The 41570-nt window shown below is 57.5% G+C and carries 41 protein-coding genes and 1 pseudogene (1 of these 42 cut by a window edge); 22 read left to right on the top strand and 20 right to left on the bottom strand.

What is annotated here, in order from left to right:
- Positions 1–547 (bottom strand): annotated as a pseudogene (locus BM225_RS16265) (transposase); the annotation flags it as partial.
- A 785-nt stretch (positions 548–1332) separates the two neighbouring features.
- On the opposite strand from BM225_RS16265, the gene BM225_RS16260 reads away from it, so the two are divergent.
- A complete protein-coding gene (locus BM225_RS16260) occupies positions 1333–2193 on the top strand; it encodes a delta-class carbonic anhydrase (protein ID WP_092464989.1) in 861 nt (286 codons plus the stop codon).
- A gap of 302 nt (positions 2194–2495) precedes the next feature.
- Here the strand turns inward: BM225_RS16260 and BM225_RS16255 are convergent, their stop codons facing one another.
- Positions 2496–3233 (bottom strand): helix-turn-helix transcriptional regulator, encoded by a 738-nt coding sequence (locus BM225_RS16255; RefSeq protein ID WP_245780522.1) that lies wholly within the window; start codon positions 3231–3233, stop codon positions 2496–2498.
- Positions 3234–3798: 565 nt separating this feature from the next.
- Between BM225_RS16255 and BM225_RS16250 the strand changes: the two genes are divergently transcribed.
- On the top strand, positions 3799–4074 hold the full coding sequence (locus BM225_RS16250; RefSeq protein WP_092464988.1) for a hypothetical protein: 276 nt from the start codon (positions 3799–3801) through the stop codon (positions 4072–4074).
- Positions 4075–4098: 24 nt separating this feature from the next.
- On the opposite strand, the gene BM225_RS16245 is transcribed toward BM225_RS16250, so the two are convergent.
- The 7 genes from BM225_RS16245 to BM225_RS16215 all read right to left on the bottom strand — a co-directional run bounded on the left by BM225_RS16245 (position 4099) and on the right by BM225_RS16215 (position 12195).
- Positions 4099–6000 (bottom strand): response regulator, encoded by a 1902-nt coding sequence (locus tag BM225_RS16245; RefSeq protein WP_177218642.1) that lies wholly within the window; start codon positions 5998–6000, stop codon positions 4099–4101.
- Positions 5990–6502 carry a methanogen output domain 1-containing protein gene (locus BM225_RS16240; protein WP_092465002.1) on the bottom strand — a complete coding sequence of 171 codons (513 nt, stop codon included), beginning with the start codon at positions 6500–6502 and terminating at the stop codon, positions 5990–5992. Before BM225_RS16240 ends, BM225_RS16245 begins: the two co-directional genes overlap by 11 nt.
- A 205-nt stretch (positions 6503–6707) precedes the next feature.
- Complete coding sequence (locus tag BM225_RS16235; RefSeq protein WP_143095404.1) at positions 6708–6908, bottom strand: hypothetical protein; 201 nt, start codon at positions 6906–6908, stop codon at positions 6708–6710.
- A gap of 218 nt (positions 6909–7126) precedes the next feature.
- On the bottom strand, positions 7127–8830 hold the full coding sequence (locus BM225_RS16230) for a methyl-accepting chemotaxis protein (RefSeq protein ID WP_177218641.1): 1704 nt from the start codon (positions 8828–8830) through the stop codon (positions 7127–7129).
- Between the two features lie 340 nt (positions 8831–9170).
- Positions 9171–10601 carry an alkaline phosphatase D family protein gene (locus tag BM225_RS16225; protein WP_092464984.1) on the bottom strand — a complete coding sequence of 477 codons (1431 nt, stop codon included), beginning with the start codon at positions 10599–10601 and terminating at the stop codon, positions 9171–9173.
- Between the two features lie 84 nt (positions 10602–10685).
- Entirely contained in the window at positions 10686–11258 is a 573-nt protein-coding gene (locus tag BM225_RS16220; protein WP_092464983.1) for a sugar O-acetyltransferase, read from the bottom strand.
- A 109-nt stretch (positions 11259–11367) separates the two neighbouring features.
- On the bottom strand, positions 11368–12195 hold the full coding sequence (locus BM225_RS16215) for a phosphogluconate dehydrogenase C-terminal domain-containing protein (RefSeq protein ID WP_092464982.1): 828 nt from the start codon (positions 12193–12195) through the stop codon (positions 11368–11370).
- 118 nt (positions 12196–12313) lie between these two features.
- Here BM225_RS16215 and BM225_RS16210 point away from each other — a divergent pair, with 118 nt between their 5' ends.
- A complete protein-coding gene (locus tag BM225_RS16210; RefSeq protein WP_092464981.1) occupies positions 12314–13663 on the top strand; it encodes a four-carbon acid sugar kinase family protein in 1350 nt (449 codons plus the stop codon).
- Here the strand turns inward: BM225_RS16210 and nanR are convergent.
- From nanR to BM225_RS16195, 3 genes are read right to left on the bottom strand one after another with little or no spacing between them, the layout of a single operon-like run.
- The gene (gene nanR, locus BM225_RS16205; RefSeq protein WP_092464980.1) at positions 13660–14388 is read right to left on the bottom strand and encodes a transcriptional regulator NanR; all 729 of its coding nucleotides are present in this window, start codon (positions 14386–14388) and stop codon (positions 13660–13662) included. The two genes, BM225_RS16210 and nanR, sit on opposite strands and share 4 nt — an antisense overlap.
- A 52-nt stretch (positions 14389–14440) precedes the next feature.
- Positions 14441–16186: a D-apionate lactonase family protein gene (locus tag BM225_RS16200; protein WP_092464979.1), complete on the bottom strand. Its 1746-nt coding sequence runs from the start codon at positions 16184–16186 to the stop codon at positions 14441–14443.
- Positions 16183–17202: a Gfo/Idh/MocA family protein gene (locus BM225_RS16195; RefSeq protein ID WP_092464978.1), complete on the bottom strand. Its 1020-nt coding sequence runs from the start codon at positions 17200–17202 to the stop codon at positions 16183–16185. The genes BM225_RS16200 and BM225_RS16195 overlap by 4 nt, the downstream gene beginning before the upstream one ends.
- A 103-nt stretch (positions 17203–17305) precedes the next feature.
- Between BM225_RS16195 and oiaX the strand changes: the two genes are divergently transcribed.
- Positions 17306–18553: a 3-oxo-isoapionate-4-phosphate decarboxylase OiaX gene (oiaX, locus tag BM225_RS16190; RefSeq protein ID WP_218157065.1), complete on the top strand. Its 1248-nt coding sequence runs from the start codon at positions 17306–17308 to the stop codon at positions 18551–18553.
- 7 nt (positions 18554–18560) lie between these two features.
- Here the strand turns inward: oiaX and BM225_RS16185 are convergent, their stop codons facing one another.
- Both BM225_RS16185 and BM225_RS16180 read right to left on the bottom strand, forming a co-directional pair.
- The gene (locus BM225_RS16185; RefSeq protein ID WP_143095403.1) at positions 18561–19022 is read right to left on the bottom strand and encodes a response regulator; all 462 of its coding nucleotides are present in this window, start codon (positions 19020–19022) and stop codon (positions 18561–18563) included.
- Positions 19023–19209: 187 nt separating this feature from the next.
- Positions 19210–20073, bottom strand: coding sequence for a LysR family transcriptional regulator (locus BM225_RS16180; RefSeq protein ID WP_245780521.1), 864 nt, complete (start codon positions 20071–20073; stop codon positions 19210–19212).
- 105 nt (positions 20074–20178) lie between these two features.
- Between BM225_RS16180 and BM225_RS16175 the strand changes: the two genes are divergently transcribed.
- The 6 genes from BM225_RS16175 to BM225_RS16150 all read left to right on the top strand — a co-directional run bounded on the left by BM225_RS16175 (position 20179) and on the right by BM225_RS16150 (position 25381).
- Positions 20179–20778, top strand: coding sequence for an amino acid synthesis family protein (locus tag BM225_RS16175; RefSeq protein ID WP_092464976.1), 600 nt, complete (start codon positions 20179–20181; stop codon positions 20776–20778).
- Entirely contained in the window at positions 20750–21529 is a 780-nt protein-coding gene (locus tag BM225_RS16170; RefSeq protein WP_092464975.1) for an alpha/beta fold hydrolase, read from the top strand. The genes BM225_RS16175 and BM225_RS16170 overlap by 29 nt, the downstream gene beginning before the upstream one ends.
- On the top strand, positions 21526–22449 hold the full coding sequence (locus BM225_RS16165) for a flavin reductase family protein (protein WP_092464974.1): 924 nt from the start codon (positions 21526–21528) through the stop codon (positions 22447–22449). The genes BM225_RS16170 and BM225_RS16165 overlap by 4 nt, the downstream gene beginning before the upstream one ends.
- A 2-nt stretch (positions 22450–22451) precedes the next feature.
- A complete protein-coding gene (locus BM225_RS16160; RefSeq protein ID WP_092464973.1) occupies positions 22452–23486 on the top strand; it encodes an LLM class flavin-dependent oxidoreductase in 1035 nt (344 codons plus the stop codon).
- Positions 23487–23511: 25 nt separating this feature from the next.
- Entirely contained in the window at positions 23512–24981 is a 1470-nt protein-coding gene (locus tag BM225_RS16155; RefSeq protein ID WP_245780520.1) for an aldehyde dehydrogenase, read from the top strand.
- 79 nt (positions 24982–25060) lie between these two features.
- Positions 25061–25381 (top strand): hypothetical protein, encoded by a 321-nt coding sequence (locus BM225_RS16150; RefSeq protein ID WP_092464971.1) that lies wholly within the window; start codon positions 25061–25063, stop codon positions 25379–25381.
- 260 nt (positions 25382–25641) lie between these two features.
- On the opposite strand, the gene BM225_RS16140 is transcribed toward BM225_RS16150, so the two are convergent.
- Both BM225_RS16140 and BM225_RS16135 read right to left on the bottom strand, forming a co-directional pair.
- Positions 25642–26067: a YqaA family protein gene (locus BM225_RS16140; RefSeq protein ID WP_092464969.1), complete on the bottom strand. Its 426-nt coding sequence runs from the start codon at positions 26065–26067 to the stop codon at positions 25642–25644.
- A gap of 60 nt (positions 26068–26127) precedes the next feature.
- On the bottom strand, positions 26128–27009 hold the full coding sequence (locus BM225_RS16135) for a LysR family transcriptional regulator (protein ID WP_092464968.1): 882 nt from the start codon (positions 27007–27009) through the stop codon (positions 26128–26130).
- Positions 27010–27143: 134 nt separating this feature from the next.
- Between BM225_RS16135 and BM225_RS16130 the strand changes: the two genes are divergently transcribed.
- Entirely contained in the window at positions 27144–28073 is a 930-nt protein-coding gene (locus tag BM225_RS16130) for an AEC family transporter (protein ID WP_092464967.1), read from the top strand.
- Here the strand turns inward: BM225_RS16130 and BM225_RS16125 are convergent.
- Complete coding sequence (locus tag BM225_RS16125; RefSeq protein WP_092464966.1) at positions 28070–28696, bottom strand: TetR/AcrR family transcriptional regulator; 627 nt, start codon at positions 28694–28696, stop codon at positions 28070–28072. The genes BM225_RS16130 and BM225_RS16125 overlap by 4 nt on opposite strands.
- Positions 28697–29002: 306 nt before the next feature.
- On the opposite strand from BM225_RS16125, the gene hpbA reads away from it, so the two are divergent.
- Entirely contained in the window at positions 29003–31039 is a 2037-nt protein-coding gene (hpbA, locus tag BM225_RS16120) for an N-methyl-L-proline N-demethylase HpbA (protein WP_092464965.1), read from the top strand.
- Between the two features lie 11 nt (positions 31040–31050).
- Here hpbA and BM225_RS16115 read toward each other — a convergent pair whose 3' ends face one another.
- Entirely contained in the window at positions 31051–33300 is a 2250-nt protein-coding gene (locus BM225_RS16115) for a xanthine dehydrogenase family protein molybdopterin-binding subunit (protein WP_092464964.1), read from the bottom strand.
- Complete coding sequence (locus tag BM225_RS16110) at positions 33300–33767, bottom strand: (2Fe-2S)-binding protein (RefSeq protein WP_092464999.1); 468 nt, start codon at positions 33765–33767, stop codon at positions 33300–33302. Before BM225_RS16110 ends, BM225_RS16115 begins: the two co-directional genes overlap by 1 nt.
- 277 nt (positions 33768–34044) lie before the next feature.
- Between BM225_RS16110 and atpD the strand changes: the two genes are divergently transcribed.
- Genes atpD through BM225_RS16065 form a run of 9 tightly spaced genes read left to right on the top strand, consistent with a single transcriptional unit; the run spans position 34045 to position 40490 of the window.
- Positions 34045–35469 carry a F0F1 ATP synthase subunit beta gene (atpD, locus tag BM225_RS16105; protein ID WP_092464963.1) on the top strand — a complete coding sequence of 475 codons (1425 nt, stop codon included), beginning with the start codon at positions 34045–34047 and terminating at the stop codon, positions 35467–35469.
- A complete protein-coding gene (locus BM225_RS16100) occupies positions 35469–35918 on the top strand; it encodes a F0F1 ATP synthase subunit epsilon (protein ID WP_092464962.1) in 450 nt (149 codons plus the stop codon). The genes atpD and BM225_RS16100 overlap by 1 nt, the downstream gene beginning before the upstream one ends.
- Positions 35919–36194: an AtpZ/AtpI family protein gene (locus BM225_RS16095; RefSeq protein WP_092464961.1), complete on the top strand. Its 276-nt coding sequence runs from the start codon at positions 35919–35921 to the stop codon at positions 36192–36194.
- Positions 36191–36469 (top strand): N-ATPase subunit AtpR, encoded by a 279-nt coding sequence (locus tag BM225_RS16090; protein ID WP_092464960.1) that lies wholly within the window; start codon positions 36191–36193, stop codon positions 36467–36469. The genes BM225_RS16095 and BM225_RS16090 overlap by 4 nt, the downstream gene beginning before the upstream one ends.
- Positions 36469–37167 (top strand): F0F1 ATP synthase subunit A, encoded by a 699-nt coding sequence (locus BM225_RS16085; protein WP_092464959.1) that lies wholly within the window; start codon positions 36469–36471, stop codon positions 37165–37167. Before BM225_RS16090 ends, BM225_RS16085 begins: the two co-directional genes overlap by 1 nt.
- Positions 37164–37412: a F0F1 ATP synthase subunit C gene (locus tag BM225_RS16080; protein ID WP_072703327.1), complete on the top strand. Its 249-nt coding sequence runs from the start codon at positions 37164–37166 to the stop codon at positions 37410–37412. Before BM225_RS16085 ends, BM225_RS16080 begins: the two co-directional genes overlap by 4 nt.
- A gap of 12 nt (positions 37413–37424) precedes the next feature.
- A complete protein-coding gene (locus BM225_RS16075) occupies positions 37425–38159 on the top strand; it encodes a F0F1 ATP synthase subunit B family protein (protein WP_092464958.1) in 735 nt (244 codons plus the stop codon).
- Complete coding sequence (locus tag BM225_RS16070; protein ID WP_092464957.1) at positions 38152–39660, top strand: F0F1 ATP synthase subunit alpha; 1509 nt, start codon at positions 38152–38154, stop codon at positions 39658–39660. Before BM225_RS16075 ends, BM225_RS16070 begins: the two co-directional genes overlap by 8 nt.
- An 8-nt stretch (positions 39661–39668) precedes the next feature.
- Positions 39669–40490: a F0F1 ATP synthase subunit gamma gene (locus tag BM225_RS16065; RefSeq protein WP_245780519.1), complete on the top strand. Its 822-nt coding sequence runs from the start codon at positions 39669–39671 to the stop codon at positions 40488–40490.
- Here the strand turns inward: BM225_RS16065 and BM225_RS16060 are convergent.
- Positions 40487–41467 carry a helix-turn-helix transcriptional regulator gene (locus BM225_RS16060; protein WP_092464955.1) on the bottom strand — a complete coding sequence of 327 codons (981 nt, stop codon included), beginning with the start codon at positions 41465–41467 and terminating at the stop codon, positions 40487–40489. The two genes, BM225_RS16065 and BM225_RS16060, sit on opposite strands and share 4 nt — an antisense overlap.
- 86 nt (positions 41468–41553) lie before the next feature.
- Between BM225_RS16060 and cysD the strand changes: the two genes are divergently transcribed.
- A protein-coding gene (gene cysD / locus BM225_RS16055; protein WP_072703342.1) for a sulfate adenylyltransferase subunit CysD crosses the window boundary here: on the top strand, positions 41554–41570 show its 5' end (the start). 889 nt of this gene lie beyond the right edge of the window; 17 of the gene's 906 nt are visible here — the first part of the coding sequence; it begins with the start codon at positions 41554–41556; its stop codon lies beyond the right edge, outside the window.

The following is a 41570-nucleotide window of genomic DNA, read 5'->3' as shown; positions in this document are numbered from 1 at the left end:
TTACGGACCGTTAATCCTTCTTCGCGGTAGAGCCGATAAATCCGGTTGATGCCCGATGGCTCTCCTTCACGGCGCAACAATACGAACAGCCGGCGGTAACCGAACCGCCTCCGTTCGTTTGCCAATTCTCGCAACCGACCACGCAAGGCCGTATCCGGCGCACGCTGCGCAACATACCGGACCATCTTACGATCCGCGCCCGCAATCCGGCACGCCCGCCGTTCCGAGAACCCGAATTGGCTTCTCAGCTGCGCGACAGCCTCGCGCTTAACAGCGGGCGTCACCACTTTTTTGATACCAACTCACGCATCGCTGCCAGATCTAACATCTGTTCAGCCAGCAGCTTCTTCAGCTTGGCATTCTCGTCTTCGAGTGTCTTCAGCCGCTTGGCTTCGGACACAGTCATCCCGCCGAATTTGGCCTTCCAGTTGTAGAAAGTGCCTTCGGCCATGCCGTGCTTACGACAAAGATCAGCGCATTTGGCGCCGGCCTCATGCTCGGTCAAAATCCCGATGATCTGTTCGTCCGTAAATCGTGTGCGCTTCATTGTCTGTCCTCAAATTGGGTCAGACTCTAATCGATGATGGAGGAAAAATCCCGTGGCAGGTCAACCGCGCTGATGCGAAAATTAGTATCGTGGTGCACCCACATTGTCCGATCAGGCAACTGCATGTCGTTCTTCCAGTTACATTTCCCATACAATGGATGTACGTAGTGTCACCCCGATAGTTTCAGGATGCATCAAAATTTTGCCGACTTTTGATCTGGCAGCTGCGAGCGCGATGTTGCGCTTTGCCAATGCCGGACTTTTGAGGTCAACTTTTGGTTTAATGTCAGATGGTTGAGGCATGTTCGGTAAAGGCATGCTTACTAGCGCGTATTTTCGCCGCTTGCCGACCGGTAAGCCATACTCTTCATGGGCTTAAGTGAGTCTCGCGGGAAATGAGAGTGTTGCGGCCAGAATCATCTTTTCAGTCCGTGCTCTAAATTTGTAATTTTTATTTTAAAAATACGCCGAGCTAACTCGGCTCTAGATTGCAGTAGTTCGCGCTTTGATGAGCAATAAAACTCACCTTTAAAAAGATGCCATGGATGAGCGGAGACTATCCATTGGTCATGCATCCTGAGCCTATGCGTAGGTTCGTTCGGAATAAAGTGCCTGAGTGCAGATCGATTTTCCTATAGCCGCAGCTCTATTCTGATTGGGATAAACACATCGGCTATCTGGCTCGAGTGATGGAAAGAATGCACCCTTTCGATAATTTTCAATACTTTTGAGGCGCCGACTTTCAGATTTATCGGAATCGTCTGGCGTTTCGGCGGAGGGGAACAATGGAACTTAAATTTAAAAAGTCTTTTGCATTGGGGGTTGCACTGTTTGCTCCGATTTCTGGCTTTGCTGCAGGCCTCACCGAGGTAGGCGATGAGGTAATTGCACAGCAACGTGCTGCACTGGCGGCGAGTTCAGTTGAAGCGGGATTTGGTCCTCAGGCGCCGCGCGATCTGCGCAATTCGGAAGGCTCGAATAAGCGGATTTTCGGTATGGCGCCGGCAGCAAGCCAAATGAATCTGTGCAATATCCACTTTCACAAAGGCGCCGAGCATGCGGGCGGCGAGTTCACCAAGTTTCTTGGGAACGGTGATGGCGCAGGCCACGGTACGGGGTATGCCTATGATGGTGACTTGACCGAAGCCGAGCTGACGCCGATTGCGGCGCCGATCGGGACTGGTGAGCACGGGAAGCTGCAATCCGGTGACACGATTGAGGTCCACTTCGTGCACACATCGGCAGACGTCGTGCCGGGTCCCACACTTGGCGCTTGCCTTGCGGACAGCAACGGAAATCCGCAGCTGCGCGTCGAAACCCAAGTGATGGTTTTGGTGAATGATGCGTCAGCGCAGAACTTTGAAAGCTTGGCGCAACTGAACGAAGTGGATGGCTACTGGCAGGCTCCCAATGTCCCGTCAGACACTGGAACGCCCATTCTCTATACAGGGTCGACCACGGGCCCAAGCTATAACGAGGTCGCCTCCCCCTTCGAAGTGACGTGGTCGGTGCGACCTGAGGTTATTAAGGTCGACATCAATTCTGTTGCCGCGTGGTACGAAGATAACGTGTTCGAAGAGGACCATGCGCACGCGGTTCGTAATTTGGTTGTTAATCCTGCGCTGCTGTCGCGGATTTCAAAATAATTCCAAAAGCGTAGGATCAAGGGGTGGGTGTCTCAATGACCTCGCTCCTTGTGCGTTTGTATATTCTGGCACGTGGAGTGATCAAATGAAGATCCGACTGTTTTGTGCTCTTATTGGTCACCGTGTTTCTGCGTTTACGTTCACGGGGTATTTCAGGGGTCGCAGCGCCTATCGAGGACAGTGCAGTCGCTGCGGCAGAGCTGTCACCAAGTTTCAATAGGCTCTGTAGTTTCACCCAAAATCCGAACGCACAAAAAAATGGCGCCCAAATTGGGGCGCCATTTATCGTGTTTGAAATGTATTTACGAGTAAGCTTCGGGATTTTTGAAATAGAACGCGGCGGCTTCTGTACGGTTAGTCACACCTAGTTTCGAAATAACGCGGTGAATGTGCAGTTTGACGGTGTGCTCTGAAATCTCCAAGTCGACCGCGATGAGCTTGTTCGGCTTCCCGCCCGCAATCGCCCGCAAGACCTCGCTCTCTCGTTTGGTGAGCCTAGGCAATGGCTCATTGCTCTCGTCCTGCGTATCATAGGATTCCATTGCGCGGCTGGCCGTGTGAGCCGATTGTAGCGCGGCCGAAGCAGGTACGAACTGCACGCCGTTGCCAACCAATCCCAACATGCAGAGCCAAGCTTCGAGCGTCGTGTGCATCGGTAATAGGCTGATACCATGCCTTGATATTGGCTCGCGGTAGCGGTCAAGCAGGTGCTCGTGGACGGCGTCATTTTCGTATGCAATTGCCAGCTTGGTACCATCCTCTGTCGTGCTCGATAGCGTCCCGTCCAGCATCAGATCCATGAATGTGGGAGCGTCAATCAACACCATCTCGAAGCGAGACATCGGGCCCGCATCGCCTGCATAGGTGCGCGCGGCACTGAGTGTGTCAAAGAACTTGATATCATTTTGCGGAAATTCCGCAGACAGCGTTCGCTGAACGCGCTGGGAAAACAAGTCCATGCATCCGATGAGAGCGATCGGCTTTTTCATAAAGAGGTCCGCTTTGTAGTCAAAGCGGAGACCTTCGAATGTTCCGTCCATTGGGCACCCGCCAAACAGTTATAGTTCAAAATTTGCAGCCCTCATAAGGGGCCAGTCCGCAAAGGCAGAGCACTCGTTAGCAACAACATAACCCAGCTCAGAGAATGTTCTCAGGTGGATTAGTTGAGTTACGAAACGATCACCCATTTGGTTTCACGAGAGGTGAATTTTCCTAACAAATTTATTAGGTTAGAATCTGTGACCTACACCGAAAATGCGTGCAAATTATTGAATTTATTGCGTATTTTTCGTATGTGCAACTGCACACTTTCGATAAATGTAGATCGCTTTTCCAACTGTTAGCAGGTGCCGCAGTGCGCAATAGTCTCTCAAATGCCGCCTTCGACAGTGAGTTGACTTATCTCAACCTTTTCTCGCTCGTCGCTGTTTGCACAAAATTGCCGCTCGCTGTTTGAGGGGGTTTGGAATGTGCCAGCCCCCTACATACCCAGTTTGCTCACCAGTCTTCAAACTTGGCTAAGATATCGCGAGATACTGGACCTATACGAAAGCATATGTTACCGTTTATTTGCCGCCTTAATTTAGCTTGGCCGAGGATTTATAGATGAGTGACGCACTTGATCGACTGGTCGAAATCCGTTCTCTTATTGAGAGAATGGAGAAAAGCTTTGGGGCTTCCGGTCTATCGACCGAAGAACGCGAGCTTCTCAGGGCGCTGGCGGTTATGGGTATTGCCAAATCGGATGTCGCTCAGCCGGATCGCCTCCACTGTCAGAAGACCCTCAGTAAAATCACCCGGTCTGAATATCGCGGTAAACTGCGGTCCTTGGCTTTGGATGCGGACGCTCAATTATCGGATGCCCAGAAAGCGCGCATCTAGCTTGCACTCTCACGGCGCGATTTCTTAGTAAGTGGCCCCGATGGGAGGCTGGGCTGATAAATGGCGTGAGAGCGCGTGAAACAGCTTTTCTTTGCGCAATGGCTTGGCCACTAGCTCGAGCATCCCAGCGCCAAGGCACTCTGCCTCGATTTCGTCACTCATATAAGCTGTCGCACCGATGACTTTTGTGTGAGCCAACGCTGCTTGACTCAGAATTTCACGCGTTGCACTGATGCCATCCATCACAGGCATATTCAGGTCCATAATCACCAGATCGGGCTTATATTTGATGGCTAACTCAACGGCTTCTTGACCGTTTTCGGCCGTCCACACGGCATTGCCGTTCTTCTTGAGTAACAGGGTCAAAACTTTTCGGTTGATCGGTTCGTCATCGACGATCATCACACTCAGATCCTGGGGCAGCTGGTCAGACACAGAGCCAATTACTGGACGCGGCTGTGATGCCCTTGGGAAAGAGAAAGTCGCGACCGCGCTGGCAGAGTCCTCTCCAGCTTCTTCGAAAGTCAGCGACCCGCCCAACTCCAAAATTGCGTTTTGTGAAATCCACAGGTTTAGATCGATCGTTTCCTGCTTGTGTTTGTCAGACCCCTGCCCTGAGTACACTTTGCGTGCCAAATTCCCGTCACCTAGCTTGGATCGGAAGGTCGGAGCGGTGATGGACAGGCGGTAAGTGATATGGGTGTCGTGGACTACGCTATCGCATTCGACCCGCACTGATGCGCCCTCGGGCGATGCGAGCGCTTCGATATATAGGCTTTGGAACAGGCTCTGCAGGACGCTTTCTTTCCCAAGGGCCATGTGCGAGCCGATGTTGTTTACCAGCGTACCGTCCAAATGCCGGGCTTGGGTGCGAGACACATTCTCGGTGTAGAGTGCATTTAGCACTTTGCCGACATCAATGGCGGTTTGCTCTTGTGTGTCGCTCGGGGTGTCCGACTGTACAAATGACATGATGTTGTCGACCTGACCCAGCAAACGCTCAGTGCTTTTCTTGAGCGTTTGAAACAAACGCTTGTCAGCGCCGGACAGGGTCATGCCGTCTTCCAAAATATCAAGGCTCAGGAACATCCCGTTCAGCGGCGTTCGCATCTCGTGCGAGATTGCGCGGATCAGGCGGCTTTTGGCCAGACTGGCCATCTCGGCTTTCTTTTGAGTTTCTTCAAGCAGGCGCATCCGCTGGATTGCGGACTCCGCGCGCTGGGTCTCGGACAGGTCATGAATTGAGTACAGGGTTGCGTCTTTGCCTTTCCAGACAATCGGCTTCAGCGTCACTTCAATTGGGATACGGCGCTCTCTGCCCTGAATATACCCTTCCACGGCAGAGCATAGCGGGGTCTGCAGCGCCCATCCATCGACCCCTTCTTTAAGCCCCAGGAAAACATAGCGTTTGACCTGCTGATTCAGTGTGGCCGAAGCGTGAATGCCTGTCAGTTTGTGAAACGACTCTGACGACTCTAGGATCTCGCCGGTGCGCGCAACGATCAGGACCATATCGCCAGACGCCGCGACAAGATCCTTGCTGGATTTTTCCATTGCGCGCCGCTTCGATGTTTCGGCCTCGCGCTTTTTCACCTCAGACGTGAAGCCCGCCATGTCGTGCTGGCTGTCGGCTTTTTCAAACCACAGCATCAGGTGACCGTTGCGGTCGAGCCGTTTGCCTGCAACGCGATGCTCTTGACCGAGATGATCGACGATTTTGTCGAACCGAACGTTTGTCGATTTCGCGATGCTGCCGAGGAAAGCTTTGGTCGACTCCGCTCTGAACAACGCCTCGGCACCTCCCGCGTTGTACATCGAGCGTGCAGCCTCGTTGGTAACCACCATGTCAGCGCGAACGGTGGTGATGAACGAGGGCTTGTCGAACGTCTCGATGATTTCCTGCAGCAGGGCCGGGTTAGTCGTCATACGCGAAATACCTTCTCCCGCCGCCAGCGGAGCCGTCCGTGTGCACCAATACGCTGCAGCACCCGTCCCCATTCGCGATTGTTTTCAGCAGTTCGACCCGCGCTTCGCCGTGCAGTGTCGCGGCGATCGTGCCAAAGACATTGGATGTCATCATGCAGAGCGACGGTCGCCCATTCACAAAGGATCCGAAAGGGCACTTCGCGTTCGAAAATTCGATTGTTTTGCTGTCTTCGCTCTCGACTTTGAAGGTGCCGCCGATACGGGCCTTCAGATCGGTCAAGATGTAAGACAGGTCATCAGGTGTGATTTCGCCGTTGTCCGAGCTGTTGCGATAGGCCCCGCAGATAGTCTCCCCTATGCGCTCGCCTACAGTCGAAATGTAGCCCTCTGCGTCTTTTAACCCGACCACATCCTGCAATGTGCCGGATAGGGCATTGACCATAGAGAGCAAGAAAACTTCGCGCTCCAGATCTTGTTTTCTTTCAATTGGTTCGGCTCCCAAGGCGTCCTCCACGGCATTGATCTGACAAGGATGCCGCGAACTCATGCGGCAACACACAATCAAAGCACCTGATAAATCCGCGAAGTATCATGCGGACTTTGGTACACACCCGAGGTCTAGCACTTAGTTAAACCTCACAACCTTTAATATGGCAATCTAGACTTATGATTTACATGGGCAATAGCGTAGGTCGACTTTGCCAGTTTCAGGAGGGCAGACCCCGACGCTCCAGCCAGATTTTTAACACCTCAATCTGCGCGAGCGTGACTGATGAGGTCGGCAGTCCAACCAAGACAGGCGCCAGCGTGTAGGCGTGAAACTTGGTCACTTTGGTCTGCGCATTCGATTGCCCGATACACTTGCCTAAACTGACGGATCTGATTTGCGTCTCATTCATCGCGGTCATCTTTGCGTGGTCCAGGGATCGAAAATGAATTTGCACGAGTGAATTCTGCTCACCTTCAACATTGACCGTGCTGAGGTAATCAGCTCCGTTAGGCTTCAGGTTTTCTTCACCTTTTGTGACACATATCACTTTCCGAAGGTATTGTGAGGGCGGGGTAACTGAGGACTATTTCGGATAGCGCTTCCAAGCACACTAGGGTCCCAACATCGCCCACTCGTTCAGCGGCGGCTCACTTGGCGCATGTCGACCCCATTTTGTGCAAGAAACTGCATAATCTGGCGTTGCATGTCGCTGTCCACCTCTGCAAACGGAGCCGCCGCCGGTGACCTGCGTTCGCGGAGTTGCAGCGAATTGATTGCGTCTTTGACGGAGTGCGCTGCCATCTCCATACGGCCCGTTTCGCCAGCCAATTCGTGACTGCTGCTGGCGACCAAGGCGCTGGATTTATTAAGCTCGACTACTGCGGTTGAAATCTCCGAAACACCTCGCGCCTGCTCTCTGGAACCGTCCGAGATCGCATCGGCCTTGCTTTCGATCAGCTGCACCTTGTCCGAAATCTCCACAAAGGCTTCACGTGTTTCTTTGGACAGCTTGGTGCCCGCCGCGACATGTTTCGTCGATGCCTCGATGAGGTCTGAGGTTTCTTTGGCGGCCGTCGCCGACCGGCTGGCAAGGCTGCGAACCTCTTGGGCGACTACGGCAAATCCACGCCCCTGATCGCCTGCGCGTGCCGCCTCGACTGCGGCATTCAGAGCCAGCAAGTTCGTTTGGAATGCGATTTCATCGATGACTTTGATGATTTTCTTGATGTTGGAAGACGAGTTTGTGATCTGCTCCATCGCTGCATGCATCTCTTCGACCTTTGTGCTGCCAGCCTCGGAGATCTGACGTGTCTGCCCGATCAATCCCTGTGCCTCTTGCACGGCAGTGTTGTTGGCACGGGCAAATGAGTCTGCCGCCTCAATCGAACGGGAGATCTGTTCAATCGCCGCTGACTGCTCTTGCGCACTCGTAGACATGCTTGCTGCCGACTCGTTGACCTGATTTATTGACCCCGAGATATCCTCGATTTGGTCCCGAATACTGGTGAAGGTGGTGTTCAAGCTGTCGTAGGCACGCTCAAAGCTTTCGATAATCGTCTTGTATTGCCCCTGAAAGGCATCTGCGTGGGTGTTGCGGTCCAATTCGCCATTCACGATTGCTGTGGACATGGCATCGACCTCGGTCACGATGGTCTGGAAGGATGTGCGCACCTCGTCCACCGCGTGATTGATAAACACCCGCTCCCCCGGCTGGCGCTCAATCCCCTTGTCAAAGTCGCCTTTGGCGTAGGCCTGCATACAGCCAATGATCTGCTTTTTAATCGAGATATGACCAGCAACCATCTGGTTGATTTGCTCTGCGACTGCGGCGTAGTCGCCTTCAAGCGTTGCCGTGTCGACGAAATGACTGATCATCCCGTCGTAGTGCGCTTTTGCCATCTCGCTCACCCGTGACATCAGCTCGGCAACCTGCGTTTGGCCCTTCTTGGCATCAGTGACGTCGCGCCACTCTACCAGATACATGTCGACTTCCCCGTAGGTATCAAACGCAGGCGTCGCCAGAAATTCAACCGAGGAGCCCCCGACGGTGAATTGACCCTTGTAGGGTGATTTCAGCGATTGCAGCATCGCGCGCTGGACATGAGGGCTTTTGTGGAAGAGGTCAATCGGTTGTCCCAGAACATCTTCTGCCACGAAACCAGCCACCTCTTGTCGGATATCTGCTTCCATGCGCTTGAACATGGAGCGCGCTGCATCGTTCAGATAGCGGATCACAAAGTCCCGATCCGCTATCACAACGGGCGCGCCAAGTAGATCATACCCTTTGGTAAAGTTGTTCTCTGCTGACGAGAGAAATTCATTTGTGCGGTGCAACGTCATCTGCTGTTCCCTACGATGCGGATTGCTGAAGTGCATTTACGTGTTTCCGAAAATACAACTGACACATTCCCATCCATGAATGCAGCCCGCTCAAACTAGGAGTTTCCAGTGTCTTTGGTGGAAGCTTAATGCAAAGGTATGGTGTGGAATTGCTGCGCAGCAGAAAATTGACCAAGTGTTTGAAATTTATGCAATAAAAGATGTGCGGTATAAGTGCTTTATTAGAAGTTGTGAGGCATTTCAAATCGCACTGCGCTCACCGCGACGCGATATTCTAAACGAAAGTATTGCGCGATGCCCCGCGCTTGAGAGGCCTGATGAAAAGAAAAATGCGGTGAATTCAGAGCTGTAGTCGGGGTGTTAATCCGCTGCTCTCTAGGTCCCATCGGGCCTGCCATTGCCCGCTTTCGCGCTCGATCAAAAGGTAGTTCCGCTCTGCGGTGTAGCGGCTCGATTGCCCGGGCAGCGGGGCAATCCGGATGGGATGCTCTGGTAGCGGGTTTTCCCCCAGCCATGACAGCGCCCCGAGCGTGCGAGCCCATGCCTCGGGCGGCGCGCGGTGGGCGACGCCGGACGCGACCAATTGATTCAATTCCAGCCCCTGACCCAAGTCCATTGTCGCCCGAGTCGCCAAATGGATCTCGCCGGACAGAGCTGTGATGTCGTGTCCTTCGCGCAGAGCCATGTCGCGGACCAATCGTAGCATCCGGCGCCACTCATCGCGGTGGGCGCGACTTTGCCATTGATCCCGCAAGTCGTCTTCGTATTTCTGCATGCTGGGGATCGCGACCATAATCGCCTCGAGGATCGATAGACGCGGGCCAAGAAGTGGAACGCTGGACATCAGAAAAGTGTGCCCTTCGGCATCGCGATTGGCTTCGGCGTCCATCATGGTCCAACCGCCCTCGCCCATAACTTGGCGACGCGTGCGTTCGCCGCGCAAATCGGGCGCGATTATTCGAAGGCTTGGGGTGTTTATGGTCCAGCCCAAGTGTTGGCCCTTTGGATCAGCAAATCGCGAGGGCAAATCGCCTTCGGACGTCGCATGCTGGAAAACTAAAAATGCCTCTCTGGCGGCGGCGAACAGCGTTTGACCCACTGGTGAGTACGTACGTGAGCGTTTGAGCGAGCCCCAACCGTCGCAAATATCGTGATCGTCCCACTGCATCAAAGAGGGTACCCGCGCCGCCAGCCAGGCGAACTCCGGAGCTGCATAGAGCGCGGCATATCGGGCCATGAACCGCTCGCGCAGATGGTGCGATAGGTCAGCCAAATCGGCGCGTGATGGGTCTATGGGGATGTCGTCTGGCCAGCCTTCGCTCAGCGGGTGGCCGCTGGTTACTTCGTCGGCATACACTTGGTCCCCACCATGCAGAAGCAAGGACAATGGCCGTGTGCGGTGCTGTTCGCGTAGACGCGCCCACATGGCGTTCCGCTCGGACCCTTCGCGCTCCATGTCGCCGATCTCTTCGCCGTTGCAGGACACGTAGCCCATACGCAGATCGCCGCCCAAATCCCCCGCGACAGGATAGGTTTCGCCGTTCCATACATAGCTTGATGCCGCGTCCGCTGGCAGCGAGAACCGCACGCGCCAGACGGTGGCCGTGTCATATGTCGCAATGCTTTGGGGCTGCTCCTCGCGCCCGTCTACCACAACTGGTGCAGGTATTTCGCCGCTGGTGATGAAAAGCGCAGCAAGGTGCACCCGCGCCTCTGACACGCTGTCCAGAAACAACACGGGGCCGACGGTTTGGGATATCTGATAAGCCATGCTTAGCAAGTAGGAAGCCTGCCGCGCCCGCACAATAAGACAGCTTGGACCTCTAGGCGGAAATTATACCGACTGTGGATGAATTTATGGACGGTCGCCAGTCGGTACAGTCGTTTTGACCCGCGCCGGATTGCCCATCGCCGTCGCGCGTGCAGGGACATCGCGCGTCACCACACTTCCAGCGCCAATGATCGCGTCGTTCCCGATTGTCACGCCGGGCAAAATAATTGCCCCTGCTCCGATCCAGACATTCCTGCCAATGTGAACGGGTCGACCATACTCTAGCATCTGTCGCCGCTGCTCTGGGTCCCGCGGGTGATCGGCGGTGAGGATCTGAACGCCCGGCCCAATGAGGGTCTGATCACCGATCGTGACCGGCGCTACGTCTAAAATGCAGCAATTGAAATTGATGAAAACAGCGGTGCCAAGCGCGATGTTGTAGCCGTAGTCGCAGTAGAAAGGAGGCCGAACTATGCAGTCTTGGCCCACCTGTCCAAGCCCCTCTCGCAACAAGGTATCCGTCTGTTTGGGTGTCCGTGACTGCGACGCGTTAAAGCGGTCCATCCACTGCGCAGCCCGCTGAACGTCGGCCTGAAGTTCGGGGTCAGAGGCGATGTAATACTCGCCAGCCAACATCTTTTGTTTTTCGGTGATCATGGCCGCCTCCTCGTCAAAGACAAAACCATGCTACGCCACCGTTTCCAAGTTTCAGGTCGAGGGGTGCGCAGCAGAGTCCCGCTGCGCAAAGCTTACCATTCAAACGATATCAGGTGATCCGCTTGATCGAGTCCATGATCTCTTGCGGCTCGAAGACCTTTTTCCAGTCATCTCGCATCAAGGCGGGGATACCGAACTCGATAGCCTTGTTGCAGGCATCCGAGAACTGCCCCTCTTGGACGCCGAAAATTACAGCGCCAAGGATGTTCATGTGCCCCAGTAGGAAGTCTTTGGCACATTCTTCGGACACGCCGGTTTTCACGACCTCGTCCATGGCTTGCTTCATCACGACCAGCAAAGAGGCGCAGACAGTTTCTGACAGGCCCGGTTCCAGATAAGCCATTTGTTCCACGGTCACGCGATAGGTTTGGCGGACAGGCGCATAGATCGCTTTGGCGATGGAGTCGCCTAGGGCGTAGTGCCCTTCGGGGCCTTGCATGAGGGCATTCACGACGCCCTGCGGGTGTGCCACGCCGCCAAACCGGTCGAGACGCGCAGCTTCTGTTTCTTCGTTGTGGTAGATCGCCGGGTGGCAGGGGTGCGTAACGAAATAGGTGATGTCCTCGCGCGGAGGCAGGTGACCCGCGTGGGGTGCGGCGGCATCAAGGATCACGACCATCGTGCCGGGATTCAGCTTGTCGACAATGCCCCCTGCGACTGCGCCGATTGCGGTGTCCGGAACGGCCAGAATGACGACCTCTGCGCTGGCCAGCGCGTCGTCTACTTCGACACAATCGGCCCCAACAGCCTCTTTCAGGCGGGCGCGGCCCGGTTCGCTGACTTCGACATGGGCGACCTCGAAATCGGTTTCCGCCAGATTTAGGGCGGTCCGAACGCCCATTTTCCCACCAGCGCCGAACAGAGCCACTTTGGTCATTTTGAATTCTCCTCCAGATCCCGTCTTCGGGATGACTTGCCTAACTGGTATGATCAGATAATATCCACTCCAGATTGTCAACGCGGCTTGTGCGGCGGAAAATGGAGGGGGATGCGCTTTGGCACCTTTGATCAGTTGGTTCGGGGACGACTTCACCGGCGCGGCCGCAGTGATGGAGGTGCTGGCCTTTGCCGGAATAGACGCCGTGTTGTTCGCAGACACGCCTTCGGATCAGGTGTGCGCGCGTTTTGCCGATTGCAGCGCGATCGGTGTTGCCAGTACCGCTAGAGCCGAGGGACCCGATTGGATGGCCAGCCATCTGCCTGATGCATTCCGGTTCCTGTTGGGCACAGGCGCGCCGCTTTTGCACTACAAGGTCTGTTCGACGTTCGACTCGGCCCCCCATGTGGGAAGCATTGGCAAGGCGGCAGAGATCGGTCTCAGTGTCACCGGCGCGCGTGCAATTCCAATGCTGACGGCTGCGCCCCAGATGCGCAGATACCAAGCCTTTGGTCATCTCTTTGCTGGCACCTTTGACGGGGTGTTCCGGCTTGATCGCCATCCCGTTATGTCACGCCATCCAGTCACACCGATGCAAGAGGCGGATTTGCTGCAGCACATCGCAGCGCAGACCAGTCTTCCGAGCGGTTTGATTGATCTAGAGGCACTCTGGAGCGATGGGGAGGCGCGTTTGCAAACGCTTCTTTCTGAGGGCGCGCAACTATTGTCGGTCGACAGTATGGAAGAGCGCAGCGAATTGGCCGCTGGTCGGTTGCTGTGGGAGAACAGGCAGGATCTGAGCTTTGTTATTGGGTCTCAAGGGGTTGAATATGCGCTTGTTCGCCATTGGCAGGACCAAGGACTTATTACACCTGCCCCCAGCCCGCGTTCTGCTGGCATGGTCGATCAGATCGCTGTAGTCTCCGGCTCTGTCTCTCCCAGCACCGCACAGCAGATCGCGTGGGCCAAAGCGAACGGTTTCGAGGTCATTCGGTTTGATGCCGCGGCGATCATTCGAGACTCCCATAGCGCCGATCAAGTGATTTCAGCGGCAATATCTGCGGGCGTGAAAGCAGCAGCCGAAGGCCATAGCCCGCTGATCTGCTCGGCCACAGGTCCGGATGACCCCGCCGTTTCTGCTGCCAGAGAAGCTGCAAGTACAGCGGGCATTCCAATGGAAGAGGCGAACAAAGCGATCGGCATGGGTCTAGGCCGCGTGCTGGATGGCATTTTGCAAGGCTGTGACATCCGCCGCGCCGTAATCTCCGGCGGGGATACGTCGGGACATGGGATGCGCGCCTTGGGCCTAGAAGCTTTGCAGGCCCTTGCGCCCACCATTCCAGGGGCGTCCTTGTGCGTCGGCTATGGGGGAGATCGCCATGACGGTCTGCAAATCGCACTCAAGGGCGGCCAAATGGGTAGCATGGATTTCTTTGGTTGGATCAGAGAGGGCGGCGGCCCTCGTTAACCCTTGGGTTCGAATACTGCAGCCGCACGGTCAAGGTGTTTGGCCATCTCGCTGACAGCTCCGTCAGCATCCCCAGCTTCGACCAGATCGATGATCTTGGCGTGCTCGGCCAGCGTTACGTCCTCTTTGCCGGACCAGTGCAACAAGCTGACGTGGTACTCGAACAGCCATCCAAGCATGGCCCGCGAGACAGACACGATGATCGGATTTCCCGAAATTTCTGCAATGCGTGTGTGAAAGCGCATGTCTGCTTCGATAAAGGCGGTGGCGTCCTGATCCTGCATGCTCTGCGTCGCGTGGATGCTGCGCAGATCGGCGATATCTTGGGGCGTCGCTTGCTGTGCGGCCAGTCGGACCATTCCTAATTCAAACATTTGCCGTGCTTGTTTCAGGTGCTCCAGATTGTCCGGCGCGGCGCTCAGGACCATGCGGGCCACTTGGTCGGACTGACTGAGCACAGTGTTGGCGTCTATCGCGTTCACGCGGGACCGTTCGCCGTGGTTGATGCTGATGAGGCCGCTGTTGTGTAAGTTTTGCAACGCTTCGCGCACTGCAGGTCGTCCGACGCCAAACCGTTCCATCAAGGCGCGTTCCGAAGGCATGTGATCCCCAGGCTTCAACTCATGCGACAGGATCATCTCTCGCAACTTGTCCAGAACCTGATCGGACAATTTACGACGGACAATCTTGTCTTGGCTTGCCTTGGGCGCGGCGGGCGGGATCATGGCGGGCTCCTGCTAGGGCAGCAATATCAACGGTGTATAAGATGTTATACCACTACTCGGCAAGCGGGCTGCGCGACCACCCGTAGGGCGTCAGGCCTCCGCGCTCATGAGGGGTCAGGTTTGCCATGAATTTGGTCGATCCAACGTGCAGCTCTGCGATGCCCTCGTCGATGACGGCGCGATGAACGGGGGCCCCTGCGTGTTCCGACAGTGCGGCGATTACCTGCACGATCGGTCCAGTCAATCCTCGGGGACCATATAGCGCTGCAGGCGTCCAGATTGCGATGCCAGCCTCTGCGATCGCTGTGGCAACCCCCAGCGTGTATGCGGCCCCGAAGTGCGCGCGGTGGCGGGGATCGTCATCCGTCATACAGACCCTCTGCCGGTTTGGGTTCGGGATCGTGCGTGAGCCATAAGGGTTCTGCCGCATTCCGATGGTTGAAGGCCCAAGCCGATACTCGCAATCGCCCATCAGGGCTCTGGCCGAGCGCGTGATATGCGGAAGAGTCTGGAGGGTTTCCATCACCGACAAATCGTCGGCGGCGTGCACAATCGGGCATAGGCTGTGGCTGACGAAATGCAGGTGTTCTAACGGCGGGCGCTTGCGGTTCAGTTCGGGAAAGAAGCTGACCATGCCGCCACCGCGCACCGTATCGCTGAAGACGCGGGCTGAAGCTTCGTGGATTTCGTCCAGAGGCGGACAGTCCGGCCATTCCGAGCCCGGAGGCGTGGACTGCCGATCAACCGATGGGCAAACCAAAACGCTGTCAGGGACAAAGCCTGCTGCATCCATCTGGGTGCGCAGCGAAATAAGTTCTGCCTCAACCGGACCATCAAACTTGCAGATCAACTCCAAGTCATAGGCGATATCAGGAATGGCTTTCTGTAGCCCCGCAAAGGCCCGCATTTGTGCCTCTGTCCCGCCAAGGGCGGCATCCAAGTGACAAAGCAGGCGCTGGGCGCTGACGGTCAGGTCACTCGGCGCTTTTGTCAGGGCGTCAGCATCTGCTGCGGTGATCACAATCGCGGTTTCGGGGAAGTGTGGGTTTGGGACGCTCTGCTGCACTGTTGGTTCGGGGTGAACGGAAATTTCTGTCCACTTCAAACGCACGCTTTGCTCAAGCGGGATGCCAGCTGCGATCTCGTAGGGCCAAGGTAAGGCCAGAGGACGGTTGTAGGTTTTAAAGCTCGCGTCGCCCCATTGCCGTTGGTCTTCCATTTCAAAGGTATCGCCAGACAGATCGCAACTCACCCGCAGGCCGGCACGGTCATGGGTCAGTGCGGTGATGTCCATAAACGGTTGCCAAGGCTCGATCATCAGCGGGAACGGGGCCATATCCGTGCTGCCGTCAGAGTGGCTGATTTGGGCCGAACATCCCGCGACGGCGGCTGGATGAAGGATGGTAAAGCCCGCGCGGTTCGTTTCGAAAGCGCCATCGCTTTGGCCTGATGCGCGGACGGTCAAGCCATCGCTTTGGCCTGATGCGCGGACGGTCAAGCCATCGGTGTCGGCCTCGATCACGATGCGGACGGTCAGCGTGGCGGTCCCGACATATATCGCCTCCGTCTCTAGTCGGAAGCACCCAGCAGTGTCGCGCGAGATTTCTGTCAGAGAGGGCATCATCGTGCCCCAGTCGCGATCTCGGACCAAAAACGCGATGCCCCGCAGCATCTCGACGCCTTTATAGGTGATATGCCGCAGCGCTCCGGCTTCTAGGGTGAAAGAGAGATCGCCGAGTGTGACCAGCTCTGACGGTGTGCTCAGGGCATCCGTGCCGTACAATTCGAACGGTGTCATAACCCTGTCAGGTCCACGGTGCGATTTTCATTGGCTGACAGATAGGCCGCTTCTACCAACGCAAAGGTCTTGAGATTGTCCTGCCCATCGGTTTCCGGTGCAATGCCTTGGTTCAGGCAGTCGACAAAATGCTGTTGGATGATCTGCACGCTCTCTTGGATGTTGTGCCACGGACGGTCCGCCCAAGACAGAAGCGTTGGCGAGACATCGCGGGTTTCTACTTGATCGCCGATTTGAACTGACAGCGTGTACCCCGCATCCAGCCGCAACGTGCCAAGTGTGCCGTCGATCTCGATCAAACTCTCGGGGAAGGTTTCAGGGCTGCGGCGGGTGGCATAAGAGCAGTCCACCACACTTGTTACGCCGCTTGCATGGTCCAGCAGCATTGTGGCAACGTCCTCGCCCTTGATCGCAGGGTTGACGCGTCGCGTAGTGGCTGTGATCCGCGTGGCATCGCCGAACAGCGCGCGCGCGATGTCGAGGATGTGGATGCCGAGGTCCTCGATGATGAAACGTTCGCCTTCCGCCAGATAGGGTTGGCCCGCATAGACGTCGTAGCCCGAGCGAAAACTGATCCGCCCGAAAAACGGCTCGCCGATTGTGCCACTGCGTAGCGCATCGATCACCGCACGGACAGCCGATTGCCAGCGAAAATTCTCGTGGATCATCAGTGTTTTGCCCGTAGCGTCGACCGCATTGACCATCGCGCGGGCATCGGCAAGTGTAGGTGCGATCGGCTTTTGGCAGATGACATGCACTTGATGCGCAGCTGCCATCTCGACCAATGCGCGATGAGAGCCAACCGTCGTCGCAATATCCACCACGTCAAATCCGCCAGCGGCGAACATTTCTGCGGCGTCGGTGTAGGCCGCGGCTTTGGGGGCCAAGGCGGCGGCGAGTGACAGCCGCTCCGGGTCGCGATCGCACAGAGCGACAACCTCTGCTCCCGCGATCCCGTTCCAAGCGTGCAGCTGGTTCATGGCAAAGAACCCGCAACCGATTAGGGCAATTTTCATCTTTGGCTCTCCTCCATGCTCTGCCCGAGCCTTTCGAAGATCCCTTGCCTTGTCAACTGGTATGATCACTATTACTGTCGGCCGAGTCACGCGGGGGAGCAAGATGTCGCAGAACATGATTAAGGTCACTTACCGACTTGAAACTGCTGGGGAAATAGAGCCCCTCGCCGCCAAAATTGCGTCGGATCAGTCCACAGGAACCTTCACCGAGTTACCCAACGAAACGGCGGAAGTGCAGGCGCGATGTGCAGCGCGCGTAGTGGAGATTTCGCACTTGGACGCGGTTGATACTTCTTCTTTCCCCGACCCAGAAGGTGTCGGGCGCTACCGACGGGCGGATGTTACCATCGCCTACCCGATGGATGCTGTGGGCACTGATGTTGCGGCGCTGATGACTATTACCGTTGGCGGTGTGTTTGCCGTGCGAGGACTGACCGGCGTTCGTGTTCGAGATATTGATCTGCCGCCAGAGTGGGCCTGCCACCCCGGCCCGCAATTCGGCATCACTGGGTCGCGACATTTGATGGGGGTTGATCAAGGGCCGATGATCGCCTCGATCATCAAGCCGTCTTTGGGGCTGCTGCCAGAAGAAACCGCAGCGGTTGTCAAAACTTTGTGCGAGGCAGGCGTCGATTTCATCAAGGACGACGAAAAGCTGATGAGCCCCGCCTATTCGCCACTAGAAGAGCGCGTTAAAGCGATCATGCCAGTGATCGACTCACACCAGCAAAAGACGGGCAAGAAGGTCATGTATGCCTTTGGCATCAGCTCCGCCGATCCCGACACTATGATGCGCAATCATGATATTGTTGCGTCCTACGGAGGGAATGCTGCTGTGGTGAACATCAACTCGGTCGGCTACGGCGGCATGGCGTTCTTACGCAAACGCTCGCAATTGTGCCTGCACGCGCACCGGAACGGCTGGGATATCCTGACGCGGCACCCCGGCCTCGGACTGGACTTCGCGGCCTATCAGAAGATTTGGCGCTTGTTGGGGGTCGACCAGTTCCAGATCAACGGCATCGCCGCAAAATACTGGGAGCCGGACGAAAGCTTTGTGCAGTCCTTCGAGGACGTGATGACGCCAATCTTTTCCGAGGATGATCGCCCCCTGCCCGTGGTTTGCTCTGGCCAATGGGGAGGTCAAGCGGTCGAGACCTATCGCCGGACCGGCCAAACACTGGACCTCATGTATCTGGGCGGAGGCGGCATCCACGGTCACCCGATGGGAATTGCGGCCGGCGTGCGGGCGGTCCGGCAAGCATGGGACTGCGCTGCAGCGGGGTCCGAACTCGAGGATTACGCCATAGATCATCCAGAGCTGGCCGCGTCTCTGGCCAAGTGGGGATAGCCTGCTCTTATTCGGCGGCCTCTGGGAACGTGATCGTGCTGCCACAGCGTAAGTTTGGCATGCCGTGCACAGCGCACTTGTGGTTCAGGCGCCAGCGTGCGCTGCGTAGGGCCGCAGTGACTGCCAAATACATCTGAGCGGGCGATACCCAATCCTTGGAAACAAAGCTGTCGAAGTCATGCTCTTCGAAGGCACGAACGAGCTCTTGCTCGTCTTTGGCAGAGCATAGGGCGATCCCGGCAATCATACCATTCTGCGTGGCGCGTAGTTTCGCCAGAAAATCCGTTTCGGCGCTGCCCAAATCATCAAGACCCAGAACGTAGACATCGACGTGTTCATCATCCTGCAGCAGAGCTGCGGGGGTGTCATAGCAGCGCACGGTTAGCGCTGGGAATTGCGCGAGCATTGCACGCAAGGTAGACGCATGGTCGGAATTTTGCTCGAAAAGGGCGATAGTCGTACTGCTCAAAAGACACCTGTCGGTCAACGCTAAGAAGTTACGCTATCTTTCAGAAAAGCTCCTCTCCTCTCAATACGGCCACTCGGCTCTGAAATACCGCCTTCGGATACATGTTTTATATCAACGGAGTTTTGGGCCGCCTTTCGGGGATAGGATAGGTGGTTTTTGCAGTAGTTTATCGTGTGAAATCGCAAAACTACACTGCAGAGGGGACAGCCTCTGTTAGCGATATCATCCATTCCGCGAATTCACGCGCTGCGGTAGAATCAGAAAGCACGCTTAAATAGTAGCCCTCCTTGGCTGAGAGACTGCGCGTATCCGCTTGTACCAACGCGCCGCTGGCCAGTGCGGGTGCGGCCAAGACAGCGCTGACCAACGCCACGCCATTCCCTTCGGTCGCCATGCCTAAAGCCGCGCCGTACGTGTCGACGAACAGCGTTGGCTTCGCTGTCGGCGCGCCAAATGTGTTCGTCCACCCCGTCCATCCGTCTGATGTGCCCACGGACTCAATCAGAGGCAGAGTACTCAAATCACCCGTAAGACTTGGGGATTTGACGGGGATCAGTACACTGGGTCGTAGGGGTTGGGCTGCTCGTCCGGCCTGCTTCTGCGTGCCGAAAAAGATTTGGACATCTGCCCGGGCGGCGGTGAAATCGTCCGGCCAGATGGTGCTGACAAGCCGTAACGAGAGCTCGGGCCGCTCTGCCAGATAAGTTGGCAACGCTGGGGCGATCACCCAGTCGATGATGCTCACTGACGAGGCAATAGTGAGATGGGCGCCCTCTGTCTCTACCCCGAACTGCGCGGTGGCTGCGGCCAGTGTTTCTAGCGCACTCTCAACTTTGGGTAGCAGTTTGCGGCCATCGTCCGTCAGAGCCAGACCCCGCGCTTGCCGGATGAACAGCGTGGTCGCCAATCGGGTCTCTAGCGCGCGGATTTGCTGACTGACCGCCGACTGAGTCATGTTCAGTTCTTCGGCCGCGGCGGTAAAGCTCAACCGTCTGGCAGAGGCTTCGAATGCGCGAAACCAGTTCAGCGGTGGAAGCGATTTTTGCATCATGGAAGTCACCCATTAGTCTGGCTTATGGCTAAGGGTGATTTTCCTTCGTTTGTCCGGAATGTCCATGCGGATCATATCTTTTCCCGACAGAGACGAGGGAAATCTATGGAACCGGAAATCCGTAAAATTGTGACGTTTGAAGAGGAAGTCCTGATCGAAGGGTTCCGCAAGGCTGAAACACCCTGGCGCATGTTTGCTGTGGCTGCAGTGGTCAAGAACCCATGGGCCGGACGCTATGTCGAAGACTTGAAGCCAGAGATATACGCATATGGCCCTGAACTTGGGGTCTTGCTGACCGACCGGATGATCGCGCTCGCCGGGGGAGGAGATCAGATCGAGGCTTACGGCAAAGCTGCCGTTGTTGGTCTGGATGGCGAGGTCGAGCATGCGTCAGGGCTGATCCACACACTGCGCTTTGGGAACCACTACCGCTCGGCTGTGGATGCCAAATCCTACTTGTCTTTCACCAATACACGGGGGCCGGCCAATGCGCCGATTATGGTGCCGCTGATGGATAAAAACGACGCGGGTCGACGCTCCCACTATCTGACCATCCAATTCGCGATCTCTGACGCCCCCCGCGCAGACGAGATCGTGGTCGTTTTGGGCGCGGCGACCACAGGCCGTCCGCACCACCGGATTGGGGACCGCTATCAGGACCTCAAGGAGTTGGGCCATGACTTGGAAAACCCGGCAGCGGTCTGATTTCGGGCGCCTGAAAGCCGTCATTTCGGGCGCTGGCCCGCAAGTTCTACTTCTGCACGGCGTCGGCCTGCGGGCCGAGGCGTGGGGCGCGCAGATCGAAGAATTGTCCAAGGAATTTCGCGTGCTCGCGCCAGATATGGCAGGGCACGGAGACAGCCCGATGCTGACGGGTGCGCCAACATTGTCGGATTTTGTCACGGCGGTGGCAGACGCAATGAGCACGCCAGCGGTTGTGGTCGGTCATTCGATGGGCGCGATGATGGCGTTGGATTTGGCCAGCCGCTACCCAAAGCTTGTGCGCGGCATTGGCGCGTTTAATGCGATCTACCGTCGGTCCGACGACGCCAAAGCCGCAGTGCAGGCGCGTGCGGCCTCTTTGGATGGCGCGAGCTTGGCAGACCCAGAGCCGACTTTGCGACGTTGGTTCGGGCGGGCGCTCTCTGCTGAACGTTCGGCCTGCGCAGAATGGCTGTCGAACGCCGATCCCGCTGGATACCGCGCGGCCTATCGAGTGTTCGCGGCCGAGGATGGGCCGAGCGATGTAGCGCTGAGAGCTTTAAATTGCCCTGCCCTTTTTATGACCGGATCAGACGAGCCCAATTCAACGCCAGAGATGTCCGCCGCAATGGCGAAACGTGCGTCAAATGGTTGGTCCGTTGTTTTGGATGGCGCTGCCCACATGATGCCGATGACGCACCCCGCAGCTGTGAGTGCAGCTCTGCGGGGCTTGATACAAAGGTGCGAGCTATGACTGACTTTGATCCCCGCACTCTGCGCAGTGCCTTTGGCCGGTTTATGACGGGTGTGACGGTGGTCACCACGCGAAACGCTGATGGAATGCCCGTAGGCTTCACCGCGAACTCCTTTGCCTCTGTCTCCATGGGCCCGCCCCTGCTGCTGGTGTGTCCCGGCAAATTCCTGTCGAGCTACACGGCGTTTGAGGGCTGCACCGATTTCGCGGTAAGTGTCTTGGCCGAGGGGCAAGAAAATGTTGCGACTACCTTTGCCAGCTACAAAGGCGACCGGTTCGCTAAGGTGCCCCACCACGTGGGGGCGCAGAACTTGCCCCTAATCGACGGGGCTATCGCGCAGTTCACGTGCCGAACCTACAGCGCCCAAGAGGCCGGAGATCACTGTGTCTTGATTGGCGAAGTGACCTCCTACAAGACAGACGACGCGCGCGGATTGGGCTACGCGGACGGTCAGTTCTTTAGCCTAGGGCTTGAACGGTCCGCCCGTGACCCCGCAGCCAAGCGAAATATGTGCGGCGCAATTCTGCGGTATCTGGATCAGGTCCTGCTCGAACCTTCGGACCAAGGGTACCGTTTGCCTGCAATGACCGTTTCGGATCGGATCGGCCTGCGGGATGGTTTGGCCGCCGCCATGGCCGCGCGGCACATCACGGTCAATCTAGGGCCAGTCTATTCCGTCTACGAAGATGACCGCTCTGGCGCGCACCATTCATGGCTTCTGGGCAAGGTAACTGCGGTAGAGCCTGCGTCGGGACTGGTTCCGGTGCCCATCGCGGACTTGCCAGAGACACGCTGCGCCAGTCCGGCAGAAGCCTGCATGCTCGCGCGCTTCGCTCGCGAAACCCGCACACGCGACTTCACTCTCTACATCGGGAACGCCGATCGCGGAGAGATTCACTCTTATTCGGAAAGGCTTTGACGATGGAATTTTCTCTGTTCGCGCACATGGAACGGCTCAATCCCCAGCAGCCTCACGCGGTCCTTTACGAAGAATTTCTGGACCTTTGCAAACTGGCTGATGACGGGGGGATGCGTGCAATCTGGACCGGAGAGCATCATGGGATGGAATTTACGATCGCGCCGAACCCGCTCATGTCGCTGGTCGATCTGGCGCACCATACCAAGAATGTGCGCCTTGGGACTGGAACCGTGATCGCACCGTTTTGGCACCCGATCAAGCTGGCAGGAGAGGCTGCCGCTGCTGATCTGATGACGGGCGGGAGGCTGGAGTTGGGGATCGCGCGTGGTGCCTATGTCTATGAGTATGAGCGCGTAATGCCAGGCATGGACGCGTGGGAAGCGGGCCTGCGGATGCGCGAGACCGCCCCGACCTTGCGCAAACTGTGGCAAGGCGATTACGCGCACGAGGGGCAGTTCTATTCTTTTCCGTGCAGTACCTCTTCGCCAAAGCCGGTGCAGCAGGATGGCCCACCGATCTGGATCGCGGCGCGTGACCCGAACAGTCATCAGTTCGGCGTGCACAACGGGTTCAACATTCAGGTTACGCCACTTTGGCAAGGGATAGAGGAAATTACCACGCTCATGGAGCGCTTTGATGCGGCGTGCGAGACCCATGATGGCACCCGCCCCAAGATCATGCTGCTGCACCACACCTATGTGGGGCGCGACGAAGAAGACGTTGGTCACGCAGCGCAGGATTTGGCGCGTTACTATGCCTATTTTGGCGCGTGGTTCCAGAACAAGCGTCCGATCTCTCAGGGGCTGATGCCCGAGTTGACCGATGAAGAGGTTGCGGCAAACCCGATAACGAACGCCAAAAGTTTGCTCAATGATCTGACCATCGGCACCTCGCAGCAGGTGATCGATAAGATCAAAATTTACGAGGACATGGGGTACGACGAATTCGCGTTCTGGGTCGATAGCGGCATGAGCGCCGAAAAGAAGCATGCGTCTTTGTCGCGGTTTATCGACGAAGTCATGCCCGCCTTTCACTGACCCCCACCCCAAGAAGGAGACCGCCGTGCAACATTTTCAATTGTTTATCGATGGCGCCTTTAGCGAGGGCGCGATGGGTCAGACCATGTGCACTGAAAATCCGGCGACTGGGACGCCTTGGGCGACGTTCGCGTGCGCTGCGCCTACTGATGTCGAGCGTGCTGTTGCCGCGGCCAAGCGTGCCTTGGAAGATCCCATATGGCGAGACATGACCCAGACTGCGCGCGGCAAACTTCTCTACCGGTTGGCCGACTTGATCGAAGAGAATGCAGAAGCGCTTGGCCGTATCGAAACGACGGATAGTGGCAAACTGCTGGCAGAAACCGCGAGTCAGACCAAGTATGTCGGTGACTACTACCGCTATTACGCCGGTCTTGCGGACAAGATTGAGGGCGCGGTCCTGCCCATCGACAAACCCGATATGCACGTTTTTACACGGCGCGAGCCGATTGGTGTCGTGGCAGCCGTGGTGCCTTGGAACGCGCAGATGTTCCTGACGGCCACCAAGTTGGGGCCTGCGCTGGCGGCAGGGTGCACGGTGGTGCTCAAAGCCTCTGAAGTCGCGCCGGCGCCGTTGCTGGAATTCGCAAGATTGATACAAGAAGCGGGTTTCCCGAAGGGCGTGGTGTCGGTTGTTACTGGGGATGCCGAGAGTTGCGCCATTCCCCTGACCCGTCATCCTGACGTTGATCGGATCGCCTTTACAGGTGGGCCAGAGACGGCGCGTCACGTGATCCGCAATTCGGCTCAGAATTTTGCAGTGACCTCATTAGAGTTAGGGGGAAAATCTCCAATTATCGTGTTCGAGGATGCTGACCTGAACGGTGCGGCGAATGGCTTGATTGCGGGGAATTTCGGGGCCTCTGGTCAGAGCTGTGTGGCTGGGTCGCGCGGTCTGGTGCATCGCCCTATTCTGGAGCGTTTGATCGCGAAAATCACTGAAAAGGCCAAAGGCATTGTGGTTGGTGACCCCCTGGCTGCCGATACCCACTTGGGTCCGCTGTGCACCGAGGCGCAAATCAACACGATCAAAGCGACACTCGGCAAAGCGCAATCCCAAGGGGCGATCATCCACTTCGGTGGCACACCGCTCGACCGCGCTGGGAATTTTATGGCACCGACACTCGTTGAGTGCGCGAGCGCCGAGACAGAAACGCTCAAGGTCGAAATGTTCGGCCCTGTCATGTCGCTTTTGCCCTTTGACACCGAAGAAGAGGCAGTGGCTCTGGCCAACGACTCCGATTTCGGGCTGGGTTCTGGGATATTTACTCAGAACTTGGCCAGAGCCCACCGGGTCAGCGCGCGCATTAGGTCCGGCATCTGCTGGGTAAACACCTATCGCGCGATCTCTCCGATTGCGCCGTTCGGTGGCTTCAATCAGTCGGGATATGGTCGCGAAGCTGGGATCGAAGCGATCCATGACTATACACGCACCAAAACGGTGTGGATCAACACTTCGGCAGAACCGATGGCCAACCCTTTCGTGATGCGCTGACGATAAAGCCGTTGCGCAGGGCCCCTCTGCCGCGCATCTTAGCGCGGCACATTAGCTTATCTGCACGACCGGAGACCAAATGCCTCACGCCGATCTTTACTATTCCGCCGACCAAACCCTGCCCGCCAAAGAGGTGCTGCAGAAGATCGAGGACGTGATCCACGCTCATGATCCGTCATCCGGCGCGTGCAAAGGCCGAGCGCATCCGATCGCAGAGTTCAACCACAGTCACATTTATCTGCGCCTCGCAATGCTCCCCAAGGAGCACCGAGATGCCGCGTTCGCCCAAGAGCTTGCCAAAAAGCTGAGCGATGCTTTGACGAGCTATGCCCAATCCCCTTGTGGCATCAATGTGAATATTCGCTTCGAACTAGAGCACTACACCTCTGTAAAGGTTTGAGAAAAGTAGCCAGAGTGCGTAAATTACCCGCGTATTTTACGTGTTTTGGTGATTTTTTATGTTTTTGTTCAAGTCGCGACCCGACCGCGTCTGGCGGGTCTATCACTGCCCTCGGTGCAACCATCATTTGCGCTTTGGCGCAACGTCCTGCGGCCATTGCTACCGGATGACGCCACCAAAAAATTGGATCCTGACTTGGGTGGTTTTGATCGTGGTCGCAGTGGCTGGTCTGGTGTCGCTCGTTTGATTCTGGTGTGAGCTCACAGCCAAGCCAAGGCAAGGCCCGCAACCAGAAGATACCGCGCGGCCTTGGCGATTGTCACGATCAGTAGAAAACTCGGCAAAGGCTCGCGCAGAATACCCGCGATCACTGTTAGCGGATCACCAATGAACGGGGCCCAACTCATTAACAGGCTCCAGCGGCCGTACTTGTGGTAAACGCGTTCTGCGCGGCCCAGTTGCTCTGGTTTTACTGGAAACCATTTGCGATCTTGGAAGTGGCGCAAGAAACGTCCGCAATACCAGTTGACCGTGGACCCCAGAACATTGCCGACCGTCGCCGCGATCAGGAGTCCTGCAATCGAAAGCGCCGGGTCGCGTAGGTAATAGGCCAATAGGACCTCTGACTGCATTGGCAGGACAGTCGCTGCAATGAATGCCGCGAAAAAGAGACTGACGTAGGGCATCAAGGGTCCTCGGTTTTTCTGTCCATGCCCAATGTTTGGAGTAGATGCAACGGGCGGACCCTAACAGCTGCGCGAGCCGGCTAAATCAATCATCACCTCTGCCATTGCGGCGGCGAGTTGCCCGCCGGAATGGCCTTGGCGTTCCAGCATGACGATGCGTCGTGTCATATGCGGCGTTCCAAATGGCAGGCATGTCAGCGTGATCTCCTGCGCGAGCTGCGGTGACATGGGGACAATCGCGGTGCCAAGGCCGCGCTCGACCATGCTTAGGATGACGCGCTGATTGTCGAGGATCATCTCCTCTTGTGGGCGGATCTGCATCTGTCGTAGGGCACGATCGATCATGCGTCCGGCCCATGACGCACGGTCAAACCTGATAAACGGATAGGCTTGCAAAAGCTCTGATGGCGATAGGTGCTCTTGGCCCTTAGGGGCGACCACCCAGAACTGATCTTCATAAAGCGGAGTGCTGATGAGGTCCGGAGGATGGGGCCGCACAAGTTCGGTCGTGATGGCCGCATCCAACTCGTGCGCGGCGACTTGCGCGGCCAGCTCTACCGACATTCCCGCAACCACGTGAAAACGGGCATCAGGGTGTGCCGCATTTAACTGTACGAGCGCGTCGGGCAGATACGTTGCAAGAGCCGTCTGGATCACACCTAGCTTCACCTTGCCAGCTAGTACACCCTCTTCGCTCAATGCTGGTCCCAGTTGATCGTAAAGCGCGAGCACTTCGCCGGACTTTTCGACCAGAACTTTGCCCGCATCGGTCAGCACCGGAAGTCTGCGAGAGCGGTCAAAAAGCTTGGCTCCGAAGTCTTCTTCGAGCGATTTGACCTGAAGGCTGACTGCCGATTGCGTCAGGCCCACGGCCGCGCCTGCACTTGCGAACGAACCGTGCCGTGCGATGGCCTGCAATGTGCGCAATGCCCTTATAGACATAACCGTCCTCCAATCCATGAGATTATATCATGGATTGAGGGAGTATTAAAAATTTTTCCGCGCCGATTTGGCGTGATACGTCCATGCATGATTTGAGGTCCGCCATTGGCGGCCAGAACCAGAAGGAGAAATTGATGGGCGGAGCAGTATTATTGGCTTTGATGCCGGTTGTTCTGATCATCGGCGCGGGCGCGGTTCTGCGAAAAACGGACTTCATCCAAGCGGCCTTCTGGCCGCAGGCGGAGCGGATGAGCTATTACGTGCTGCTTCCTTGCCTCTTTTTTCACAGTCTTGCGACCGCAGATTTGGGCGGGGTGCCAGTGGCGGAGCTGGCGCTGACCTTGGTGCTTGCCACAGTGACGGTCGGAGCGCTTGTGGTATTGCTGAGGCCGCTGATCCACGTGGATGGGCCCGCTTTCACTTCGGTTTTTCAGGGCAGTGTTCGCTTTAATAACTATGTTGGTGTCACGCTGGCTGCGGGGATATTTGGGGCCCAAGGCGTGGCGTTGGCAGCGATCTGCAATGCCTCTATCGTGCCGACGGTGAATATTTTGTGCGTCCTCGTGTTCGCGCGCCATGGGCGGGCGCGCCTGAACGCTTTGGGGGTGGGCAAGCAGCTGGTCAGCAATCCGCTGATCATGTCTTCACTCGCGGGGATCCTGTTTCAGATGCTGGGTTTGGGCGTGCCTTCTGGAATTGCCGGTGCGCTCAAGGCTTTGGGTGGCGCGTCCCTCCCGCTGGGGCTTTTGTGTGTGGGCGCTGCGCTAGAGCTTGGCACGGCGCGTCAGTGGGTGGCCCCTGTTGCCGTCTCTTCGGGCATTAAGTTTCTGCTGATGCCTTTTGCGACGGCGGCCTTCGCACTGGTCTTTGGACTGCATGGCCCTGCGCTAACCACCGCACTATTGTTCCAAGTCCTGCCAACTGCGTCATCGGCCTATATCCTTGCACGGCAACTTGGCGGTGACGCGCCTTTAATGGCGGGGATCACGGCAACGCAAACGGTAATGGCGATTGCGGCTATTCCTAGCGTGATCTGGGTGCTCGGACTTTGGATGCCGATTTAGAGCAGGCCTAGACGCGCTTTGAAGCGGTCCATTTCGTGCTCCGGTGGGCGCTTGCCTGTATAAATCTCGACGTAGGATGGAAAGCGTTCCAAGCGCACTTCGATAGGTTCCTGCACCTGCATCGAGATGTAGCCGACCTGCACCAAATAAATCGTGCGGGCGCGAACATCCGCGTCCGCCGGATCATGTCCCCATTTTTCCAGCATTTCCCGCAATGCGTCGATGCGGCGGGTGTCTGCCTGTTGCAAGCGTGTGACGACATTTGGGTCTTGTTGCGCCCAAGAACGGATTGCGAGTTCCATACGCGAGTCAAACGCCTGACCTTCGAGAAAGGTGAAAATCACGTTCAGCATCGCCTCTGTTTCCGAGTATGCGTATTCGGTCGTTGCGGCGATCAAAGGCTTGGTCGTGCGGACGTCCCATCTGTCCAACAGTCCGTCGAGCAGTTGTTTTCTGTCCTTGAAGAACCAGTAGAAGCTGGTGCGCGAGAGCTTCAGTTTATTGGCGAGGGGCATGACTTTGACAGAGTCGATCCCGCCCTGAAGGAGCGCGTCGTAGGCAGCGTCCAGCCAGACATCAGGTGATCCGCGCCAACCGCGCTCTGGAAGGGGCTCTGTACTCATTCCTCATTTCCTAGGGATTGCGGCCAGTGTTGGCAAGCATTCATGGACCGCATGTGGAAGAATGTGCATTAATGTTTATTTGGTTCTAGTGAATTGAAAATGCTGCGTTGCAGAAAGATGGAGATTTCCGAGAGAACCTAGTCAATAAAAATCATCGTTATAAGTTATGAATGAAAAATGCTGCGCAGCATTTAGGTGCGCACGCATTCTTATTCTTAACGCAAAGACGTCTCTTGACAGGTATGAACATTTTAATTCAGCATCACTCAACATTCAACGCAAGTCCCGGTCCACAGAGAGCCTGAAATGTCTAATGATCCTTTGCTCCAGCCCTTTCAGCTGAAACACCTGACGCTGAAAAACCGTATTATGATCACCAGTCACGAGCCGGCCTATCCCGAGGATGGGATGCCCAAGGAACGCTATCGCGCCTACCATCTGGAGCGTGCCAAGGCAGGTGTTGGCCTGACCATGACAGCGGGCTCGGCGAGCGTGGCGCGAGACAGTCCGCCGGTCTTTAACAACATTCTGGCATGGAAAGACGAGGTCGTTGGCCACATGAAGGAAATGGTCGATGCTTGTCACGACCATGGCTGCGCGGTGATGATCCAGTTGACTCATTTGGGCCGTCGGACCCGGTGGGACAAAGCGGACTGGCTGCCAGTTGTGTCAGCAAGCCATCTGCGCGAACCGTCGCACCGCGCCTTCCCCAAGGTGGCAGAGGATTGGGATATCGCACGCATCATTGAGGACTACGCCGACGCGGCAGAGCGGATGCAGGCTGCCGGTGTGGATGGGATCGAGCTGGAGTCCTACGGCCACTTGATGGAACAGTTCTATTCGCCACTGACGAATTCGTTGGAGGGACCCTACGGCGGATCTTTGGACAATCGCCTTCGTTTTGTCTGGGACGTACTCGGTGCGATCCGCGAGCGCTGCGGCAAAGAATTCATCGTGGGCATTCGATATTCGGGCGATGAGGACCTGCCAGGCGGCCTGACCAAAGAGGACGGTCTGACGATTTCTCAGCGTTTCAAAGATAGCGGGATGGTCGATTTCCTGAACGTGGTCAAAGGCCATATCGACACTGATCCGGGTTTGACCGATTTGATCCCGATCCAAGGCATGCGCAACGCACCCCATCTGGACTTTGCAGGCGAAATCCGGGCGGCCACAGACTTCCCGACCTTCCACGCGGCCAAGATCCCGGACGTCGCGACAGCGCGCCATGCGATCGCCTCGGGCAAGGTCGACATGGTCGGTATGACGCGCGCGCACATGGCCGACCCCCATCTAGTGCGCAAAATTGTCGAAGGGCGCGAGGATGATATCCGCCCCTGCGTCGGCGCAAACTATTGTTTGGACAGGATCTATCAGGGCGGAATGGCGCTTTGTACGCACAACCCCTCGACGGGGCGCGAGGTTGAGCAGCCTCACACCATCGAAAAAGCCGAGACGCCCAAACGTGTCACGATCATCGGTGCGGGCCCTGCAGGTATGGAAGCAGCGCGGGTTAGCGCAGAGCGAGGCCACCACGTCACAGTTTTTGAGGCAGCCGATCAACCGGGCGGCCAGTTGCGCCTGACAGCGCAGCAGGAGCGCCGCCGCGAGATGATCTCGATCATCGCATGGCGGTTCGAGCAGTGCACAAAACTAGGTGTAGATTTCCGGTTCAACACCTATGCCGAGATCGAGGATGTTCTGGCGACCAATCCGGACGAGGTTTTTGTCGCGACAGGTGGTTTGCCTCATACGGATGTTCTGACCGATGGAAATGACAAGGTGGTGTCGAGCTGGGATATCATCTCTGGCGATGTCAAAGCGGGTCACGATGTTCTGGTTTTTGACGACGCGGGCGACCACTCGGGGCTGCAGGCGGCGGATATGATCAGCGCGACCGGCGCAAAGGTTGAAATCGTGACGCCCGACCGTTCGTTTGCGCCCGAGGTGATGGCCATGAACCTCGTGCCTTACATGCGCGCGATGCAAGAGCGGGATGTGACCTTTACGGTGACATGGCGGCTGAAATCCGTCGTGAAAGAGGGAAATCAGCTAAAGGCGATTCTTGGGTCCGACTACGGCAATTTCCAGAAAGAGCGGATCGTAGATCAGGTGGTGGTCAACCACGGCACCCGTCCGCTGGACGAGCTTTATTTTGACCTCAAGCCGCTATCACGCAATGGGGGCGAAGTGGATTACGACGCGTTGGCAACAGGCGGGATCCAAGAGGTCGAGACGAACCCCGAGGGTGCCTTCCGTCTTTTCCGGATCGGGGATGCTGTCGCGGCGCGGAATACGCACGCCGCGATTTATGACGCCTTGCGTCTCGCACGGGGTCTCTAAACCAGCGCCGACTAAACGAAATCGATATGGCGGTTCAGGGGCAATTCCCTGATCCGCTGCCCCGTCGCAGCAAAGATCGCATTGGCAAGCGCTGGTGCTGCAGGGGGCACACCCGGTTCTCCGATGCCACGAATGCGTGTGCCGTTGGTCAGGGCCTTCACTTTGACCTCGGGCACTTGGTACAGGCGCAGGCCGGTATTGGCGTAGAAGTTGTCCTGTTCTGGCGCGTGATCGGCGTAGGTCAGCTCGCAGTTCATCGCATGGCCAAGGCCAAAAAGGACGCTGCCAGTTATCTGCGCCTCTAGGTTCACAGGGTCCAAAACATCGCCCACATCTACGGCGACGTAGACGCGATCCAGTCGAATGCCCTCTTCGGTTTGCGTTACGTCCACGACTTGTGCACAGGGGACGCCAAAGGACATGCAGAACCCGACACCGCGCCCGTGGTTGTAGCCCAGATCAGGTCCGTCCCAGCCGCACATGTCGCCGACAGCCTCTAGCACTTTGCGCGAGGTGTCATCCATGCACAGCCGAGTACGCTCTGCCAGAGGATCAGCGCCTGCCGCATGGATCAATTCGTCTAGCAGACAATCGTGGAAAAACCCATTGCTCGACGCGCCAACTGACCGCCACGACGATATGGGCACCATGTCGGGTGCGCGGTATCCCGTGATGCGGTAATTCGGGATCGCAAAAGGTTGGTCCCATGATCCCGTTGTGATCGTCGCGTCCGGTCCGGGCAGGGTCATACCAGTCAGGCGATGCATCCAGCTTGGTGTCATCGCAGATTGCGCGACTGACAAATCCATGCTGATGACATGACCCAAATCCGTACGTCCGCGGCCCCTTGCGACAGCCGCGGGTCGTGGGTAGTCGTGGGTCATATCTTCTTCTCGGCTCCAGACCAGTTTGACGGGGGTGCCGCGCATCTCGATTGCGATTTCAATCGCTTGCTCAACGTGGGTCATCTCGAGCCGGTGACCAAAACTGCCGCCCATTGGTTGCACGTGGACGTGGACTTGCTCTTCGTCGAGCCCGGTCATCGATGCGGCTTTTTTACGGATGAACAGCGGAATTTGCGTGCCGACCCAGATGTCGCAGGCATCTTTGGTCAGATGAACCAGCGCGTTCATCGGCTCCATTGGGGCATGGGGCAAATAGGGGACGCGGTAAGTGACGTCGATCTCTGCGCCCTGTTCCAATGCGGCGTCGATGTTGCCGTCATCTCGTTGTCGGTGGTCAAATGCGTCATCGTCCCCAAGCGCGGCCTCGAGTGCCTCGAACATCCTATCTGAATTCTCGGGAAAGGGGGCTGGCCCCCACGTGATATCGAGCGCGTTTGCGCCTTGAAAGGCGCTCCATGTGTTATCCGAGATCACAGCGACCGCACTAGTGATCGGCAAAACTTGCTGCACCCCTGCAGTGGTGCGGGCCGCATCACTGTTCAGACGTGCAATGCCGCCACCAATACCGGGATTTGCGCGGACGGTTGCATACACCATGCCCTCCACGTTCAAGTCGATGCCATAGGTCTCTGTTCCGGTGCACTTGGCGACCATGTCCAGACGCTGCTGCGGCTTGCCCAATCGTGTCCATGTCGTCGCAGGCTTGAGCTCAACCTCTGTCACGGGATCCAACTGCGCGGCATCCGCAGCAAGGTCCGTGTACGGGATTACCGTCCCGTCCGGCAGTACCACCTGCCCGTTTTTCGTGGATACATCTGCACGCGCGACACCAAGCTTGCGTGCTGCGGCTTCTTTTAAGGTCTCTCGAGCGACGGCCCCTGCAGTCCTCAGTTTGTCATAGCTGTCGGGTACGGTCGAAGATCCGCCGGTGATTTGGACCTCGAACAGCTTGGCCGGGATCGACATAAAGGCCCGCGCGGTTTCGGCCATGGTGCTGCGGTCATACGCGGGGAAAGGAACGCCTTCGGCCAAAACAGCGGCGTTGTAATAGGCAGGGTCTGGTGCGCCCGGTGTGATCGTGGTTGTGGCCGGATCAATATCCAGCTCTTCGGCAATCAAGAGCGCTTGGATCGAATAGGCCCCCTGCCCCATATCCGCTCGCGGCGTGATCAGGGTAATCCCGTCCGGCGCAATCTTAATATAAGGTGTGATAGCAGCCTCGCCGTCCTGCAGATCGTCTAGCAAAGGGTTCGGGATCGACCGTTTGACCAAATAGGTGCCAAAGGCGACGCCGCCAGCAATTGCGGCGGACCCTATCAGAAACGTGCGGCGGGTCAGTGTGCGCAGCTTGCCCATCAGCGACCTCCAATCTTGGTAGTGGCGAGATGGATCGCGGCGCGGATGCGGGGGTAACTGGCGCAGCGGCACAGATTGCCGGACATCGCATCGTCGATCTCGGCGTCTGTTGGCACGGGGATGTCCTTCAGCAACGCCGCAGCCTGCATAATCTGCCCTGACTGGCAGTAGCCACACTGCGCGACCTGCATTTCGATCCAAGCCTCTTGGACTGGGTGCGGGGCGTCGGGCGTCCCCAGCCCCTCAATCGTTGTGATCTCGGCGCCTTCCAGATCATAAGCGCCAACTTGACAAGAGCGCACGGCCTCGCCGTTCAAATGAACGGTACAGGCGCCACATTGCGCGATCCCGCAGCCATATTTGGTGCCCGTCATGCCCAGAATGTCACGAAGGACCCAAAGCAACGGCATATCCTCGGGCACGTCCACCTGCTGCGGACGGCCGTTCACAGTGAAGCTTGCTTGCATGGCGGGCCTTTCTGTCTTGGTCTTGTAACGCAGATAATCAACGTTGCCGCCCATGCTAGTCGGACTTGGCGTCAAAAGGGCGAAGAAATTTCGAGCTCTAATCTTCTGTCCCGCCCCAAACACTCGAATTAGCTGCCTGTTTTCGTAGCATTGCACGGGATCGTGAACGTTTTCGGAGCGCCTGATCGGCTGACTCCGTGCGTGCCTTGATCAGGATCATGAAAACACGACGAACAGGGCGTTACCACCAAGGGGATTCATCTTCGGGACGACGCCCATGGAAGACCTTTTGCATAGCCAAGGACAGGTGGTTGCCGTACGCGGTGCGGTGGTGGACGTCGAATTCGCGGACGGTGACGTGCCCGCAATCAACGACGCATTGCTGGTCGCGCGAAATGACGGCGATCTGCTGCTGGAGGTTCAGGCGCAACTTGCGGATGGGATCGCACGGTGCATTGCCTTGCAGTCGACTTCGGGCCTGCGACGCGGCGCGCCGGTACGTACAGCGGGTGGCTCGATCGAGGTGCCCGTCGGCGAGGCCGTCTTGGGGCGGTTGCTCGACGTGACTGGTCGCGCGGGCGATAAACGCGCCCCGTTGCCGGCGAATGCTCCGCGCCGATCCATCCACCAGCCGGCAGCCGGTCTACAAAACCGCGGTGCTCCGTCAGAACTTTTTCACACAGGGATCAAGGTGATCGACCTGCTAACCCCCTTGGCTCAAGGGGGTAAGGCCGCAATGTTTGGCGGTGCGGGTGTGGGGAAGACCGTTCTAGTGATGGAACTGATCCATGCCATGGTCGCGGGCTATAACGGGATTTCCGTTTTTGCGGGGATTGGCGAGCGCTCTCGCGAAGGGCATGAAATGCTGCTTGAAATGACCGAGGCAGGCGTGCTGGACCGCACCGTTCTGGTCTACGGTCAGATGAATGAACCACCCGGCGCGCGTTGGCGGGTACCTATGACAGCACTGACCATTGCCGAGCATTTTCGCGACGTTGATCATCGAAATGTCCTATTGCTGATGGATAACGTTTTTCGCTTTGTTCAGGCAGGTGCCGAGGTGTCCGGTCTGCTGGGGCGCTTGCCTAGCCGCGTGGGCTATCAGCCGACCCTCGCGACCGAAGTCGCACAGCTGCAAGAGCGGATTGCCTCTGGTCCAGACGCCTCTGTCACCGCGATCGAAGCGGTCTATGTGCCTGCAGACGATTTCACAGATCCAGCCGTGATCGCGATTGCGGGCCATGTGGACTCGATGGTCGTCCTGTCGCGTGCGATGGCGGCAGATGGCATGTACCCTGCGGTTGATCCCATCGCATCCTCTTCGGTCTTGCTCGATCCGCTGATCGTCGGGGAAGAGCATGTCGCTGTGGCAAATGAAGTACGCAGCGCGATTGAGCATTACCGCGAACTACAGGACGTCATTTCCCTTCTCGGGATGGAGGAGTTGGGCCGAGAGGACCGTCAGATGGTTGAACGGGCCCGCCGCTTGCAGCGGTTTCTTACCCAGCCCTTCGCCGTAACCGAGGCAATGACCGGCATTGCAGGGCGTTCGGTCGCCTTGGCGGACACCATCGCAGGGTGCCGTGCTATTCTCGAAGGAGAGGCCGACGACTGGGACGAAGCCTCGCTCTATCTCATTGGCTCGTTGGACGAAGCCCGCGCCAAAGAAGAAACTGCCAGACAAGGCGGCAGGGCAGCGTGATGGGTTTGTCACTGTCCGTTACCACGCCCTTACACACGCTTGTGGCAGCACAGTCAGTCAGGTCCATCCGTGCCGAAGATCAGTCTGGCAGCTTTGGGATTCTAGCAGGTCACGTGGATTTTTTGACGGTGCTGCCAGCATCCGTTCTGCGATGGAAGACCGCCGAAGGCACCGAGCGATATTGCGCGATGCGCTCTGGGCTACTGCGCGTGACGGGCGGATTTGTTGTGGAGGTTGCCAGCCGCGAAGGGGTCCTCGGCGATGATCTAGAGGCGCTTTTGGCCCATGTGCGTGCCCTGCGCCAAGCCGAAGAAGACGAGGAGCGCCGCGCAAGGGTCGAGTCGATGCGGATGCAGACCCAAACCGTGCGCCAGATGATGCAGGTCTTTCACCCACAAAGACCTGCTGGACTGGATCATCCTCCGGCTATCACGACAGAGGGACGTTAGATGGCCGAGCAGCGCGATCAGATAGAGGACGCGACCCGCCGTGCCGCAGAACGCCAGCGGATTGGCGCAGAGGAGCCCGAGCCCTCGGTCGCGGCGCGACTGGGCCAGATCGGGGTGCTTGGGTGGCTGGTTGTCATGCCGATCCTGATTGGGATCGTCCTTGGCCGGTTGGTCGATCGCGTGGCGGAGAGCGGGATATTCTTTACCGCTCCCGCGATTTTCATTGGTGCAGGCATCGGCCTGCACGCAGCATGGAAGTGGATGCATAAGCAATGACGGAGCTCACAATGTTCATCGCGTTCGGCGGGCTGGCAGGGTTCATCCTAGGGCTCGCGCATTTCCTGAGCCTTTCGCGCGTCGTACAGATGCTGGTTGGCGGACCCGTCGGGTTAGGACTGGTCCTGCAACTTGTGCGCTTTGCAGTGCTTGGCGGCGCTCTTTATGGGATCGCGCAGCTCGGGCCGCTTCCGCTGTTGGCCGCGCTGGCTGGCGTTATTCTTGCCCGAGTGTTGGTCTTGCGCCGTAGTCGCCCCACCAATGAGGCGGTGTAATGGAGAACCCGCTGATCACGCAGCCGCTGTTCTATGTGGGCCCGGTCCCCATCACCTCGGCTGTGCTGGTGACCTGGGGGATCATGGCGTGTCTGACGGGATTCTCGGTCTGGATGTCAGGGCGGCTGCGGACCACCCCAGACGGTTTGCAATCCGCTGTGGAGTTGCTGGTCGACACAATCGATGGCCAAATCCGCGACACAATGAACCGCGATCCCGAACCATATCGCGCCCTGATCGGAACGATCTTTGTCTTTGTGCTGATATCGAACTGGTCCTCGCTGATCCCCGGGATAGAGCCGCCGACAGCGCACTTGGAAACGGACGCTGCGCTCGCCCTGATCGTCTTCGTTGCGACGGTGATCTACGGAGTGCAGGCCCAAGGCGTCAAAGACTACCTCGCCGGTTTTGCGGACCCAAGTTGGGTCATGATCCCGCTGAACATCGTAGAGCAAATCACGCGAACCTTTTCGTTGATCGTTCGTCTGTTCGGGAATGTCATGAGCGGCGTGTTTGTGATCGGCATCGTTTTATCTCTGGCGGGTCTGTTTTTGCCGATCCCGCTCATGGCCTTGGATCTGCTGACAGGAGCGGTTCAGGCCTACATCTTTGCGGTGCTTGCCACCGTTTTCATCGGTTCGGCGGTCGAAGGCGGACACGCCACCGCCAAGCCTGCGACCAAGGAGCCTACTCAATGACCAATGACCTTGTCCAAGCAGTCTCAATCCTCGCAGCGGCTTTGTCTGTGGGGTTCGGCGCACTCGGCCCTGCTCTGGCCGAAGGGCGCGCTGTCGCCGCCGCCATGGAGGCGATCGCCCGCCAGCCCGAAGCCGCGGGGACCCTGAGCCGGACTTTGTTCGTAGGTTTGGCCATGATCGAAACCACAGCGATTTATGCGCTGGTCGTGGCGCTGCTGGTTCTCTTCGCCAATCCCTTTGTTTGAACGGGGGCTTGAATGAGCATCGATTGGTGGGCGCTGGGGCTACAGGCCATCAACGCACTAGTTCTGGTGTGGATTTTGGCGCGCTACCTGTTCCGTCCCGTCTCGGCCATCATCGCAGAACGTAAAGACGCGGCGCAGGCCGAATTGCGCCGCGCCGCGCAGGCGATGGAAAAAGCCGAAGCCGCAAAGTCCGCGGCCGATGCAGAGCGCGCTGCGTTCGCGCGCGAGCTATCTGATCTACAGGACAAGGCGCAATACGAGGCCGAGGAGATCAAGCGTCAAATGCGCCTTAGTGCCGAGCAGGAGGCAGCGCAGATCAGACAGGATGCCGCCAAAGCGGTCGATCAGATGCAAAAAGACGCGCGTCACCAAATGGGAGAGGAGGCGGCGACTTTAGCTGTGCAGATTGCGAGGAAACTACTGACCCGTCTGCCCCAAGAAGCTCAGGTTTCAGAATTTTCCACGGGTTTGGCCGAAGCTCTGGCTGCTTTGCCAGATGCTACACGGTCCCGCATCGGCGCAAAGGGCCCTGTTGCAGTCCGCGCTCCGCGTGCATTGACTCCAGAGGAAACGGCCAAGCTGCGGGGCGACATCTCTGGTGCGCTAGAACGCGATGTTCAGGTCGCGATCACTGTAGATCCATCGTTAATTGCTGGCTTCGAGCTGGATGCGCAGACGGCGAAAGTGCGCAATCATCTGGCGGCCGATCTGATGCAAATAAAAGAGGAGCTTGTGCGTCATGCCTGAACCAGCGCTCCCCAAGGGATGGCTCGAAAAGAACTCCCGAATTGTAGACCGAGCCGAGCTTGGGCCGCGAGCTTCACCGGTTGGGTGCATCCTGCGGCTGGCGGACGGAATCGCGCAGATCGCTGGACTGCCGGATGCGCCTCTGGGCGCTCTGTTGGAATGCGAGAATGGCGCGTTCGCATTCGCGCACAGTCTGGATCGCGACGGGATCAATGCGGTGTTCTTGGACGAAGGAACAACCGTTTCTGTCGGCGACCGCGTGACCGACACCGGAGACGTTCTGCGTGTACCGGTCGGAGAGGCTCTGCTGGGCCGCGTTGTTGATCCGTTGGGGCGTCCGTTGGACGGCGGACCAGATATCGCTGGCGCAGACCATTGGCCGGTCGAGCGACCTGCCCCCACGATCATTGAGCGTGACTTGGTGTCTGAACCGCTTGAAACCGGCGTTCTAGTTATGGACAGCCTGTTTGCCTTGGGGCGCGGGCAACGAGAGCTGATCGTGGGAGATCACGCGACGGGGAAAACCTCTCTCGCGGTCGACGCGATCATCAATCAAAAGTATTCGGACTTGATTTGCGTATATGTCGCGGTAGGCCAGCGGGCCTCGGCGGTAGAGCGCGTCATTGACGCTGTCCGCACTCACGGAGACCCGTCGCGCTGCATTTTCGTCGTCGGTAGCGCCGCCGCGACACCCGGCATGCAGTGGATCGCGCCCTTTGCGGGTATGACGATGGCCGAGTATTTTCGCGATAATGGCCAGAATGCGCTGATTGTGATTGATGATCTGACCCGCCACGCTGCGACCCACCGCGAATTGGCGCTATTGACCCGTGAGCCGCCGGGCCGCGAAGCGTATCCGGGGGATGTCTTCTACCTGCACGCGCGCCTGCTGGAGCGGGCCGCCAAACTATCGCCGGAACTTGGTGGCGGATCGCTCACAGCGCTGCCCATTGCGCAAACAGATGCGGGGAACTTATCGGCATACATCCCGACCAATCTGATTTCGATTACCGACGGGCAGATCGTTCTGAACAGCCACCTGTTTTCTGCCAGCCAACGGCCTGCGGTGGATGTCGGTCTGTCTGTCAGTCGTGTCGGGGGTAAAGCGCAGAACAAAGCCTTGCGATCTGTCGCAGGGCGTGTGCGGCTAGACTACGCGCAGTTCCAAGAACTTGAGATGTTCACGCGGTTTGGCGGCATCTCGAACGAGCGAGTCAAAGCGCAGATCACCCGAGGCGCGCGTATTCGGTCCTTGTTGGTGCAGCCGCGCTATTCGGGATTGCGTCAGGTCGATCAAGTTGCTTTGCTCGCGGCCCTCGCAGATGGTTTGCTCGATCAGGTCGACGAGGCGCTGATCCCCCTGCTGAGGGAACGGTTGCCCGCACGGCTCGGTAACGGGATTGAACTGGGAACTGGCCCGCTTGGAGCAGATCAGCGCGCAGAGTTGATCGCTGTGGTCGAGGCGTTGATAAATGAGTTGCAAGTGGAGCGCGCGACTTGAGTGGGCGCTTGGCCGATATCACCGCTCGGATCGACACGGTTCACAAGCTAGAGTCGGTAATCAAGGCCATGCGCGGGATTGCCGCCTCTCGTGTGCAAGAGGCGAACCAGCATTTGCAGAGCGTGAGGAGCTACGCCGCGACAATCGGCACAGGGATTTCACAGGTGCTTGCGCGCGTTCCGCCGGCGGACGAGCGCCCTAACGGAGAGGGTCACGCGGTTGTCGTGTTTGCAGCGGAGCAGGGTTTTGCAGGGGGCTTTTCGGACCGCGTGTTTGATCATGTGGCCCGTCAGTTCGATGCCAAAGACACTCTTTTTGTGGTGGGCGACCGTGGTGTGTCCGAGGCCGTCGAACGAGGATGGCCACTGGGGTGGCAGGCCCCAATGGTGTCGCAACCTGCGTTAGCGCTGGGTTTGGCCACGCGTTTGACGGATGTACTGTTTGAAAGACTGGCGGCTGGTGCTTTTGGATCGATCTCAGTTGTCCATGCTGCGCCCGCGGCCGGAGGCGCGGATATTCATGTTGATCGCTTGGTGCCCTTTGATTTTGACCGGTTTCCCGCGGCTGATGACGGGGATGCATTGTTTTCACTGTCCCCCACGGTCATGCTCGAAAGCTTGGTGCAAGAATACGTGTTTGCTCAATTGGCCGAGGCGGCACTTCTGTCTTTTGCCGCAGAAAATGAAGCGCGGATGCGTGCAATGATCGCCGCTCAGGATAATACGGCAGAGACGTTGGCGCAGATGGTCGCCACATCCCGCCAGTTGCGGCAAGAAGAGATTACCGAAGAAATTCTGGAGCTGGCTGTGTCGGGACTTGCGCAGAGTTAACCGAGCGTGATACCGCTGGTCAAAACTCGGCGCAGCAGGCCGGTTTGTCCCTGAACGCTCATGCGAGCAAAGATCGCTTTGGAGCACGAACGCGCGGTTTCATCCGTCCAGCCCAAGACCTTGGCCGCCGACTTCAGGCTATGCCCGTCGCAAATGAGTGCCGCGAGCCGCCCTTCGCTGCGGTTCAGGCCGAAATGTTGGGCAAAAGCCTCGGCCGGTAGGGCTGCGTGATCCGGCGTCTCTCTGAGCCGCACGAGGATTTCAGCGTCCCGCCTTTGCAGGGTCAGCTCGGTGCCAACATCCGCCGTGAATATGACAGTTGCGGTTCCTTGGGTCGCGCAGGTCGCAAACGCCGTCCGAAACCGCAACGCCATCTCTGGGTCGGCAAACTCAAGCCGAAGTCGCTCGGAAATCCGCATGTTCCTGAAGGCGCGGAGAGCGTCGATATTGGGCGACATCGACTGAATATTGCCAGTTAGATCAGTGATCACCCAGCCTGCCCCCAAACTGGCAAGTAGGTGCTCTGATTGATTGGCCTGCCCCCTCTCGGCAGTCAGTCTTGCCCATGTAGACAGACACTGGCCTAGGAACGGCGAAACAGTCGTCAAAAACTGGCGGTCTGGACTGCGAAAGTCGCGCCGGTGCGCCTCGCGCGAGATGCACAAACTGGCGGTAGCGCCGCTGTCTGCGCGCACCTTTACCATCCGAAAAAAACCGTCGAGCGTTCGTGTGGTCGTAAGGTCCTCTTGCCCATAAACGCGGTCAAAGCGGAGAGAGGGCATCAGATCCTGCAGCGCAAGGCAGTCCACCCCGATAGACCATGTCTGCGCGGTGCCGCGAACGGGCTGGAACTGCAGCATGGCGCCGTCAGCTTGCGTAAAGTCGCGCAGAGGGGTCAGGAAATCCTGCCATCCCGCGCCAGTACTGGCCGAGAAAAGGCTTTGAATCAAAGATGTTTGATCGTCGACATACTGCATTGCAGCAGAATACCCCCCATTTGGGGGGTTCGCCAGCGTTTTCCCAAAGCTAAGTAGGTTTCAGCGATTAAAGAGATGATTCGAGTATGACCCAGAAAACATT

This window comes from Donghicola eburneus (assembly GCF_900115865.1).
Lineage (GTDB): Bacteria > Pseudomonadota > Alphaproteobacteria > Rhodobacterales > Rhodobacteraceae > Donghicola > Donghicola eburneus.
The sequence above is the reverse complement of the archived record's forward strand: the minus strand, read 5'-3'. Positions and strand labels throughout refer to the sequence as shown.

Bases quoted from the DNA above. Each gene is read 5' to 3' on its own strand.
- hpbA (WP_092464965.1), top strand. From the start codon at position 29,003: ATGTCTAATGATCCTTTGCTCCAGCCCTTTCAGCTGAAACACCTGACG.
- atpD (WP_092464963.1), top strand. From the start codon at position 34,045: ATGGAAGACCTTTTGCATAGCCAAGGACAGGTGGTTGCCGTACGCGGT.
- BM225_RS16170 (WP_092464975.1), top strand. From the start codon at position 20,750: ATGACTTGGAAAACCCGGCAGCGGTCTGATTTCGGGCGCCTGAAAGCC.
- BM225_RS16075 (WP_092464958.1), top strand. From the start codon at position 37,425: ATGAGCATCGATTGGTGGGCGCTGGGGCTACAGGCCATCAACGCACTA.
- BM225_RS16160 (WP_092464973.1), top strand. From the start codon at position 22,452: ATGGAATTTTCTCTGTTCGCGCACATGGAACGGCTCAATCCCCAGCAG.
- BM225_RS16115 (WP_092464964.1), bottom strand. From the start codon at position 33,300: ATGGGCAAGCTGCGCACACTGACCCGCCGCACGTTTCTGATAGGGTCC.
- BM225_RS16110 (WP_092464999.1), bottom strand. From the start codon at position 33,767: ATGCAAGCAAGCTTCACTGTGAACGGCCGTCCGCAGCAGGTGGACGTG.
- BM225_RS16085 (WP_092464959.1), top strand. From the start codon at position 36,469: ATGGAGAACCCGCTGATCACGCAGCCGCTGTTCTATGTGGGCCCGGTC.
- BM225_RS16230 (WP_177218641.1), bottom strand. From the start codon at position 8,830: ATGACGTTGCACCGCACAAATGAATTTCTCTCGTCAGCAGAGAACAAC.
- BM225_RS16095 (WP_092464961.1), top strand. From the start codon at position 35,919: ATGGCCGAGCAGCGCGATCAGATAGAGGACGCGACCCGCCGTGCCGCA.
- BM225_RS16150 (WP_092464971.1), top strand. From the start codon at position 25,061: ATGCCTCACGCCGATCTTTACTATTCCGCCGACCAAACCCTGCCCGCC.
- BM225_RS16200 (WP_092464979.1), bottom strand. From the start codon at position 16,186: ATGACACCGTTCGAATTGTACGGCACGGATGCCCTGAGCACACCGTCA.
- BM225_RS16220 (WP_092464983.1), bottom strand. From the start codon at position 11,258: ATGATCACCGAAAAACAAAAGATGTTGGCTGGCGAGTATTACATCGCC.
- BM225_RS16180 (WP_245780521.1), bottom strand. From the start codon at position 20,073: ATGATGCAAAAATCGCTTCCACCGCTGAACTGGTTTCGCGCATTCGAA.
- BM225_RS16140 (WP_092464969.1), bottom strand. From the start codon at position 26,067: ATGCCCTACGTCAGTCTCTTTTTCGCGGCATTCATTGCAGCGACTGTC.
- BM225_RS16135 (WP_092464968.1), bottom strand. From the start codon at position 27,009: ATGTCTATAAGGGCATTGCGCACATTGCAGGCCATCGCACGGCACGGT.
- BM225_RS16255 (WP_245780522.1), bottom strand. From the start codon at position 3,233: ATGGACGGAACATTCGAAGGTCTCCGCTTTGACTACAAAGCGGACCTC.
- BM225_RS16100 (WP_092464962.1), top strand. From the start codon at position 35,469: ATGGGTTTGTCACTGTCCGTTACCACGCCCTTACACACGCTTGTGGCA.
- BM225_RS16195 (WP_092464978.1), bottom strand. From the start codon at position 17,202: ATGAAAATTGCCCTAATCGGTTGCGGGTTCTTTGCCATGAACCAGCTG.
- BM225_RS16225 (WP_092464984.1), bottom strand. From the start codon at position 10,601: ATGGCTTATCAGATATCCCAAACCGTCGGCCCCGTGTTGTTTCTGGAC.
- BM225_RS16125 (WP_092464966.1), bottom strand. From the start codon at position 28,696: ATGAGTACAGAGCCCCTTCCAGAGCGCGGTTGGCGCGGATCACCTGAT.
- BM225_RS16130 (WP_092464967.1), top strand. From the start codon at position 27,144: ATGGGCGGAGCAGTATTATTGGCTTTGATGCCGGTTGTTCTGATCATC.
- BM225_RS16245 (WP_177218642.1), bottom strand. From the start codon at position 6,000: ATGACGACTAACCCGGCCCTGCTGCAGGAAATCATCGAGACGTTCGAC.
- BM225_RS16175 (WP_092464976.1), top strand. From the start codon at position 20,179: ATGGAACCGGAAATCCGTAAAATTGTGACGTTTGAAGAGGAAGTCCTG.
- BM225_RS16215 (WP_092464982.1), bottom strand. From the start codon at position 12,195: ATGACCAAAGTGGCTCTGTTCGGCGCTGGTGGGAAAATGGGCGTTCGG.
- oiaX (WP_218157065.1), top strand. From the start codon at position 17,306: ATGTCGCAGAACATGATTAAGGTCACTTACCGACTTGAAACTGCTGGG.
- BM225_RS16250 (WP_092464988.1), top strand. From the start codon at position 3,799: ATGAGTGACGCACTTGATCGACTGGTCGAAATCCGTTCTCTTATTGAG.
- BM225_RS16070 (WP_092464957.1), top strand. From the start codon at position 38,152: ATGCCTGAACCAGCGCTCCCCAAGGGATGGCTCGAAAAGAACTCCCGA.
- BM225_RS16260 (WP_092464989.1), top strand. From the start codon at position 1,333: ATGGAACTTAAATTTAAAAAGTCTTTTGCATTGGGGGTTGCACTGTTT.
- nanR (WP_092464980.1), bottom strand. From the start codon at position 14,388: ATGATCCCGCCCGCCGCGCCCAAGGCAAGCCAAGACAAGATTGTCCGT.
- BM225_RS16235 (WP_143095404.1), bottom strand. From the start codon at position 6,908: ATGACCGCGATGAATGAGACGCAAATCAGATCCGTCAGTTTAGGCAAG.
- BM225_RS16090 (WP_092464960.1), top strand. From the start codon at position 36,191: ATGACGGAGCTCACAATGTTCATCGCGTTCGGCGGGCTGGCAGGGTTC.
- BM225_RS16060 (WP_092464955.1), bottom strand. From the start codon at position 41,467: ATGCAGTATGTCGACGATCAAACATCTTTGATTCAAAGCCTTTTCTCG.
- BM225_RS16080 (WP_072703327.1), top strand. From the start codon at position 37,164: ATGACCAATGACCTTGTCCAAGCAGTCTCAATCCTCGCAGCGGCTTTG.
- BM225_RS16165 (WP_092464974.1), top strand. From the start codon at position 21,526: ATGACTGACTTTGATCCCCGCACTCTGCGCAGTGCCTTTGGCCGGTTT.